Origin of the sequence: Wolbachia endosymbiont (group A) of Rhinocyllus conicus, from assembly GCF_947250775.1 — a bacterium.
GTDB lineage: Bacteria > Pseudomonadota > Alphaproteobacteria > Rickettsiales > Anaplasmataceae > Wolbachia.
Genome location: NZ_OX366349.1, coordinates 403700 through 461370 on the forward strand (window position 1 = coordinate 403700; position 57671 = coordinate 461370).

The window sequence follows — 57671 nt, forward strand, 5'->3', positions numbered from 1 at the left end:
GATTTTGAGTATGAAATTTTAATATTTCCAGAAACCCGCCACGACGATCAAGTAGACAGCACTGTGCAATACCTCCAGTGGATGAGAGATAGCAGCTCTCGGGTCGCAGCTATACGGACATTGTGATTTAAGAGACAATAAGAGCGTATTTAAGCTTGATTATTCACTTATTTAAAATAAATATTGATTTCTTATTATAATTATATAGTAATTGAATATATTATTTAAGATTAGAAGTAAAAGTTATGACAACAAATTATCAGCAGTGGCGGGAAATATTCAGTACGGTTAATAGTGATAATAAACGGGAAATATTCAGTACGGTTAATAGTGATAATAAATTAGATAAAAGTAACGTAATTGAAAAAGTAAAAGAAGAGCTAAAGGCAAATAATGAAGAGGTATTTAAACAGTGGGAAAAGAGTGATTTTTATGTAAATTATAAATTTGAAGTTGGAGATAATGAATTCACATTATTACATTTGACTGCTCAGTGGGGCTATACGGGCTTGACAAAGGCTTTAATAGTAGCAAAAGGGATAGATGTTAATATAAAAGATAAGAATGAAAAGACACCTTTACATTTAGCTGCTGAAAATGGTTATAAAGAGGTAGTAGATGCTCTGTTGGAAAAAGATGGAATCAAGATTAATGAACAAGATAAAGATGGTTGGACTCCTTTACATTTAGCTCTTATAATTGGCCATGTAGACGTGGTAAACTCTCTCATAGAAAACGGTGCGAATGTTAATATAAAAGATGACTATGGAATGCCACCTTTATTTTTTATTCTAAGAGATTATGTAGTTACTCCGTCAAAAGCACGTAAAGTCTCTGTTAATATGAAAAATTGTGCTGAACATACTCCAAGAGATTTAGCTAAAGAGGAAAAACAACCTACATCAGCAACTATGAAAGGTTTTTTTGCCGGTAGTGCAACTGCATTATCAGGTGCTATAATAGCGATAGCACTTTCTGCAACCGGAACAGTTAAACAACCTACACTAATAGCAGCGGTTGCAACTGCGGCGCTAGTAGTTGGTGGTGCTACATATGCATTGTTAAAGCCTAGTACTAAAGTTGATGGAGCAGTCTTAACAAATGGACAGAAAGAAGCTGCTCATGCTTCCTTATAGTAGGGTTCCTAGCGCATGATACTGGCCTTTTGGATGGAAACCAGTGTCAGCTACTTGGATGACACCCTCATAAAGTGAAATGAGATCCCGCTAACACGTAGCGGGATGACGAGAAAGGGGCTACTCAGATGACAACAAAGGGGCTACTTGAATGACATCCTTCCTGGTGTGCTCAAATAACAATGTTCGTACAAATACGTGCTAGAGTGACACCGTTTACTATGTAACATCTCATCATATCACAATGTTCGTACAGTTGTGGCGGAATGACGTAGAAAAACTATTAACTTAAATCTATATTGACATGTCCCATTTTACGCTTATCTCTAACCTCTTTTTTTCCATATATGGTTAAACTAGCTTTTTCGTTGCTCAAATACTTATGAGAATCATATATATCGTTACCTATTATATTTTTCGTCATACAAGGAAAGCGTAATACTACTTCCTGCATAGGTAGCCCGCATATTATCCTAACCAGCTGTTCAAATTGACTAACGTTACATGCATCCAAGCTCCAGTGGCAAGAATTGTGAGGTCTTGGAGCTAGTTCATTAACTAACAATTCGTTATCTTTAGTAACAAAAAATTCAATAGCCAGAATTCCTATTACATCGAGCGCATTTGCTATTTTCTTTGCAGCTCGTTGTACCTCTTGAGTTAATTTGCTATCTATTTTAGCTGGCACTGTTGAAGTATCAAGTATTCCATCAACGTGGTAATTTTCTGCTATAGGAAAAAAAGCTACTTTACCGTTTTTATCTCTTGCAACGACTATTGAAACCTCTTTCAGTAAATCAACACTTGCTTCAAGAATGTACTCTGTATTCCAATCAAAGGAAGCAAATTGCTTCACTTCAGAATCATTCTCAAGCACATATTGCCCTTTTCCATCGTAACCCATTTCTGTTGTTTTCAGCCTTGTTGGATAGCCAAAAGTTCTACTGCTTTTCAGTAGCTCATTATAATTTTGTATACTTTTGTATTCAGCAGTTTTTATACTCAAGCTTCTAATGAAATCTTTCTCTCTAAGCCTATTTTGCGCAATGTGTAACGCTTTTTTACCCGGATAAAAATTTACATCGATATCAATTGCACTACATGGAATATTTTCAGACTCAATAGTGACCAAATCCACACTCTGTGCAAAAGATTCAAGCGCTTTCTTATCAGAGAAATCTGCTATTGTGAAATCATCAGCAACAGAGCAAGCAGGATCGCCCTTAGCACTGGCAAAAACATGTGTTTTTTGTCCAAGTTTTGTTGCAGCGATAGCAGTCATTTTACCTAATTGTCCACCACCTATTATTCCTATTACTTTTTTGCTAAGCGCATCTGGTTCGTTCATACTATAAATTGATATTTCCTAATTAAAGTATACTTGAAAAATCTATGAAAAAAGTATATAATTAAAATACTATCTTTTTATCATGAATATTCTATAGTGATAGAGTACACACTAACTACCAACTTTGTTGAAGTTACAGTTTTACCAATTTATATTGAAGAGCAATCCATTCCTTATGAAAATTGCTGTATATGGATGTATAACGTTAAGATAAAAAACAAAAGCCAATCAACTATTCAATTATTAAGTCGTCATTGGCAAATAATAGATTATAAGGGAAAAATAAATGAAATTGCCGGAGTTGGTGTTATCGGAGAACAACCTGTGATAAAATCTGGAGAGGTATTTAAATACACAAGTGGAACATACTTAAATGCACCGTCAGGAATAATGCAGGGTAAGTATGAATTTCTGAATGAAGAAAGCATAAAAATTTTTGAGGTTATGATACCACCCTTTTCTTTGGATAGTCCATACGTCAAAACTAGACCCCATTAACTATCAAAATAGTTTATTTGTAACCAGACTGCATTCTGTGATTTTTAGCAAAACATGATCTTTCATTTGAGCTTTCTTCAATTTAAAATAAATACAGAAAATTGCTGCCTATAGCTAAACTGACTTAGATTTACCGACAATTTGAAAAACCGTCATTCCGCTACTAGTTAGCGCCGCGGCGCTATGACGGTTCGCGGCGGCATCCTCGTCATCCCGCTACTTGTTAGCGGGATCTATGCTAAGAGATACCGCGGCAGCATAGCTATAGCTATCTTCAAAAATATGGTTGAATAATTGTTAATAATAGTGTATAATTATTAATATTTTCAAGCATTTTTGCCATGGCTCTTTCAAAATTTCTCGATCCTCGCAATGATTTGTGTTTCAAAAAAATCTTTGGAACGGAAAAAAATAAGAATATCCTGATCCACTTTTTGAACGATATTTTAGGGTTTACTGAGATAAATGCAATACAAGAAGTTGAGTTTCTTAGCACTATTATGGATCCCGAAGGGCTTTGTTGCATCGCTAGCTATGATGGATTAAAGATAAAAAAGATGGAGAATATCAGTAGCTTATTATTCTGGTATTTATAACAAGAGCGGTCAGTGAATACCTAAATTTGAGTAAAAGAAATTTCACTACCACTCACTAATCCGGCTAAAATTCAAGAATTTCAATGCTTTAGCTATTTTCAATAGAATTAAGTTTATTAATATAAATAATAAATTACTATTCTTAAATTTGATCAGATTGATTGCAAAAAAACAAGATTTTCAATAGGTTGCTTATAATCCTAGCTATAGTTAGCCTTTCATAAGTAGCGATGCAACAAAGCCATCCCGAAGTTGCCTCTGATAAACAAAGTATTGTTGATGTTCTCTGCAAGGATTCTCATGGAAATAGATATATAGCAGAAATGCAGCTCGCTAGAGACAAGGGCTTCGAAAAACGCGCTCAATTATATGCCGCTAAAGCCTACTCAAGACAATTAGATAAATCTGGCAACTACATTGATTTAAAGAAAGTCTTCTTTATTGCTATATCAAATTGTAACTTACTTCCTGAAGAAGTTGATTATATTTCTACTCATAATATACGTGATATAAAAACTAACGGCCATTACTTAAAAGATTTTCAATTTATCTTTATAGAATTGCCCAAATTTTCAAAAAGTAAAGTAGAGCAGTTAGAAAGTATAGTAGAAAGGTGGTGTTTCTTTTTTAGTGCGACCTGGAAGGTCATGGTTTTGTGGTGGTTAAATTCCATCTTCCCAGACATCAGGGATAATGTATATCTCACATTTCAAAGAGTGGCAACCTCTGGGATGCAAGCATGAGATAAAAGCAGGTAACACTAAATCTCGTGGTGAATCCCTGCAAACAGAGTTAGATATGATTACGAGAGAAACCTATGTTTGAATTGTCGTCAAAGCATAATATGCGAAAAGAGATTGAACTACGCATAGACCAAAATGGTACGAAGCAAAAAGGGAACTAAAGATTGAAGACTTTAGTTATTGATGTTCCAAGCTTCCGGCAAATAGTAGGAATCTAAGTTTAACGTGAAACGAAGCCATGGAACAGAGTAACCACATAGAAGCTCTTATATTCATTAAAATATAAGTAAGTAGCCAGCCACAAGCTACTATGTGGAAGGATTGTTTAAGAAGCTAATGCCCAAAGTAATATCTGGGATATGCAGACGTAAACACTTTAATTTGGAAGGTAAAGTGGTGAATAGTAGTGAATATGTTATGGACCAGCAAAAAGTTAGGTATGAATGGAATGGAATTCCTTGGCGCAAGCTAAAGAAATCTTCATTTAAGCTACAAAAACGAATTTACCAAGCTTCTAAATGTAATGATATCAAAAAGATGCATAATCTTCAGAGATTATTACTCAAATCAACAAGTGCAAAAACACTCGCTGTTAAGAAAGTAACACAGGACAATAGGGGGAAGAAGACTGCAGGTATTGATGGAAAAGCTAACCTTAATCAAAAAGAAAGATTACAACTATCATATTTTTTAGATATAAAAGAAAAAGCAAAGCCATCAAGACGTGTCTGGATTCCAAAATCTGGTAAGCCATCGGAGCATCGCCCACTTGGTATACCCACTATATCGTGTCGAGCAAAACAAACACTTGTAAAAATGGCTTTAGAACCAGAATGGGAGGCAAAACTTGAGCCAAACACTTATGGTTTTAGACCTGGTAGATCATGTCATGATGCAATTGAAGCCATATTTGATGTGCTAAAACAGAAAACAGCATATGTATTAGATGCTGATATTTCTGGATGCTTTGACAATATTAACCATAATAAATTGCTTGAAAAGCTCAATACCACACCAACATTAAAGAAAATCATAAAAGGATGGTTAGGAGCTGGTGTTATGGAAGATGGAAAGCTTCAATCCACAAAACGTGGTACAATTCAAGGAGGGACGATTACCCCGCCAACAATGTTGCAAAAAACGTAAAATTAGAGAAAAGCATTTCTCGAAAACTTCTATGTCCAAAAACAAGAGTGCCATTTATTTATAGTGCCAACAATCAATTAACCATCAGTTTCAATGAATGATATGAACATATTATTTCAAGGAAAGTTCATGGGAAATAAGAGATTAGCTATACGGATTAGCTGTAGCTATGAAACTAACCGGTTGGCAGAAAAGTATTTGTTAGATGCTTATGAAAAAGCCGTGTCAAAGCAAGTAAGCCAAAAAAATTTAAAACATAAAAATGGGATTCAAGGAGGATCAAATGGTAACAGTGAGTTTATATGCAAGAGTTTCTTCGGGGAAACAAGCACAAGAAAATACAATAGCAAGTCAAGTTGCAGCTTTAGAGAAGCAAATTAGTACGGATGGATACAAATTATTAAGTGAGTATAAATTTATTGATAATGGCTACAGTGGATCTAATCTAGTCCGTCCTGATCTAGAAAAGTTACGTGATAAAGTAACAGAAGGTAAAATTGATAGAATTTACATTCATTCACCTGATCGCTTATCTAGAAAATATGCATATCAAATGGTATTACTTGAAGAATTTGAGAAAGCAGGAGCAGAAACGGTTTTCTTAAATTATGAGATTAACGATAATCCAGAATCTCAATTGCTGTTACAAATGCAAGGTATGATAGCAGAATATGAACGAGCGAAAATTATGGAACGAAGTCGTCGCGGAAAGATTTATGCAGCTAATAAAGGTTGTGTAAGCGTAATGGGAGGAGCTCCTTATGGTTATCGTTATATAGATAAATATATGGGAGGAGGACAAGCTTTATTTGAAATAAACGAAGAAGAAGCTAATGTTGTTAGGAAAGTATTTTTGTGGATAGGAAGAGAAAGGACAAGTATTGGGGAAGTGTGTCGTCGGCTAAACACTATGTCTATTATAACACGAACAGGAAAAAAGTACTGGGATAGAAGTGTGATTTGGGGTATGTTAAAAAATCCTGCTTACAAAGGACAAGCGGCTTTTGGTAAAACAAAAGTAGGTATAAAGTTACAACATATCAGACCACAGAAACATTCTTGTGAACAACCGAAAGATAATTACTCTACCTATTCTGTTGAAAAAGCAAATTGGATTTATGTTAAAGTGCCAAATATAGTGGACGAAGATGTATTTGATATAGTTCAAGAACAATTAGCTGAGAATAGAAAAATAGCAAGGACAAGAGAAAGAGGAGCAAAATATTTACTACAAGGTTTAATCGTATGTAAGCGTTGTCGTTATGCATATTACGGAAGTCCTGTAAGAAATAAGCGAGGAGAAAAAATTGATCATTATGCTTATTATCGTTGTATTGGTAGAGATTCTTACCGTTTTGGTGGTAATAAAATTTGTGATAATAAACACATTCGTACAGATGCATTAGAAACAGCCGTTTGGGAAGAGGTTAAGCATTTATTGAAAAATCCAAATAGGGTTTTAGAAGAATACAGGCGTAGACTTTCAGAGCTTAAAAAATCATCATGGGATCAAAAAAGCGATTTACTAGAGAAACAAGAAAATAAATTAAAACGTGGTATTGCTAGACTTATTGATAGTTATGCTCAAGAATATATTAATCAAGAAGAATTTGAACCACGAATTAAAGCAATGAAACAAAGTTTAAAAACAATTGAAGAGGAGAAGAAAAGGATATTCGATCAAAAGAAATTAAAACAGGAATTAACTTTGGTTGTAACCAATTTAGAAGACTTTTCTTCCAATATTACATCAAACCTTGATAACGCAGACTGGCTAACTAAACGTGATATTATTAGAACGTTAGTCAAGAGAATTGAAATTAACCTTGAGGACGTAAATGTGGTATTTCGTGTAAAAGAGCTACCAAACTCTCCTGGAAATAATCGAGAAGAAAAGAAAAATTTGCAACATTGTTGGCGGGGTAATGCCAGTGCCCAGACACTGGCATCCAGGTTCTTTTTTTCTAGATTCCAGCGTCGCGCGCTGGAATGACAATAAAGAGCATATGGTTATGCAAGAAGTCTATTTCTTACCCTTAATCAACTCTAAAGCCTTCTTCAAATCTATGCTTTCAATATCTGCATTCTTACCCAAAGCAACGTTTGTTCTATCGCATTTTATATAGAACCCGTACCTGCCTTTGCAGATAAAGATTTCTTTTCCTTTTTCATTAACCCCGAGAGACTTTAACTCTTTGCGTGGACTGTTTGCAATAATTTGTACAACTTCGCTCAATTCTGTATTCAGCACCTCTTTAGAGCTTTTTTTAAGAGAAAAATATCTACCATCATAAAAAATATAGTAACCAAATCGTCCAAGGCCTATTTTTATTTCCTTTCCGGTCTCAGGGTGTTCTCCGATTACTTTTGGCAAGGAAAGTAACTGAGTAGCGGTATTCAGATCAATATCATTAACATTTAGATCCTTTGGTATGGAAACTGTTTTTTTCTTTTTGGACTCACTATTAAACTCAAGGTAAAGCCCAAAAGGACCTTTTTTAATTACTACCTCTTGGCCTGTTATATCATCTACACCTAAACTTTTTGGATATTCTAAATTGTCATTACTACCTGTAATTTCTTTTGTATGGTTGCATTCAGGATAGTTAGAGCATCCAAGGAACACTCCTGCTCGCCCAAAGTTCAATTTTAATATACCATCAGAGCAAGCAGGGCATTTCTTACCTATTTCTTCTTTTCCTTCCTCTGAACAAAACCAATTAACTACCAAATCGTGAATGCCGCTGAAAACTTCATCATGTGTCATTTGCTTGACAGAATTTACATGACCAAAAAATGGCACCCAAAAGTGGCTCAATTCTTTTTTCCAATCTGCATGTCCATTTGAGATTAAATCAAGCTTTTCTTCCATTTGTGCTGTGAAATCATACTCTACACAACGCTGAAAAAAAGTTTCTAAAAATATGGTAACGATCTTACCACGACTGCTTGGAATAAATCTTTTATTATCCAGTGTAACATACTCACGATCCTGCAATACCGAAATAATTGTCGCATAAGTTGATGGACGGCCTATACCGATTTCCTCCATTTTTTTAACGATACTTGCTTCACTATAACGAGGTGGCGGTTGAGTGAAATGCTGTTTTGGCTCAACTGAAATCAGCTTACACGCTTCCCCTTCCTTCATGGCAGGTAGCAGGCCTTCATTTTCGGCTTCCATGTTATCTTGATAGACTTTATAAAAACCATCAAAGAATATACTTGATCCACTTGCTCGCAGAATCACTTTCTGATCAGTAGAACTAATTTCAACTACCACTTGATCAAGAATCGCCGATTCCATTTGACTTGCAATGGTTCTTTTCCAGATTAAATCGTACAATTTAAATTGCTCTGGCGTTAAGTAATCCTTAATACTACCCGGCGTTCTATTGATATCAGTTGGACGAATTGCTTCATGTGCTTCTTGAGCATTTTTGACCTTTTTTACATATTTACGAGGAGACTGTGGTAAATATTTATCACCATATAACGACTTAATTGACCCTCGAATTGAGTTTATAGCCTCATCTGCAATATGAAACCCATCTGTACGCATGTAAGTTATCAACCCTACAGTTTCACCACCAATATCGATACCTTCATATAAATTTTGCGCTATGCGCATAACATTTTTCACATTAAAATACAGCTTATTCACTGCATCTTGCTGTAGAGTAGAGGTAATAAATGGAGGAAGCGGATTTCTCTTAACTTGCTTGCGTTCTACTGTGCTTACAGCATATTGCCTTGATTCAATCTCCCTGACTAAGTTCTTTGCTTCTTCTTCATTTTTAATATCAAATTTTTCTAGCTTCTTATTGTCATAGTGACTCAGCATAGCAAAAAAAGCCTCATCTTTGCTATTTTGCATTTCTGCCTTTATGCTCCAATACTCCTGTGTTATAAACTTACTGATTTCATCTTCTCGTTCGCATATAAGCTTTAATGCAACAGATTGAACTCGCCCCGCAGATTTGCTTCCCGACAATTTTGTCCACAGCAGCGGTGACAAGCTAAATCCAACTAGATAATCCAAAGCTCTGCGTGTTTGCTGTGCGCGCACTAAGTCCATATTAATTTCACGTGGATTCTTTATTGCTTCTTGAACTGCTCTCTTTGTTATCTCATTAAAGACTACTCTATAAATGTTGTTTTCATTACTGATTGCTTTCTTTTCTTTTAATGTCTCTATCACATGCCAAGCCATTGCTTCCCCTTCTCTGTCTGGGTCTGTTGCAAGATATATATCTGATGCTTTACTCGCTGCTTTTACTAACTCTTTTATATACTTTTCTGCTTTTTCAATGGTTTCATACTTTATAGCAAAATCATTATCCGGATCGACAGAACCGTTTTTTGCTGGAAGATCCCTCACATGTCCAAAGGATGCAGCTACTTTGAACTCTTTACTTAAATATTTGCCTATTGTCTTTGCTTTCGCAGGTGATTCAACTATTAATAATGCCATATTGTTAATTATTTTAGTATTTAAAGATAATATGTTGAGAAATATACGATGAAAAGTAAAAAAATATTTTAATAGGTCTTGTGAATTTTACAGAGTAGGTTGTTCATGGTTTCCAGAAAACCCTTGGACCTTGCTATTTTCAAGTGAATTTGAAGGTCTATTACAATAGTATATGATTGCAGCAGCAACCAGACAACAAGCTCCAACTGCTATTCCCACTGCTATAGCTAACCCAAGAAAGGTTTACCTGAAGGATAGAATAGGTTATAATGGCATATTAAAGAGATGAAAAATGCCAAGCCCATATAGTGAAGACCTCAGAGAACGAGTTCTCAAAGCAGTTGATGAAAAAACAATGACGATAAAAAGAATTAGTGAAATATTTAAACTGAATATAAAAACAATATATTTATAGAGGAAAAGGAAAAAAGAAACAGGAAACATAAAGCCATCTTCAGGCTATCAAAAGGTGACTGAGCCTCACCGGTGGCAGAATCTGGGTCACGAGGTCTTCTTCCTACACTCCATGTAAGAGCAGACAGTGCCTCAAAAGAACTGCCACCTATCCACTCTGAGAAGTTATTATCTTCTCTTGCTTTCAACCAAGTAATACTTATTCATATCATCTGGGTAAGGTCAGTTTGTAAAACTTAATTTGTACGCTTCCTAGTAATTCTGATATAGTTACTTTAGTTAAAGTCTATAAAAGTTTATAAATGGCAACCTTAAGTGTAAGAGAAGCTTTATGCACAGCGATCAGAGAAGAAATGCAAAACGACCCTGACGTGTTGATCATCGGTGAAGAAGTTGCAGAGTATGATGGTGCCTATAAAGTAACAAAAGGATTACTGAAAGAGTTTGGAGAAAATAGAGTGGTTGATACGCCTATTACCGAACATGGATTTGCTGGCCTTGCTGTTGGAGCAGCATTCGCTGGATTAAAGCCAATTGTCGAATTTATGACTTTTAATTTTTCTATGCAGGCTATCGACCAAATCGTGAATTCTGCAGCAAAAACAAATTATATGTCAGGTGGACAACTTGGATGCCCCATAGTATTTCGTGGACCAAATGGCGCTGCAGCAAGAGTTGCTGCACAACACTCTCAATGCTTTGCATCTTGGTATTCGCATATACCGGGATTAAAAGTGATAGCACCTTACTTTGCCTCCGATTGCAGAGGTCTGCTTAAAGCTGCAATTCGTGATCCAGATCCAGTGATATTTCTAGAAAACGAGATAGCTTATGGACATGAGCATGAAGTTTCTGACTCTGAGCTGTCAAATAAAGATTATCTACTTGAGATAGGCAAGGCTGCTGTTATACGGGAAGGAAAGGATGTAACTATCACTGCTTTCTCACTGAAATTAATGGATGCTTTAAACGCAGCAGATTTACTTTCGAGTGAAGGTATAGAAGCTGAAGTTATTGACCTCAGAACCTTAAGACCACTTGACACTCAAACTGTTATTAACTCTATTCAGAAGACTAATAGGTTAGTTAGTGTAGAAGAAGGATGGCCATTTGCAGGAATAGGAGCAGAGCTGTCAGCCGTTGTTATGGAACAAGGATTTGACTACCTTGATGCTCCAGTTATGCGCGTAACTGGCAAGGACATCCCCTTACCTTACGCTGCGAACCTAGAAAAAAAAGCATTACCGCAAGTGGAAGATATAGTTGAAGCCGTGCATCAGGTCTGCTTTAGAAAAAAATAACCCTATTGGTTCTTTTTTGTGTCTCCTGTTCCACATTGGTCCATCAAGGAAGTATTTCCAGTGCTGCCTATACCACCCATTACTTTTGTCACAATAGTTTTAGCACCGAAAAATACAGCACAAAATATACCGAGTGCAAAAAGAGCTGGCCATGGCATTCTACCAAATATCGCAAGCAAAGCTGCACCTATTATCACTACGGTCATAAGCGGTCCGCCTATTCCCCAAACGTAGCCAATAATATTACATATTACTTGAGCAGTTGTATCAGCATTAGTGTCAGCGGCAGCACTCCCAACATGAGAAAAAGAAATAAATAATACTATAAAAAGAATATTAAAAACTTTCCTAGGGTTCATCCCTATACCTTAAATTTAGATATTGCAATTATACCTAAAATACTATAATTTTTAGTAAAGCTAGCATAAAGATTGAATAACAAACGGTGCCACAAAAGTAGTTGACACACAACTGCACGAACATTGTAATATGGCACGATATCACATAGTAAACAATGTCATCCCAGTGCTCAGACACTGGGATCCGTTTTCTTTTTTCTAGATTCCAGCGTCACGCGCTGGAATGACAGCAGTCCTATGTCATACCGCCGCGGTATCTCTAGATCCCGCTAACACGTAGTGGGATGACGAATTGCTTAACCGTCATACCGCCACGAACCGTCATACCGCCGCGGCGCTAACAAGTAGCAACTGTTCTCCCTCGTCATACCGCGATTCATTCGCGGTATCTCTTAGCATAGATCCCGCTAACAAGTAGCGGGATGACGAGATGCCACCGCGAACCGTCATACCGCCACGAACCGTCATACCGCCGCGGTATCTCTTAGCCGCTAACACGTAGCGGGATACTTAACCGTCATACCGCGATTCATTCGCGGTATCTCAGCCGCTAACAAGAGATCCCGCTAACAAGCAGCGGGATGACGATTGTCAGGGTGTCATCCAAGTAGCCTCTTTCTTGTCATCCCAGTGCCCAAGCAACAAGGACAACATTGCAAATTTAGAGTTCAAAAGGGTTATTCCTCGAGAACTACTGCGTCAGAAAGCTGGCGCTGAATTTGTATATAATGTTGATCTTGGAGGTTTTTATGAATAATAGTGAGAGAAAAGAGAAGTTAGAAACTCGCATTCTATCAAGTAGAGGCAGGTCTTTACTTGACCATGAGCTACTGGAACGTACTCTATCTGAATATGCAGAAGGAAGAGAAGTGGCAAAAAGGCTAATTGAGCTCTTTAGTAGTTTAGGAAGGGTAATTAATGCTGATTTTCATGAGCTAAAAAACGTTACAGGAATGAATGATGGAGCAATAGCAAATATCTTTTGTCTGAAAGAGATTTTTGATAGAATACTGAAAGGTAAGTTAAAAAAATTGTCAATTCTTGATAATAGAGAAGAGCTACTAAAATACTTTAAAGCAGCAATAGGGCAGTCACGAAAGGAAAGCTTACGAGTGGTATACTTAGATCGAAGTGGTCATTTAATATATGAGTATATTCAAGACTGTGGAACTATAGACAGAGTACCTCTGTATGTGAGGGAAATAATAAAACAGGGATTACTGATTGATGCAGCATCTGTTGCAATTTCACATAATCATCCAAGTGGAGATATAGAACCATCAAAAGAGGATGAGGATAACACACTTACATTAGCTGCAACCTGCGAAAATGTAGGAATGAAATTGATAGACCATATAATCGTAACACAGAAGAGCCACTTTAGTTTTTATGATAGTGGTTTATTGTAATCTGTAGACCGGAAGGAAAGTTCTCCAACTTTCCTTCTTTTTTTCACTTCATAAATTAAAAAATTCAATATAAGCTTGAACAGCTAAAATTAGTAATAAAAAGTGGAATTAGGCAAAAAAATAAAGGAACTTAGGTTATACTGTGGCTTGACACAAACTGAATTAGGAAAAAGAATAGGTGTTTCATATAGACAGATACAAAGGTACGAAAATGGTTCAAATTGCATTTTAGCCAGTAGACTGTATGACTTAGCAAAAGCCCTATCGATTAATGTTGCTGATTTTTTTACTGATATGCACGCCGACTCACATGAAAGTTACGATGAAGAAATACTAAAACTAGTCAAAGGATATAACGAAATTAAGAGCAAAAGGTTACGTAGTGTAGTTTATATATTGGTAAAATCTTTTTCTCAAAGTGATAATACATAGCTAATATTACCTGATATGTAAAATGACCATACAACATCCTATCGATAAGCAAATAGCTGAAAGAATAAGAAAAAGAAGGCTAATATGTGGTTTTAGCCAAAGGGACTTAGGAAAAAAGCTTGGAATTTCATTTCAGCATATACAAGGATATGAAACTGGAGAGGTAAGGCTTGTAGTTGATAGATTGTATAATTTGGCAGAAGCTTTGTACGTTGATATGTCATATTTTTTTACCAAAGCCTCTGAAGACTTGCATGATAAGGCCTTTCACAGCGATGTAGGCAGCGAAGAAATATCAAGATTAGTAAGAGAATATAGAAAAATTAAAGATGAAACATTGCGTGATATTGTGCATTTAGTGATAAAGGCTATTGCTAACAAATAGTACAAATTTTAAAGTTCAGGTGTTTTTTATAATATAAAACACTTCTACAAGCAATACTAATTAAAGTAAATTATTTATGGTAAATTGGATTAAGTTTTAAAAACCACTTTACTTTGTAATAGTTAACCATTTATTTCTGATATACAAGTAGCTATGTGAAACATAGCCACTTGTCTCCAATCAAGAACGTCCTACGGATGTCGTTTTGTTGTCTTTTAATTTATTCACCCAAGAAAAGGTCTCACTACTTTTAGAATTTTGGTCGCCCCACCTTCCACATCTAGTAAAACTGCCTTTTTCTACTGCTTCTTTAACAGACATTCCACCAAATAAACAACCCTTTCCTACGATTTCTCCTATTTCTTGCAACTCGTTCCACATTTCTTCATCTTCTACCTCAACTTGTACTTGATGATAGTCTTCTGTGTCATGATATACCATTAAATTTAGCTCTCCTAGGCTAGTGCAAAGTGTTACTGTAAAAGCGCTGTTATCGGATATATCTACGTAATTTCTTTTACCGTCTTTCCCGGTTTTGACCTCAACTTCACCATCACCTATTTTTATGATACTACCGCCAAGGTTTAAGTCTCCTTTACTTAAGCCCAAATTTTTTGCACCTTCTACAACTTTGGCAACATCAACTATGCAGCTATGTGAAAATTCAATATAGAAGGTCTTATTATCGATTTCTACATCTTCAACAGTTCCTTCTATAGTAGCGTCTTCTCCAACTTCCCTAAGTTTCTTGAGCCTACTATATATTTGTGGCTCAATTTCTTTTTGCACTTTTTGATACATTTCAGCTATTTTCTTATCAACTTGTACATTAAAATCTGCTCCATGTAAGGCTAACTTTCTGATTATATCTTCTTGTTTATTTTCTTTGAATTCATCACGATACATCTTAAACATTGTAACGTTAGCGAAGCCAAAGCCATCTTCATTGGCAGCATTTATTCTTATTCCTAAGTCCAAAGCTTCATCGATAACTTTACTTAACTCGTTTATATTTTTAGCTGCAATAGCTTTTTCCAGGAATTCATTTAGTTTCATATTTTCATATTCACTTAGTCTTATCCTGCATAAAGCTGATCGAAATGGATTGAGCTCCTCAGGATATGTTAAGACAGGTAATTTACTAATCTTTTTATTTGCTGTTGGAGCAGCTTTTATAAAATTAGGTAATAACCCTTCTTTTGCTATTTGCTCTACTGCTTTTAACATTTTACTAGACAATTTTTTACCATTTATTTTTTTCATTGTAACCCTCACTTAATCTTATTAACATTCAATCATATCGTGATAAATATTATTTAATTGTTAACATTATACGACTTATTGATTTACTGTAAATTATAATAACAAATTTTACGGGCATTTACACTACAAAAACACATCTTGTAAAAATTATTTCAATTTCAATAAAAGTTGGGTATTGTGATTGTAAAGTTGAAAGAAATGGATCTCCTGTCTTACTCCACTGAAAAGTTGAAGAAGCATTGTCAGCTACTTGATGATGAAGAAAAAATAATTCTATATGAGCAGTTGCTAGACAAGGCTAAAGACATACTTGAAAATTCAAGAGATAATGTTTCTGAACTGAAAAAGATCAGTAAAGCTGCTGTAGCAATAGAGGAAACTACCGATAAGCAGTTACTAGAAAAGTTTAATGATGATCACCCGCTAAGAGAAGTGGACATTTTAATCTACTCTCCTCAAGGAAATACTGAATATCTATTCAGCATAGATAACTCATCAGAGCTTTATGATTTAAAAGAAGATAAAGAAAAAGCTCTTTATAATGCAGTAAAGTTAAATGATGTTGAGCTTGTAAAAAAGCTGCTAATGATCCTTTCACCTACAGAAGTAAGTAATTTTGACACGAAATACTTGGAAGAATTGAAAATATTGCTGTCAGGAATTCACAAAGAATTGCAATTATCACAAGATATGAAAAATTATCTTGAGAAGACGATAAAGTTCTATAGTTTTTTATGTAGTAATTTTAACTTACTAGTTACAAATCCTACTGACGTAAAAGCCATAATTGATCTATTTGCTGCTCAACCAAATATTGATTACCAAATAGATAAGCTTCTACTTTCTTTTATTGTAAGAGATGTTGAGGAAAAAAAGCTAAACTCTGAAATTAGTCATATGATAGAACTTCTTGAGCAACACGAAAGATTTGCTGAGCTCGAATACAAGGTTAGAAGATTAAGATCAGAGTTTGCAAGTGGCAAAAGCAGATACTCGGCTGAAGTAATACGAAATAGCATTGCAGAACGAGAAAAAGAGATGAGGGAAATTGAGAAAAAATACGTAAGGCCAAACGATTTAATTAGCAAGAGGCAGAAATTATTAAAGCAGTTACTTTGCTAGCTTTTTCATAAAATTTGTTGTAAATTTGAATAAGAGGTGAAAAGTGCAATTAGGTAAAAAAATAAAACAACTTAGGTTAGATCGTGCTTTGACACAGACCGAATTGGGAAAGAGAATAGGTGTTTCGTATAGACAGATACAAAAGTACGAAAATGGTTCAAATTGTGTTTTGGCCAGTAGATTATATGATTTAGCAAAAGCACTATCGATAGATGTTGCTAACTTTTTTACTGATATGCACACTGACTCACATGAAGCTTATGATGAAGAAATACTAAAGTTAGTCAAAGGATATAACGAAATTAAGAGCAAAAGGTTACGTAGTGCAGTTTATATATTGGTAAAATCTTTTTCTCAAAGTGATAATACATAGTTAATATTACCTGATACGTAAAATGACTATACAACGTCCTATCGATAAACAAATAGGTGAAAGAATAAGGAAAAGAAGGCTAATGTGTGGTTTTAGTCAAAGAGACTTAGGAAAAAAGCTTGAAATTTCATTTCAGCATGTACAAGGATATGAAAGCGGAGAGATTAGGCTTGTAGTTGATAGGTTATATAAATTAGCAGAAGTACTATCGATTGATATGTCGTATTTTTTTACCAAAGCCTCTGAAGACTTACATGATAAGGCCTTCCATAGCGATGTAGGCAGCGAAGAAATATCAAGGCTAGTGAGGGAATATAGAAAAATTGAGGATGAAACTCTGCGTGACATTGTTCATTTAGTGATTAAGGCTCTTGCTAATACAGGCTTTAAAGCATAAATTCTCTCCTTGAGTCGTTGAAGAAAACTTAAACTTTCATTTTCTTCATCATTTTGCTTTTCTTTCACTTTGATGCGTGTAGTTATACCCTACACAAAGTATAATGTTTTAAAAATAAAAACCTGCACCATAAAATATTGAGATTTAGAATATTAACTTATAAAGTCTTTTCGGCAGTTTTAGTGAGGGTTTATTAGCAAGGATGTTGGAGGTTAGCAATGACTATATCTGAAGGTGTAATACAGCGTATAAGGCATAATGATAAGAACGCGATAGGGGGATGATTTTTTGGTCAAGGTGGCTGTGCACCATCCAGCTAAGTTTGATAGCTTAGAAGTAACAAAATTTTTAGTAAATAATAAAGGTGTAAGTTTTAACGCTAAAACTAATGACGAAAACAAGCCTATTTATATTGCAGCTGATTTTTGAAATATCGATATTGTAAAATTTTCTCTTAATAAGGGAGTAGAAGTTGGTACAAAAGGTAAAAACAATTGGACTCCTTTGCATTATGCTACCAATAAAGGATATCTAGGAATTGTAAAGCTTCTAATAGAAAAGCAACAACAAGAATCATTTATTAATAATTCTAATATTAATAATTCTAAAACTACAGATCAGTCTACTATGCTGCCAAGGAAGGCCATTTACCATCTGTAGAATTTCTCATAGAAAAAGGAGCAAGAATTGATATTAAAAATTCCAATAATAGATCACCATTGGAACTTGCAAATGATGGAGGACATGAAGAAGTTGAAAATTTACTAAGAACCTGTCTTGAAAGGACTTAAGTAGCTAATTTAGTAAGCATAGAAGTATAGCCTTTCTTATAATAGTCCGAATGCGATAAGATATGTGTTAGCAGGCCAAATGTTGTTTTTTTACATTTTTAAGATAAGAAGTGGATAGCTGAACTTGTTTTTTATACAGCATTTCTTATATTGATCAAATCTTTCAATTGATTATTGCTAAATTCTGTAATCCAACTCTCGCCGCTACTTATAGTTAAGTTTGCTAACTCTTTCTTACTTTGAATCATCTCATCAATACGCTCTTCAAAAGTACCTGTTGAAAGTAGCCTGTACACCATAACATTACGTTCTTGCCCAATACGGTACGCTCTATCTGTTGCTTGTGCTTCCACTGCTGGATTCCACCATAAATCGTAATGTATTACATGGTTTGCTGCTGTTAAATTAAGCCCTGTTCCACCAGCTTTTAAAGATACTATGAGAATATTTGATCGAAATGAGTTTTCAAAATCATTAACCATTTTGTCTCGTGCTTTACGGGATAAACTTCCATGCAAAAATGGCACTTTTGATTCAAACTTTTCTTCAAGTAGCCTAGCTATAATCTCACCCATTTCAGTGTATTGAGTAAATATCAATGATTTTTCTGCAAGCTCACTAATTCCTATCAATATCTCTTCTAGCATCTGCATCTTTCCTGACTGTTCAATACTTGCACGCTTTTTCTTGCCAAAATGCGATGGATGGTTACAAACTTGCTTTAAAGCATTGATAAGCTTAAGAATTAGACCCTTACGCTCAATTCCTTCACTCTTTTCTATCTTTTTCATAGTTGTGTTAACTACTTCTTGATAAAGTGCTGTTTGCTCTGGAGTTAGAGAACAATAACGATTATTTTCAATTTTATCTGGTAGATCCTCTATAATGCTTTTATCACTTTTTACCCTACGTAGCATAAAGGGATGAGTAACTTTCATGAACTTCTCTAGACAAACTTTGTCTCTCGCTTTTTCAATTGGTGTTGCAAAATGAGTTTTAAATTCCTTAGGAGTACCAAGGTAATATTTATTAGTAAAATCAAAAATACTCCAATATTCTAGTAGCCTATTTTCAACAGGTGTACCACTCATTGCTATTCTATTTTTTGCTGCAATAGCTTTTATAGCTTTGCTCTGTTCACTGTGGGGATTCTTTATATTTTGGGCTTCATCAATCACGAGCAAAAACCATCCTACTCTGTTAAGCTCTTTTTTATCACGACGCGCAAGACCATAGGATGTGAGAGCTACATCATAATCATTTGCCAATTCTCGATTTTGTCCATGATAGATAAAAAGCTTTAATTCTGGTGCAAAACGTTCCATCTCTCGTTGCCAATTGCTTAATATGCTTGTTGGTGCTACTATCAAGACTTTATCTTCATCTAAAAATCCTGCATTCTTACAGTATAAAATGGCTGCAATAACTTGTAGTGTTTTACCAAGACCCATGTCATCAGCAATTATACTACCAAATCCCGTCTCTATGTTCTGCACAAGCCAACTAAATCCACGTTTTTGATATGGACGTAACTGTGCTGTTAGGTTACTTGGTACATCAACAGGTACATAAGTGTTAAGCTTTTCAAATAGGCTTTTAATCTGCTGATCAAGTCCTACCTTTGCTCCATCTAGTTCACCTCCTAAAGCAGCTTGCATCAGCTCTGCTTGACTCAAGTGTTCAGGTAACTTATCAAATTTTTTCAGTAGAGCTTCTACCTCCTTATCATCCAAAAGCACATATTGGTCTATAATCTTTATAAGTCCACGAGAATCTTTCAGTAGCTTTTTAAATTCTGTAATGCTTATCTCTTTATCACCTATCGCTATTTTCCAATCAAACTTCAATAATTTTTCAAGCGTTAAGAAACTTTTCCGATCTTCTTCAATTTTGCCTTTAGCAGATAAATTAAGACTCAACTTTGGCTTTAGGATTTTTTCCAGTGATTTTGGTAAGATAACTATAACGCCAATTGCTTTTAACACCGGCAAGATATTTAAAAACAATGGTGCAAAATCATCTAAGCTAAACAGTAATCTACTGCTGTCGTCAATCGATCTTTCTAGCTCAGGTATGTATTCGGACAGCATTCCCATATCAGATAAAATGCTCAGTTTTGTGCTGCAGTTAGACAATGCTTTTTTCAGCTTTATTATCGATTTTCCATCATCTAAAGATACCTGTATATCAAGCTCAAATCTTTCATAATAATCTTTTACCATTAAGTAAAGTTTGTATGGTTTATCTGTTAAATAAAGCCGTGATGACCAGAGATTAATTGCTTGAGGTATTTCTCTGTTGCTAAACTCACTAAACTTGTATGCTGATCCAGTAAAAAATAATGCAAAGATGTGCTTGTCTCTATACTTGTCCATTGATGAAGGAAAGGTATTCTTTTCTCTATACTTATCAAGTGCTGCAGGAAAATTATTTGCCATGTATTCCAAAAGGATTAAAGAAATTGCAATATTAACCTGTTCTTCAGGCTCTATAGAAGTTTTCTGATATTGAATTAGCAGAGGTGGACACATAGATGATATTTTTCTATGAATTTCTTTGACTGATTCATTAAACAACGCAGGGATCCACCTAATTATGAATTCTTCTCTTTTATTTTGTAGTATTTGTGGTACTAGTGCTGATTTTTCCATGAGCATACGTGCAAACTGTGAAATCATATGCATGAAGCGAAGCTCAGGATTAAGCTTATGAAGCAATGAAATAGGAATATCGTTTAAAAATTGTGCTATATTCCTCGAAACACTTTCGCTGAGCATAAATGAATTAGCTATACCATTGCTTACTTGAATAACTTGGTATTGGTCATTGATAAATAATTGAAATGTTTGCCAGTGTTCAATACTTCCCCATTTGCTAGTAAACAATTCTTCTTCCGATAGCTTTTTCTTGGAAGAGTAGAAAGAATTTCCCGTAGGATATTTTTGCCAATGCTTGTAAGCTATTTGCAGAATACTGTGAAAATTTTTTTCAAAAAAGAGTGGATTATTCGTCAAGATATTTTCGATACAGCTAGCAAGGTTAGGAATAGTCGATAGATCAATATCATTTAAGTTTACTTGGTCATATACTTTAACTTTAGAAGACGATTTAAATAGATCATTAATTTTTAGAATACTTTGAATGTTTTCTAATTTTCCATTTCCAAAATCATCAATCAGCGACAACAAGTCACAATTATGAATATTGAAAATTACGAAAGGGTTTTTATCAATTTCTGCAGCAATAAGATAAATTACAGCAGCAATATGTTTACAAGGCATAGCCCAATCAGGACAATTGCAACTTGCGTTCATTTCTTCCCAATTCGAAGGAAATAATTTAATACCTGAGTCGTTAAGCTTATCAAACAAAAGTGTTGGTAATTGTCTATTTATTAATTTAGGCAATATAGAGGGCGAATTTTCAATAATACAACGGATAGCTGATGAATTTAATTCATTGAGTGTTATTTTAACTTTATATGGATGAGGTCTTGAACCACTAACTTTGGCTGTAATTGTATTGCCGTTGATTTGAATACCAAAAGCTCGACCAGTATTAGCATAAGTTCTACCACGTGAAAGGTGGTTATCGTAATCAACTTCACTGAAAGATTGAAGCCATTTCTTACCCCACCATGTTCTCCCGTAAATAGACATTATATATATTTTAGCCTAAATAAACTCAAGTAATCTAACATAAATCACTACAAAATGCCAAGAAAACAACAGAAAAGGCAATATGAAAACCTTTTTTTCTACAGTCTCTTCATTTTTTGTGATTAAAAATTATTTTAACTTTTTTTTAGAAAATCTCGGAAAAAGTAGTAAGAAATCCGGTATATATATAATAAAGGGGCATTGTTTCAATGAGGTTAGTTTACCTCTACGCGCTTCAAACACAAAAGTTTCAAATAAATGTCAATCCTAACACTAGACCTCGGCAAGCAAACTGGCTGGGCAATTCTGACAGATGGAGTAATTGAAAGTGGAAGCAAAAGTTTTCATGGTAGTCGTTTCAGTGGTGGTGGCATGTGTTTCTTGAATTTTCGTAATTGGCTTAATTCTTTGAGAGACATTTCTGCAGTGTATTTTGAGGAAGTAAGAAGACATCTAGGAACTGATGCAGCTCATTGCTATGGTGGTTTTCTTGCAGTGCTGTCTGCTTGGTGTGAAGAACATCATGTGCCATACAAAGGTGTTAATGTTAAAACTATAAAACGCTTTATAGCAGGCAAAGGCAATGCAAGTAAGAGTGAAGTTATTGAAGCGATACGTGAAAAAGGTTTTTCACCTCGAGATGATAATGAAGCGGATGCTTTAGCATTAATGTTCTACGCTATGAATTTCAGTAAAGATTTTAATGTATTAAAAATACCATAAAAAGTGGGTCCTTTCAGCCATAATGGCGGGTTTGGTGGGTTTGACCTCAGGCCTTTTCTAGTGTTAGACATATTTTGAATATTAACTTTTTAATTATTAAGGATTTAAATTATATGAATTTAGCAATCCACTACTATCCTGTTGAAAACCTCGTCGAATATAAGCGTAATCCTCGTAAAAATGATGACGTAGTAAATAGAATGTGTGCTTCAATCAGGGAATTCGGCTTTCGTATACCAATAGTTGCAAAAAGCGATGGTACTGTGGTTGATGGTCATTTAAGACTTAAAGCAGCAAGAAAACTTGGTATAGAAAGTATTCCTGTGGTTTTAAGTGATAATTTAAATGAACCACAAACTAAAGCTTTTCGGTTACTTGCCAATCAATCAGCTAATTGGGCAAAGTGGGATGATGATCTTTTAAAGGTAGAAATTCAAGAGCTAGAAGATTTGCAGTTTGACCTTAAAATGACAGGATTTGAATTGGAAAAAGTTCAACGGTTTCTCGATGATTTTGATGGTGAAAAAGAAGACCTTTCTGACTTAGTTGTTGATGACAAAAAGGTAGAAATAACAAAACCAGGTGATCTATGGATTTTAGGTGATCATCGAATCTATTGTGGTGATAGCTCTGTAGTTGAATCATATAAAGCGCTGTTAGATGATAAAATGGCAGACATTACTGTTTGTGATCCTCCATATAACGTTGATTATGGTAGCAGTCAAGAAAGAGAGGATAAAAAGATACTAAACGATAATCAAGGTGAAAAGTATGAGCTTTTTCTCTATGATATTTGTACTCATATTTTAGCATATACTAAAGGTGCAATTTACATCTGTGCATCATCATCAGAGTTTTCAACGTTGCAAAAAGCATTTGAGGAAGCGGGAGGAAAATGGTCAACTTTTATCATTTGGGCGAAGAATCACTTTACGCTAGGAAGATCAGATTATCAAAGACAATACGAAGCAATGCTCTATGGATGGAAAAGCGGCAATAAACGTGAGTGGCATGGAGGTAGAAATCAAAGTGATCTGTGGTTTTATGATAAGCCAACACACAATACACTACATCCAACGATGAAGCCAGTAGAGCTAATGGAAAAAGCAATAGTAAACAGCAGCAGATCAGGAGACATAGTACTTGATCCATTTAGTGGTTCTGGCAGCACACTAATTGCATGTGAGAGAACAGGAAGAATTTGCAGAACAATAGAGCTAGATTCAAAATTTGTAGATGTCACCATAAAACGTTGGCAAATATACACAGGTAGGGAGGCAATTCTTTCTGGTACTGGCAAAACTTTTGCAGAAATTCAAGAAGAAAATTCGTAAAAAGGAGCAAAAAGAGAGGAGGAAAAGAGTGGAAAAAATCACACAAACGGAATGGGCAAGAGAGATAGGAGTTTCAAAGCAATATGTCTGTTATTTAGTAAAAAAAGGAATAATTGAGTTGGAGAATGGTTTGGTAAATAGAGAACAAGCAAATGAAGCAGTGGCAGCAATACGAGATCCAAGTCAGCCACTGAGGAGGAAAAATCCAGAAAACGAAAATACAAGTAACCTCTCCACAATGTTGCTAAAAACGCGAATAAAAAATGAGATGGAACGTGGCAAATTGCTTGAGGCAAAAGCTAAGGCTGAGATAGGAGAACTTGTAGCAGTAGAAGAAGTAAAAAGTGAGGCATTTAACGTAGCAAGAGTTGTCCGTAATAATTTGCTTAATATTCCAAATAGAGTTTCAGCACTGCTTGCATCACTGAGTGACACTGAAAAGATTCATATGGCGCTAACCGAAGAGATTACAAACTCATTACAAGAATTATCTAATATTAAGTTTTAAATAATGTCTGCTAACTTAAGTTTAGAATTAATAAAGTGTCTCATTAATCAGCAAGGAGTGGATGTAAATGTTAGAGGATTAAATGGAAAGACACCGCTACATTATGCAGTAGAAATTAACGAGCTTAGTATGGTTGCGCTCTTACTAAATAGGAAAAATATTAATCCACTGATCACTGATGATGATGGTAAAAGTGCGCTCTCTTGTGCAAGAGAAGAGATATTACAAGCACTAATCAATCACAAATATGGATTGGAGAAAGATAGCTTACTTCATTTAGCTGCGATGTTGAATGAAGCAAATGCTGTAAGGTTTTTACTCAACAAAGGAGTTAATGTTAATGAGCAGAATGCTTTACTACATACACCGTTACATTTAGCGGCAGGAGCTGGACATGAAGGGATAGTAGAAATTTTAATTAGAGAAGGAAATGCGGATAAAGATGTTCTTGACGTGAGAAATCATGCAGCAATGCATTATGCAGTAAACAACAAGAAGCTAGAAGTAGTAAAATTACTTTCAAATCTTGGTGCGAATGTCAATATAGCTGGTAGCGGCAGAAATGCAATGAAATTATCTCCTTTGCACGTAGCTATAAGTGGCAGTAATTACGACGAAAGAGACTTATGTTTAGATATTGTAAGATGCTTAATAAATGTTCCTAATGCTGGAGTTAATTTACAAGACTATGAAAATAAAACACCACTACATTACGCTGAAAGACTTAAAACAGTAGAAGTATTACTAACCCGAGAGGATATAGATCCTTTGATTAAAGATGATAATGGCAAGACACCATTTTGTTATGCGAAAGAAGAGAACAAATCTGAAATAGTAAAAGCTTTAATAAGTAATAGGTATGGAGTAGAGAAGAACAATTTACTTCACTTAGCAGCAAAAAAAGGATATGGGGAGATTCTAGGGGCGATTTTAAAAGAAGGAGTTGAAGTAGATGTTTTAAACGATCAAGGAGAATCAGCAGTATATCTTGCTGCAATAAATAGGCATTTTAATATAGTAAAATTACTGCTAAAGAAAAGAGCAGATGCTACAGATGTTTTTGAGTACGCAATAACAACAAATAACGTAAAACTGGTAAAGTTACTAAACAAGGAAAAGGATATAGTTTTATTTGGAAAAAATGACAACTTTCCAACATTTCATTTATTGAGCAATAAATATTTTGAAGAAAGGAAAATAGCAGACAAAAAAATAAAGAAATGCATCAATATCATCTGTGTTTCTATAACAGTATGTGCAATAGCGATAGTGGGAATTTACCCTAACATTATAGCTGCGGTAATGGTGGGAATAGTTGCACTCATAGCTGCAATAATAATGAGTAATTTAATTCAGAAGTATATAGAAGAAGCGCTTGAAAAGAAAATGTTTATTGAACTCGAAAGTGAGAAAACAAGTAGTCCTAATTTAAGTGATGTGGAAATATCATCTAATGATGGTGAAGAGCTAGCAATATGATATACGCCACATCTTTTTCTGAAGGTTTAAAACCAGATCCAGAGCTTAAAGTATCAGAGTGGGCGAATGAGTATCGAGTTTTAGCAGCAACTGCAGCATCAGAGCCAGGTAAATGGAGAACGGAAAGAACTCCTTATTTAAAAGAAATCATGGATTCACTTTCTCCGTCCTCACCAGCAGAAAAAGTAGTATTCATGAAAGGAGCGCAGATTGGGGGAACAGAAGCTGGTAACAATTGGATAGGCTATATCATCGATCAAACACCAGGTCCAATGTTAGTTGTGCAGCCAACAGTCGAAATGGGAAAGCGTTGGTCAAAGGGAAGATTTGCGCCACTGATTGAAAGTACACCATGTTTAAAAAGTAAAGTAAAAGACCCAAGATCAAGAGATTCAGGCAATACTGTGCAGAGTAAGGAATTTCCAGGTGGAATAGTAGTAATAACTGGAGCAAACAGCAGTGTAGGACTGAGATCTATGCCAGTAAAGTATCTCTTTCTTGATGAAATAGATGCCTATCCAGGAGACTCAGGTGGAGAAGGAGATCCAGTTTTACTCAGCATAGCTCGTACCAATACATTTGCACGGCGAAAGATTTTTTTAGTATCAACACCAACGATTCATGGAATAAGCAGAATTGAGAAAGAATTTGAAGCAACAGATAAGAGATACTTTTTTGTACCATGTCCACATTGTAATTATTACCAAATATTAAAATGGCCACAAATTAAATGGGAAGATAAAAATCCAAATACAGCACACTATATGTGTATAGAATGTGGTAAAAAGATAGAAAATCATCAAAAGACAGAGATGCTTGAGCGTGGAGAATGGAGGCCTACTAATAGAGTAAAAGGTGAGAAAAAAGGATTTCATCTTTCAAGTCTTTATAGTCCAGTTGGCTGGTATAGTTGGCAACAAGCAGTAGAGGATTTTCTGCATGCAAAGGAAAGTGAACAATTACTGAAAGTTTGGATCAACACAACGCTTGGAGAAACCTGGGTAGATAAGGGAGAAGTACCAGACTGGAAGCAATTATTCAACAGAAGAGAATTTTTTCCCGTAGGCACAGTACCTAAGAGAGAAGTGGTACTTACTGCAGGTGTTGATGTTCAAAAAGATCGTTTAGAAGTAGAAGTTGTAGCCTGGGGAAAAAGCCGTGAAAGTTGGTCAATAGACTACCAAGTATTTGAAGGAGATACTGGGGGTGGAGAAGTATGGAGAAAACTCTCTGAGCTCTTAAATCATCATTTTATTGGTGAAAATGGTCTTGAATATATGATAAGTATGATGGCGGTTGATGCTGGGTATGCAACGCAGGAAGTATATAACTGGGTAAGAGGTCATCAAGGCTCTGGAAGAGTAATGGCAGTAAAAGGTGTAAATAAAGCACTAGTACCACTTAGCAGTCCAAGTAGAGTAGATATAACAGTTGGTGGTCAAAAGCTAAAGAGAGGAATAAAGCTCTGGCCAGTTGGAGTATCGATATTAAAGTCAGAGCTTTTTCAATTACTTAATATTTTAAAAGAAGAAGAGGGAAAAGCTCTACCTGGATACTGTCATTTTCCGGAGTATGCACCTGAATATTTTAAACAGCTAACTTCAGAGCAATTAGTCAGCAAAGTGGTAAAAGGATACACCAAACAAGAGTGGCAAAAGGTAAGAGAAAGAAATGAAGTACTGGATTGCCGAATTTATGCGAGAGCAGCATCTATTGCGCTTGGAATTGATCGTTGGCCAGAGAGTAAATGGAATAGTTTGAGTGGAAAAATGGAAAGCAAAAAGCCTAAAAAAGTAAGACAGAGTAAGTGGCTTGGTAATCAAAATGTACAGTGAAAAATATTTAACTCAAGTTGAGAAAGCAATTCAAAAACTGCAAAGCGGAGAAAGAGTTGTCTCAATTGCATATGGTGACCATGTTGTGCGGTACGGGGAAGTTCAAATAAAGGATTTATTGGAGCTCAGGCAACGAATAAAAGCGGGGTTAAAAGTTGCAGGCATGAGGCCAAAGAGGAAAATTGTTTTTTCAACGAGTAAGGGAATTTTATAAATGCTGCTCAAAACCTTCAAGCAATTATTTAACAAACCAAAGATAAAAAGCTCTGCATGGGATGCAGCAGGCTCAGGAAGAAGATTTTTTCACTTTCAACCAGAGTTAGGAAGTATAAACAATTTGCTGTCTCAAAACCTTGAAACTTTACGTAGTAGATCACGTGATATGGTGAGAAAAAATCCATATGCAGCAAATATCATTGATACAATAGTAAGTAACTCTATTGGAACAGGAATAAAACCACAATCAAAAGCAAGAGATGGAGAATTTCGAAGGAAGGTGCAAGAATTATGGCTAAGATGGACAGATGAAGCAGACAGTAGTGGAGTAAGTGATTTTTATGGATTACAAGCTCTAGTATGTAGGAGTATGATAGAGGGAGGAGAATGTTTTGTACGTCTGCGGATCCGAAAACCTGAAGATGGTCTATGTGTACCTCTGCAATTACAAGTACTTGAGTCTGAACATTTAGACAATAAGAGCAATCAAACACTTGCAAATGGCAATATTATTCGTAGTGGCATTGAATTTAACCGACTTGGTCAAAGAGAAGCATATTACTTATTTAGAGAGCACCCAGGTGAAGGTTCGTTTGGAGAATCAGTTAGAGTACCGGCAAATGATGTTTTACATATCTACAAACCTTTAAGACCTGGGCAAATTAGAGGAGAGCCATGGCTTTCTAATATACTGCTAAAGCTTTATGAACTTGATCAATATGATGATGCAGAGCTGGTAAGAAAGAAAACTGCAGCAATGTTTGCAGGGTTTATTACAAGACTTGATCCTGAGGCAAATATTTTAGGAGAAGGCGAAGCGAATGAGCAAGGAGTAGCATTATCAGGTTTAGAGCCAGGAACAATGCAGCTTTTAGACCCAGGAGAAGACATAAAATTTTCAGAACCGTCAGATGTTGGAGGAAGTTATGAAGCGTTTATAAGACAGCAACTCAGGGCAATAGCAATAGGCACAGGAATAACATATGAGCAGCTAACAGGAGATTTAACAAGCGTTAAATTATTCATCCATTCGGGCAGGGTTGATAGAGTTTCGCAGAAGGTGCGCAATGTTACAGCATAACGTGATAGTGTTCCAGTTTTGTAGACCTATTTGGAATAGATGGCTAGAATTAGCAGTGCTTTGTGGAGAACTGAGTATAGATGAAAAAGTAGTAAAAGCAGCGAAAGAAGAAGTAAAATGGATACCACAGGGATTTGATTGGGTGGATCCACTGAAAGACCAGCAATCGCAGCAAATGGCAGTAAGAAATGGATTTAAGAGTCGATCGGAAGTAGTATCAGAAATGGGTTACGATGTTGAAGAAATAGATCAAGAAATAGCAGAAGATCAAAAACGTGCAAATAGTCTCAACTTAATGTTTGACTCTGATTGTAAAGGATTATGATGCTCTTAGGAAAACCATTAATGCTTGAACCAAGGAGTTTTGAGCTATTGTCATTAAACAATCAAAAACATCCCACGTTTAAAAACATAAAGCACTCCATCAAAAGTAACGTAGAAAGAACTGCAATTATAGCAATACATGGAATCTTGACTAAAAAACCAGGTGCGTTTGATGAAATGCTCGGGATGACATCATATGAGCAAATAGAAGAACAAATTAAACAAGCATTAGCAGATAGTAGCATAGAGACAATTATGCTGGAAATAGATAGCCCCGGAGGAGAGGTAAACGGTATATTTGACCTAGCTGATTTTATTTATGAATCAAGAACAAAAAAGAGAATTATTGCAATAGCAAATGATGATGCATATTCTGCTGCGTACGCTATAGCCTCTAGCGCTGAAAAGGTATTTGTGAGTAGAACTTCAGGAGTAGGAAGTATTGGAGTAATAGCAAGTCACATAGATCAAAGTAGGTTTGATGAAAAGCAAGGTATTAAGTACACCACAATCTTTGCTGGTAGTCGAAAGAATGATTTAAACCCACATGAGCCAATGACGTCTGAAAGTCTGGAAAGCTTACAAAAAGAAGTAGACCGACTATATGAAATGTTTTTGCAGCTAATAGCAAGGAACAGAGGTCTTTCAATTGAAAAGATTCGATTAACAGAGGCAGGGCTATATTTTGGGGAGAAAGCAGTAGAAATAGGCCTTGCAGACGGAATGACAATTCTTTCATCTATTAATAAAAACAGGAGTATTACTATGAATGAACAAACTACAAATGACCTAGAAACTGATAATTTAACCAAGTATCGTACTGAAGTTCTTGAATTAATACGTTTATGTAATTTATCGAAGATGCCAGAAAAGATAGGAGAATTTATTGAGCAAAGTGTAAGTGTTGAGCAAGCTAGGGAAGTTTTAATGGAATTACTTGCAGAGAGAACAAAGAAGACAGAGATACTGAGTGCAATACCACAGAATTCAGGAGAAGAATTGATGATGCAGGTAGCGAAAAGTCGTAGGAGTTAAAGTATTTTTATAACCGCCGTATATAGCATTGATAAAAGCGGCGGTAAGCAGTTAAGGAGAGAAATTTATGAGTTGTATAAGCGAACAAAATAATCTGGGTGACTTATTAAAGTATGAGACATCAAGTCTATATTCAAGAGATCAGATAACAGTAGCAAAAGGGCAGAACCTAAAGCTTGGTACAGTAGTGGCTCTCGATAAAGATAGCATGGTTAAGATAATAAATCCAACTGCCACAGATGGTACACAAACAGCGATAGGTGCAGTAGTAAGTGATGTAAATGCGACAGAAAATGCTAAAGCAGTAATTATTACTCGTGGTGCAATACTAGCAGATCATGCAATTGTGTGGCCAGCAAATATCACTGAAGAGCAGAAAGCTGCAGCAATAAAGCAACTTGAAGGACGAGGGATCATCATCCGCAAGGGAGCTTAAAAAAACTATTAAAAACACAAAAGGGGGAAAGTAAAAAATGCAAAATCCATTTACAAATACAGCATTTAGCATGACGGCACTAACAAATGCGATGAATATATTGCCGATAAATTATGGACGAGTTGAAAATCTAAATTTGTTTCCAAGTAGGTCAGTAAGATTTAGACATATTACCATAGAAGAACACAACGGAGTATTAAGTTTATTACCAACGCAAGTACCAGGGGCGCCAGCAACAGTAGGAAAAAGAGGAAAAAGAAAGGTAAGAACATTTACGATTCCACATATTCCGCATGATGATGTAGTGTTACCAGAGGAAGTACAGGGAATAAGGGCATTTGGATCAGAAAGTGAACTGAAAGCGCTGGCAGATGTAATAACTGACCATTTACAGCTAATGAGAAACAAACACGCAATAACATTAGAGCATTTACGAATGGGAGCGCTGAAAGGAATAATTTTAGATGCTGACGGGTCAGAATTATTAAATCTGTACAACGAATTTGAAATTACACCAAAAGTAGTAAATTTTGCCCTTGGAACAGCAACAACAGATGTAAAGCGTAAGTGTCTGGAAGTACTCCGGCATATAGAAGATAATCTAAGTGGTGAATATATGACCGGAATTCATGCCTTGGTAAGCCCTGAGTTTTTTGATGCATTAACTTCGCATAGTAAAGTGAAAGAAGCATATGAAAGATGGCAAGAAGGAGCAGCGCTAAGGAACGATATGATACCAATTCCCACTATACAAAGAACAGATAGAAGATAATGGAAAAAAAGCTATACTAAAGTAAGTGAAATAGCGAGGTTTAAATGGCATTAAGGTCAAAACTATTAGACGAAAAAGTTGTAAATTTGGCGAAAGAAATGTTAAAAAAGGTCAGAAATAATGCATATGTTTCAAAAAAGTTACAAGCGGTAATAGCAGGAAAAGAAAGTAGTATAAGCGCTGTAGCAAGAATATGTAAAATTTCAAGGACTGCTTTGACTGAATGGATAAAGCATCTAAAATTTGGTAGAGTAGAAAAACTATTTGCCCCGTCTCAGCGGCGAAGAAAAAGCAAATTAAACAAAAATCAACGTAAGCAAATTGAAATATGGGTAGAAAAAAATCCAAATATTACTATTAAGGAAGTGCGAATAAAAATCTCAGAGGAATTTGACCTAAACATCGGTAAATCAACAGTGCACCGTGAGATACAAAGGATGAAATTTTCTTACATAACACCAAGGCCAATGCACCATAAACAAGATAAAAACAAGCAAGAAGAGTTTAAAAAATACTTCAATAAAATAGTCAATTCCCACCCTGAAAAGGAGGTATTTTTTTGATGAATCACGATTTGGAACTCATTCAAAAATCGGACACGGATGGTTCAAAAAAGGGATCAGAACGCAGGTTAAAATAAAAATCGGTAGACAAAATTTCTATATCTACAGTGCGGTAAATCCAAGAAGTGGTAAGGAAATTAGCCTACTTGCTCCATATGTAAACACTGATTGTATGAATATATTTCTGGAGCAGATGTCGAAAGATTTAGGCACGAAAGAAGCCTTTCTTGTAATGGATTGTGCAAGTTGGCATAGATCAAAAAGTTTGAAATTTCAGGAAAACATTACCATTATATACTTGCCTCCTTATTCACCTGAACTGAATCCTGTTGAGAGGTTGTGGCAATATATCAAACACAATACTTTACGCAACAGAGTCTACGATACCATAGGCTTACTTGAAGATGTTGTGTGTAATTTTATTGTCAGTATTTCCAGCACTACTATTAAACGAGTTTGTAATGTTTCTTATTTGTTCGATTAGTAATGGAATTTGGTATGAGGTCAGGATTTACGTTCTGCGGAATCACATTTGAGGAATATAGAGGGCAAGCAACTGATCCTGAAGGAGCCGTGAGAAGATTTATTGACAAAGATACAGGGCACTGTTTTCCACTAGGAACAGCGAGCACATTTACAACATATTTTGCACCAGCAGACTTTAATGAGACAGTAAATACTCTTGGACAGCCACTCTATGCAAAACAAGAACCAAGGAGGTTTGATAGAGGAACTGATTTACATACGCAGTCAAATCCTCTGCCAATGTGCCATAGACCTGGCGTATTAGTAAAAGTCGCTATAGCATAACATACTGGTAGAGTAATTACAAGTTGGTGAGGCACAGAACGACTCTACCGGTATGCGCTTTCTTAGCATGTAAAGGTTAGTATATCAAAAAGAAATATGCAAGAGAATATTAAGCGATTATTGGAGGATTGTTTTAAGCATCTAGGAGTGGAAGCCATATATTGTAATCGAAATAAGGAGGGTATTCGTAGAATAAAAGTGCTAATAAAACGTCCTGAGACTACGTACTCTCTAGGTGCAGATGGAGCATTAACTCAGCAAATTGCTTCTGTAGAAATACGTGATCAGGACGTTACTTCCTTTAGCATAGGCGATTATATCAAGATTGAAAAAAGGTTCTACAAGATTTTTGAACCACCGTTAAAAGATTCTTCGAGTGAAATATGGAAAATTGAAGCAATAGAAAGTGTTTGATATTAAAATTAGTAACAATATTAATGAAATAATCTCCACTATTGAAAGAAAAGAGCAGAAAATAAAACTGGCAGCTATAAAAGCGTTAAACAAAACGGCACTATGGTTAAAAGCGCAAGCAGCTAAGGAAATCAGTGAGGAAAAGCAGATAAAATTAAGTTTGATAAGAAAGAGATTAAGAATTTTTAAGGCGAAAACTAGCAGATTAGACGTGTTGATTAGAGCAAATCTCTATGGCATTAGAGCATCGACAATTGGCAAGATACAAAAAACAAGAAGAGGATCGAAAGTAGGAAAGCATGAGTTTATAGGAGGATTTGCAGCAGTTATGCCAAAAGGAAATAGCGGTATGTTTAAACGTGAAGGAAGAGCAGCATTGCCAATAAAGGAAGTTAAATTGCCATTGGAACCAGAAGCATCAAAAGTAATGAGAGATCTTGTTAATTATGAGGTTGAGAAAGTGTTTACAAAATTTTTTGAACGTGAATTGAGCTATAAAGGATGAATTTGAAAGATTTACATGATAAAATTTGTACCACGCTGAAGAAAGAAATTTCTGCGATACAAACATGCGAAGTATATCCAGCAATAAGGAAAGAATTAGTAGCACCGGCAGTATTTATAGAATTATCAAGTCTAGAGCAAGGAAAAGATCCAGGAACAGAAGAATTAGCTCTGAAAGCAAGATTTGAAGCTAGAATAGTAGTTGATAGCACAATCGAAAATGCTCCTCTTATTGTCAGAACATTAGCTGCCGAGGTGGCAAAAGTTGTAAACAAAAATACATGGAATATAAAAAATGTTTCACCAGGAGAATTTATCTCTGCAGAAATTGACGGATTTAGACCCGAATTAGATGCATATTTGGTGTGGATGGTTGATTGGAGTCATCAGCTTCATTTAGGTAAATCGATATGGACAGAAAATAAGATTAAGCCACATACGATTATAATAGAAGAAAATGTTAGAGAGTAATTTTGCTATTTCAGAGCTGCAAAGAAAGTTAGCAAACATTGTACGAATAGGAGTTGTAAAAGAAGTAGATTATGAGAAAGCAAAAGTAAGAGTGAAGATAGGAGAACTTTTAACAGATTTTCTTCCATGGATAACTTCTAGAGCAGGAGAGGAAAGAAGCTGGCTACCACCAAGCATAAATGAACAGGTAGTAATATTGTCACCATTGGGAGAGTTATCATTAGGAGTAGTACTAGCTGGAATATATCAGCAAAATTATTCTGCTCCAGAGAATAGTGAAATGATTAACAGTTTAGTATTTCAAGATGGAACAAAGTTATTGTATGACAAAGAGAGCAAGAATCTTGAAATTTCTGTAGTGGATAAATTAAATTTCAAAGTAGGAAAATCAGAGATAGAAATGACAAAAAGTGGAATCAAACTGAAAGCAGAAAGGATCGACTTAAATTGAACAAAGGAATAGTGAGGTTAGGAGACTGCTGTGGAGAAGCTATACCACATTTCTGCATTAGCGGCAGTAACAATGTTTTTGTAAATGGTAAGCCAGTTTGCCGAAAAGGAGATAATTTTACAGAAGGTAGAGTATTAATTGAAGGATCAAAAAAAGTGTTTGCAAATGGCTATAGTATAGGAAGAGTTGGAGATTCAATATCTTGTGGTTCTAAAGTAATAAGTGGTAGTAGTAATGTTTTTTCAGGATAAAAATAAACCATCTGCTATACTTACCAAAAGTAAAGTTATGAATATGGATATAACTACTAGCCTATTAGGAGACATTAGTAATTTAATAGATAGAGCAAAGAATCATCTTTCTGTTCAATTCAATTCTACTCTAGTATTGTTAAACTGGGAAATTGGCTCCAGAATTGATCAAGATATTCTAAAGCACAAACGTGCAGATTATGGGAAGCAAATCATCTCCCAACTTGCAAAAGAACTTCAGATTAAATATGGACGTGGTTTTGATAGAGCGTCATTATTTCGTATGGTGCAATTTTCTAAATTCTTTTCTGATCAAGAAATTGTCGCGACACTGTCACAACAATTGAGTTGGTCACATTTTGTAGAAATTATTGCAATTTCTGATGAGCTGAAGCGTAATTATTATATAGAAATGTGTCGTATTGAAAGGTGGAGTGTTAGAGCACTACGTAGTAAAATCGATACTATGTTGTATGAACGTACAGCGCTAGCAAAAAAACCTGAAGAGTTTATAAGAAGGAGTATAAAAAATTTACGTGAAGAAAATATGTTAGCAACAGAATTCATTTTTCATGACCCATACTTCCTTAGCTTCATGGAATTGCCATCAAGTTATAGTGAGACTGATCTAGAAAATACAATCTTGGATGAATTGACAAAATTTTTACAAGAGTTTGGGAGTGATTTTTGTTTTGTAACACGTCAAAAAAGGATGAGTACTAAAACAACTGACAGGTATTTGGACCTGCTATTTTTTCACAGAGGATTAAAACGTCTTATAGCAATAGAACTAAAAATAGGTCGCTTTGAACCAGCTTATAAAGGACAGATGGAATGGTATTTAAATTGGTTAGATAAAAATGAACGAAAAGCAGGTGAAGAAAAACCGTTAGGGATTATTTTATGTGCTGATAAGGATCAAGAGGATATAGAATATCTTGAACTCGAAGGCTCTAATATTCATGTTGCACAGTATTTAACACAGCTTCCTTCTAAAGAAATTCTTGAAAAGAAGTTGAGAAAGGCTATTTCTATAGCACGTGAAAAACATGCAAGTATTAAGTCAGAGCCATGAAAAATATATGAGAGGAATGGATGCTAAAACAGGAAAAGCGTTAGAAGGAATAGAGCACTTAAAGCAATCGATAATTGATATACTGACCACTCCAGTAAACAGTAGAATAATGAGGAGAGATTATGGCTCAAGATTATTTGAATTGGTGGATAAGCCAATAAATAGAGATTTAACTTTGGAAATCTATGCAGCAACAGCAGAAGCACTGGGGAAATTTGAGAAGAGATTTAAGTTAGAAAAAGTAAAGATTGCTGAAGCTAAAGAAGGAAAAATGACTCTTGTACTTGAAGGTATGTATCTTTCAGAAGGCAAATTCATAGGTATTAGTGGAGTAGTTGTTTAGAAATGCAGACATCTAATATTATTGAAAAACTAAGCTATGAGGAAATCTTTTCCAGAATGAAGGAGGAGTTAGTGTGTAGAGATGAAACCTTTTCAGCGTTAGTAGAAAGTGACCCAGCGATGAAGGTATTAGAAGTAGCAGCATGGAGGGAATTGTTACTAAGACAAAGAATAAATGAATCAGTAAAGAGCAATTTACTAAAATTTGCGACAGGAGAAGATCTTGATAATTTAGCTGAGTTTTATGGAGTAGAGAGAGAAAAAGAAGAAGAGGACGAACGATTTAGAAAAAGAATTAAAGCAAAGATAGCAGGTTGGTCAACAGGAGGAAGTAAGGAATATTATAAATATCATGCACTGTCAGCAGATAGTAGAGTAAAAGATGCACTAGTAGAATCACCTATACCAGGGAAAGTACAAATTTCAATCTTATCAACAGAATTATCCATAACTGGCATAGTGTTAGAAGAGCTACTTGAAATTGTAAGAAAGCAAGTTAATAGAGATGATATAAGGGTTTTAACAGATACAGTAACAGTAATTGGTTGCAATATTACGGAAATAGATATTGACAGCAGAATGAGCATAAGTTCTGTAATATCAAAGGAGGAAATTAAGGAACAGTTCATCAAGAAGTTTGAAGCAAGTAGAAGGCTGGGATGGAATGTTACAAGATCATGGATAATAGCGAATTTATTTGTAGATGGTGTAGAAAACGTAGAATTAATCGAGCCAAAAGAGGATGTTGTGGTTCTGGGAAATGAATGTGCAAATTTGAGAAATTTAAAGATTGAGTTGAATTAATGTTACTGCCACCAAATGCAACAAGGCAGGAAAGAGCGCTAGTAGATGCGATAGATTATAAAGTAGATCCAAACTGTATCAGAGGATTTAAGTTTAGTCTTAAAGAAGAAACATTGCCGTGGATAATAGAAGAATATGGTTTAGAAGAGATACTGCGTTGGGTAAAAGATAGAAGAAAAGCCGTAGTAGAAGGAGTAAAATTTCAAAGACTGAGAGGAACTCCAGCATCACTAAAAATAGCACTAAAATGGGCAAATATAGAAGATATTACAATTATTGAGGAGCCACCTGGCAAGCACTTTTTTGAATTACAGATAGGAATAAAAGATGTTCCAAATGACTTTTTTGTGGATGCAGTAGTAGAACTTGCAAAACTATCGTTACCAGCAAGATCGCGGCTAATGAGGATTTTCAATGATCACTATAACGTTGATAGGTTTATTTTAGATGAAAGTTTATTCGGCAGCTTATTGTCAGACTATTCAGGTAGAAAAGTTGAAAAAGATGGACCAGTGTTGTCATTTGGTAGAAAGAACGCATTTGAGCTAAAAATCTTAAATCCAAGTTTTAAGTTTAGTACTTTTCGTGTTCATTATGAGCAAGCATTTAGTAATGATGTATATCGGTTAGATGTGGCAGTACTTGGAGAAACAGAGCCTCACATAAAGGATTACCAAGGCATTTATGAAAGAAGTCATCAGTGGTATAACTTAAAAGCCCTGTATCCTCTAACTCAAAGCTTATTACCATCGATTAAATTTGCTAAAGCGCAGATAGTATTATCGGACAGTTGGAACTTAGGAGAAACAAATGCGTGCTTTCCGGTTGGTAGCATAGAAGAAGAAGGAAATAAATTTGTATTGGGAAACGATAAACTTTCATGGCAACGTTGGAATTTAAAACACAAACCAATTTTAGAAAGGTTTAGCGTTACTCACCACTACAAAGTAGAAAATTATACTGATCAGAAGATTACAAACTATGTTTTAGCAGAACACAATGTTTACTATAAAAACGATTTAGAGCAAAAAGACTCAATACATGAATTAGAAAAGCATATTTTGGTATTTTACCCGGGAGTACTGAAATGGCACGAACATCGACATTTGCACAGAAGTTGGAAAAATAGTCAAGTAATATCTATAATAAGTTAAGTACTTATATTTAGATCCTCATATATTATATTAATAATAGGTTAAAATATATGAAATAAAAAGAAAAGGACTTGCTTTCTCATGCTAAAAAGGACATGACTTGAATAGCAGCAGGTAAATATAAGAAATTTATCTGGTGCTAGAAAAGCTAATTTTGTGAGGTATGAAATGAGTTTTAGCAAGAGTAAGTTTTTTAAAGAAGTATCAAGTAACGGATTTAAAGATATTAATAAAAGAAATGAAGAAGGAGAGACGATATTGCACCAAGCAGTAGAAATCTCTGATTACAAAACAGTAAGGTTATTAATAAATAAAGGAGCAGAGATCAATGCAAGAGATAGAAATGGTTATACACCACTACACTGTGCAGTATTTGCGAAAAGCTTAGAAAATATAAAAGTGCTGCTAAGATCGGGAGCAGAAGTAAATGCCACTCAATATGTCACTGGATGTACGCCACTGCACTCTGCGTGCAAAATAGGAGGAGCAGGAGTTGAAATAATAAAAGAGCTAGTAAAGGCCGGAGCTGAAGTTAATCAACTGAATAAATATGGTGCAACACCAATGTACTATATCTGGGAAAGTGAAAAGTATTGTCTATGTGATAGCAAAGAGAGTGAAAAGGCAAGTAAATTTTTAAGAGAAAAAGGAGGAGTAACAAAAAGTAGAGAACTGACGTGCTATGGAATAGAGGTGCTAGTGGGAGAAATAGCAGACATGTTGAATGGAAGCTACATGCCGGAGCTAAAAATAATAGAGATAGGAGAAATAAGGAAGAGAGACAAATCGCTAATAAAGAAAGAATGTCAAAATTTAGCAAGCAAGATAATCAGCCAAGTGAATGAAATGATAGATGAGGTGGTGAGAAGGAAGGCTTAGGTTTAAAGAAAAAGTGGGGTAAGTTATGGTAAAGCTCGGTAAAAAAGAGGAGTCACTATTAGAGAACTATTAGAGAACTCGTTTAAAAATATTTATGAAAGAGATGAAAAGGGAAGAACAGTTCTACATTATGCAGTAGACGCAAAAACAGTGAGGTTATTAGTCGAAAAAGGAGCGAATGTGAATGCAGCAGATGCAAGAGGATATACAGCACTGCATCTAGCGGTAACGGAGAAACGCCTAGAAACCGTGAGAGAATTGATAAAATCAGGAGCAGACGTAAATGCGGGAGAATATGGAAATAAATGTACGCCGCTGCATGTTGCATGTATGGTAGGTGAAAAAGAAATAGTGGAGGAGCTAGTAAAAGCAGGGGCTGAAATAGAGCAAGCAGATAAATTTGGAATGACAGCGATGGATTATGCGAAAAACAGTAAAGAAGTAACTGAAGTATTGAAGAAAGAAACGGACGGAATTGAAAAGTTATTTGAGAAATTATGAGATGCTAAAGATATGGAAAGAAAAGAAGAAATAGAAAGAAAGGTAAAGGGTTTAGAGAAAGAACCATTAGAAGAGCTGAGAAAAATATGGAAGAAGGTATATGGGGAAGAAGCGCCTAAATACTCAAAGAAATATCTGATACCAAGATTAGCTTATAGAATGCAGGAGGAAGCATATGGAGAAATGTCAAGAAAAGGGTCAAAAAGACTAGAGTATCTGGCAGATCGGCTAGAAAAGGGAAAGAGAATAAGTAGCGATAAATTACCAGTAGAAGGGACAGAATTAATACTAGAGAGAGGGGAAGAGACGCATGCGGTAAGGGTAACAGATAAGGGTTTAATCTACAGAGAAGAATTTTTCACATCATTATCAGCAGTAGCCGGAAAAATAATGGGAATGAGTTACAATGGGCCGCTCCTATTTGGTTTGCGTGATCAAAAGGGAAGGGAAAATGTGTAAAGGGATAAGATGTGGAATATATACAAGAAAGTCAAATGAAGACGGTCTAGAACAAAAGTTTAACAGTTTAGATGCGCAGCGAGTAGCATGTGAGAAATATATAAAGAGCAAAGAAGGCTGGGTAGCATTGGCAAAAAGGTACGATGATGGAGGGTATTCAGGAAAGAACTTAGAAAGACCAGCGATAAAGGAGTTGTTTGAAGATGTAAAGGCAGGAGAAGTAGATTGTGTAATAGTATATACGCTAGATAGGCTATCAAGGGAAACAAAAGATAGCATAGAAGTAACGTCATTTTTTAGAAGGCACCGAGTAAATTTTATAGCAGTAACGCAGATATTTGATAATAATACGCCAATGGGAAAGTTTGTACAAACAGTGTTATCAGGAGCAGCGCAACTAGAAAGAGAAATGATAGTAGAGAGAGTAAAAAACAAAATAGCAACATCAAAAGAGCAAGGATTATGGATGGGAGGAACTTTGCCACTTGGGTATGATGTAAAAGAGAAGGAATTAATAGTAGACCACGCGATTCCAAGAAAAAATCTTCTCACGCTAGCTGATTTTTGTTGCTGGAAATGGTTGCATCATTTAAATTTATTAATGTTATACACTACCAAATTAATAGTTGCTCATTTAAGAACCTCCTTCAACTTTACCCAACTCGACACATATACTTTTTGAAACATTGCTGCAAGTAGAAAAAAACAGGTTACCCACCTTAACTTCTTTAAATTTGCTCACAATCTTTACTTGATGCATAAGGTTTTTGTTACACTCCTTTCATCTACCGATTACCTCTACTTACCGCCTTTACCTTTGCTAAGGTCAGAAACACGACTAGCTTCAGGACCTTCTAAACTCGACTGTGGCAGGTCACCAAAATTACTGGAATCACTAACACCAAGCGATATAGGTGCTTCTACTAATCCATACCCTCCTCCTACTCTGTGATATCCTAATTCTAGATAAGTACGTAGTAATGGATCAATTTGTTCTCTATTTTGAATGTATGCTTGCAATTGCACATCTTGAAATCCCGGATCATTCCTGAATAATTGTGAAATGCCCACTCTTATGTTCTGAAAGTAATTTCTATCTCTGTTTGGGTGGCCTCTTCCAAGAAAATCGCGTATTATATTTATGATATTCTGCACTTGCCCAACAGGATTTTCGTTTAGAACTCGATTAATATCACTAGCATTTTCTAATGCCCATAAACCACAATTCCAACCATCTGTTTGCTGACTAACAGAAACATTATTAATCCTGATATTATTTCCTAAGTTATTTTGAATGATATCAGTAATACCACCTGGAACAGCAGTAGCAGTTGAATCAGCATAGTACCCAACATAGTTCCCATTTTGACGTTCAATCACTAGTGTAACCCAATGAGTATTATTTAAAGTAATGATTAAAGTTAAACGCTGTTGTTCTTCATTTTCCCTAAATTGATTTAATACTCTAACAATGTGCTCGTTACCGTCATTCCTTGCCAAATTAGCTACTTCAAAAGTGCGATTACCTTCAGTACGAAGCTGATATCGCAATCTTCCAGCGTGAGCTATATCAATTTGTTGAAGCCAGTAATCATAATGTTCATTTCTCGTCGCAAATTCTAGTGTAAGTAGATCATTTACTTCTATCCCTTGATTTCCAAGAATATCTCTTATTTGTCTTCTTATCTCTTGTGCTGTAGGAATGGAATTATCACCTCCCCTTATTCTTGACTTTAATGTTTCTATTACCTGTGCTCTAGTACCTTGCAAGTAACTAAATGGAACGTGCAGATTATCATCTATATCAAGCAAAAAAATAGAGTTCTGTCCTGGTTTTCTTTCCGTGTAAAAGCGCCTGAAATTTTCACGAGTCTGATCTGATAATAGACCCTCTGGTGGATTTTCATCAATAACACTTTCAGGTCCCACTAATCCTCTAGTACTGCGGTCAAGCCTATGTATATATAGTTCTTGTGGAATAGATATAAGATCTTCTACTCTCTGTGCACCTGCATTAAATACAGCAGAAGATAAAACCACCTCATTTCCAGGAGTAATAGGCAAATATCCCCTTTGCTTGTTCATAAGTTCTTTTATTCGATCTTTTGCGTTATTCTCCTTTTGTGCTACTTCTTCTGCATTATCAGCAAATCCTAATACATATACAATCGGGTGAGTATCTGGAGCATTCTCCGTAGATTGTCTTAATAATAAAAGGTCTAATCTCTGTTCTGTAATTCTTGTGAGCATTACCCTTTCTCCTTCTTCTTCCTGCCTCCTTTTCAAACTATATGTTTGACCAATTTTATACATAGCAAGCACTTTATCAGGATCGTCACTAGCATAAAATGTACCATGTAGTATAGAACGAAACTTATCCTCACTATTAACATTTATTGCATCCCTAAGTGGCATCAATGCTCCAGAGATCTCTTGAAATAATCCTCTATGCTGACCTACATTTTTCCAGCCATCATTCATAACCCTTTCTGAAATACCATGTACATTTTCAGCATTAGGTACTTGTACAAGATCACCATCAAGAAAATTATTTGCATTATTATTTTGGTAATCGTGATATAAACCAAGGTCATTTGGTTGATCAATATCTAGCTCAAATTGGTCATTAAGTGTGCATGAAACTTCCCATACATGAACATTATTTCCATTAATATTAAGATTTTCTAAATTGATTGCTCCTTGTTGTTGTGCATCGTGAGCTCTAATATGGAGTATAACTATATCAGAACCTTCAGCATGAAAGACCATAGTCAATGCGCGCTTTCTTAAATTGGGGTCACCATGTATAAATGTGTGCTTTATTATATGTACTTCATCTTCCTCTACACCTTCTAGTTGTAAAGGGTGTACATCAAAAGCACTACTTCCAAAAGTAAAACCAGTTATACAATCAAATACTCTGTTATAATTATCTGCATTTCTTGGTATTTCACCAGGAAGATGTTGAAGCAAGAAATCTCTAATATTCTCTCCAACCTCTTCATCTTCTATATACTCAAACAATCTTTGTACTAAAGGAAATCTATCCTGTTGAAGCCCTACTGTATCAACACTAAAAGGATCTAGATTTAAATTAAAATTTAATCCAACACAAACAGTATGCTCTGATGTGGTATGAATAGGTATAAATGAAGAATTGTGTAACCTTCCAGCGTAGCCTATGGCACAGTTTAATGCAACATCTGACGGTGTGTCAAATATAGCAAGATTAATAACAATAGGAATATTTTCTCTTTCTGCTTGATGACGTACAAGAAAAGCAACATGTGAGTTTCTAGGAGATAAGTCAAGATCGATGCCTATTGTGTAGCGATGACTAAAATTTGCTAAAAAACCTAATAAAAACCCGTGACTCTCAAATTTTTGACTGCGATTTTCAATATTATTTTCTAGCGCTTGTCTGCAATTATCATAGATGTCAGTGATGTATGGCAAAACTTCCCTGTGCATTCTACGTTCTACATTTTGTCTTTGGTTATTTGCTAGTATTCCCATAAAGTTGTCAATCCTTTGTTGACCTTGTGCTACCTGTGCAAACTTGACTGATCTATCAAGTTGTCTGAGCTGATTGTAATTGAGTTGTCTTCCTTTTATTTCCTGAATTGTCAATCCGTGATCTCCTAAGAGTTGTCTAAGAAGACTAATCTCAGATGCTGAATACTTGGCAAATTTATCTCTATCTCTAAAATCCTTTTCACGAATCACCTCGAATACTGTTGCAATTGCCTCTCCCTGACTCTTGCCCTTTCCATGCATGCATACTTTGTATTGCTCAAAATTTAAGTCTTCTTCCCTTAAATTTGGATTTTGCCGTCTAATCTCTCGCACTAGAGCATTTCTCTCCCTTGTACTGAACCTCAACCCATAACTATTAGGACGATCAGAAATACTGTAGCATCTGACAACTTGCTGTCCGTCACGATAAACAGCGACTTTTAGATTTCCTGTATTTCTATTTCTACCACCTGTATCAATACCATGATTATCAAAACGAAAATACACTCTCTCATTTTCATTTAAGATATTAGCATCATGTGCAGTAGAAAACATACTAAAAAAGAATACAGGAAGGAAACGACCTGCACTCACATGATACAAGAAAGATGGACATTGACCTAAAAAAGATTCAAATCCTTGTCTGAATCCTTCAAGATCTCCATCCACCAAACTCCTAATAAATCCATCACCATTACTCATACAAAATACCCCTTATTTACTACGACCAGAAACACCAAGAGTTCATAAGTGGATTACTTATTACCACTAAGCGTAAAGACGCTTTTTTTCTTATAAGAAGAAACACCACTTACACTAGGAGTTCCAAGCTCAGACTGTGGACCATCATCAACTGGCAAAGTTGTTTTCTTACTACCATGAGCTTTAGATCGTGACCGTAAATTATTCCAAGGACCATCACCTACAGGTGGTAAAATTGTTTTCTCTAACTCAGAGAATAATTCTTCCGCAAACAGACCGTAATCTACATTTACTCTTTTACCTTCTCTACCACATAATCTAAGACTTTTTATTATCCTTCCCTTAAAGAACTCAAATCTTTCAGGAAAGCTATTTTTAGCAAATAACATCATATCTAGTATTTCTTTTTTCTCTATTTCTTTTTCCTCATCAGACTTATAAATGTCTTCTCGTTTCCAGTTAATTATTAACCCTGCAAGCATGTCCTGTATAGGAACTATACAATTAGAAATATTAACAGAAATCTTTCTGTATTCAATAAAGCAGTCACATTTCCAAATCTTCATAATAAGAGATCTAGCTTGAACATTTGATTCAGGATTTTTCAACATTACATTTGAAAGTGAGTAAAGAAGGAGGTCATACTCATCCTGTGAGAGTATTTCCTTTGAATGATCACCTCGTGCTGAAGCTTCCTCATAACACCAGCACTGTACCAAATCATGAACCGTATCAAAAAAACATGACTCTATTAATTCAGCAAGAAGAGCATATACTCCCTTATCTTTCTGCAATAATTTCTGTAAAAGAGTATCTTTATCGACTATCTTATTTACACAAAAATCTAAAATAGGAGCATCTTTCTCAACAGATTGAACGCGGGACAGAGCAATAATAGCTTCTGTAAGTTTCTTTTCCTTATCTTCTTCTTTTAAATGATTATAAAAATACTCTACTCCTTCACTCCACTTAAGTTTTACAGCACTGTCAAAGCCTTCTACTGCATCATACTTCTTTAATTCCCCAGATTCTCTATCGATCCAGAAGTTGAACACATCACCTTTTCTCTTCATGCTATTTAATAGGGAGTTTCGTATGTATTTATCAGTTATAGGATTACCGCTACCATCAAGTGTGCCAGGAGGAAAACTGTTCTTGTAAAATTCAAATCTTTTTTGAAAGAATGGATGAATTTTATCCACTACACAGTAACTACAAGCCATCTCATATTTGCGAAGTGGATTATCTATTCCACCTATTTTCTCTTCAGTAAACCTTTGACCTAAAGCAGCATTATCCAACCTTACACCTGACCAGCAACCTTCATCTTGGAATACATTGTGCAAAAACTTCAACTTATCACCCTTAAAGTATTTTATGTGCTCCATAAAGTTATCTTGAAGGACTCCCACCCATCTCTTGATAGCTGACTTCCTCCCGGCAGCAACTGTTGGATCTGGATGTTTAATAGCTTCCTGTAATTTTTTGGACATCGTAGCCCGAAGCTCTTTCTGTGTTGGCATTAACCCCTCCTATTAAGTATTTATATAAAAAAGGCATTGTACAGACATTAGAATGGATTGCAATATTAAAATTACTAGAATAGAGGGTTTAATAAAAAAAACGTTATGGCTAAAACTTCTTTTCTTGAATTTTCTCAATATAATCAACAGAAAACCCTGTTATTTCAGCAATAACATCAATAGAAACACCCGCCTTGAGTGAATTTTTGTAACCGTTCACGGATTGTGAGAATGAATTAAAGAACTAAGCAGTGACAGCTACTAGATTCTGTAGCTTTTGAAAGGGGTTCTGGCCATTTAGACGTGATGTCAAAAATATCGACAACATTCTTTCCACGAATCTTTCTCCACGTTCTGACCAGGTGAAAAAGCTGTTTTTACGATAAATTACGTACCGTCTAATTTGCCGTTCTGCAAGGTTATTAGTTGTTTCTATCACTTCAGGTTTTCTTAAAAACTTCCACATCATATCCTCAGATCGTAACATCTTAGCGGCCATTCTTGAAGCTTGAGTGCTATTTGCAACCCTCGTCATTTTACGTAAAAAATGTTTTACCCTTTTCCGAATTTTTCGCACCAGTCGATAAAATCTCAAATTATCTATCAAATTTTGTTTTTTTGCCTTATCTACTACAAACACCTTATTGCTGAGCGATTTTAGTGCTTGGCCAATTTTGCTCACTTCAACATTTTTACTATGGGCAAATCTCTCAAAATCTCTTGCCAGATGTGCCCAACATATCTGTCTATTTTCACGATTGAAGTAATTTTATACAGCGTATCTATCGCTCACAACTATACCATCATATTCTGGCAGTAAACTCTTCAACACCTTCTTACCACGAGACTCGCTTACCTTCAGAAGTGTCAACGCTTTGTTTGTTATTACCCAACTCCAGCCTCTCTTTCCTTGATTTCTGTGCCCTGTTTCGTCTATATGCAAATACTCGCTTCCTTGCAACTCTTCCTTCATTTTCTCATATTCAGATGCACACTTCTTCGATACCCTGCGTTCAGTATTTGAGACTAAACCAAGGCTTATATTTAGATTAAAAATACTGCCCAAAATTTGCTGTACCTCTCTTTTTGAGTTAATAAAAAAGCCGCTAAGGCTGCTTATAACTGTTTTAGCATTGGGTCCTAGAAAATCTCTTGCAACACCTTCGGGTAAATTTGCTGTAATTCTTTTATTACATACTCTACAATGTCCTCTTTGCAACCTGTACTCAGTTACAATTGGCTTAATTTCTGGCAACTCTGCCTTCTGATGAATAATTTCATCTTCTAAAGTAATCTTACCTCCACACATACAAATTGTATCAATTGTGCATCTCACTACCTCTTCTGCAGCCATTAATTCACGCTTATGCACCTTATGTCCTGGCTGACCTCCTGGTTTTTTATCACTTTTCTTTTTTGCTTTCTTACGATATATATCTCGTGATGGTGGCAGCGATGAATTTTGCGAATTTAAGCCCAATTTGTCTTCTAATTCAACTATTTTTGCTTTCAAGCTATCATTTTCTCTGATCAGTGCTTTTATTTCTTCCTTGAGATTAGCGTTTTCTGCTACAACCTTTTCTTGCAGCACTGTTGTCATTTACCCATTCCATATTGGCTTTGCTGCATCGCTACTTATGAAAGGCTAACTATAGCTAGGATTATAAGCAACCTATTGAAAATCTTGTTTTTTTGCAATCAATCTGATCAAATTTAAGAATAGTAATTTATTATTTATATTAATAAACTTAATTCTATTGAAAATAGCTAAAGCATTGAAATTCTTGAATTTTAGCCGGATTAGTGAGTGGTAGTGAAATTTCTTTTACTCAAATTTAGGTATTCACTGACCGTTCTTGTTATAAATACCAGAATAATAAGCTACTGATATTCTCCATCTTTTTTATCTTTAATCCATCATAGCTAGCGATGCAACAAAGCCTCCATATTTAGCTTCCTATCTCTTTACACTTTTATACTTACTTTGTAAACCACCTTATCTCCGTGAACGGTTACGAATTTTTAGCCACAGCTATTTTAGCCTGTTTTTCGCCCTCTTCCCTGCTTTTTTCATGTCCGATTTGGATGGCTTCTTTATTTATGAGCTATATTAGCTGTGGTATTGTGTAGCAGATTATCCAACCTGGTGCTTCTCTACCTTTTTCCCACTTAGCAAACCTCATCTTTTCTTTTAGGTAATATTCTCTATAGGCTTCTATTGGATTACTACATTTATATCGATCAGGTAACGCTTGTGTAAAAATTTGTATATCAGCTGATTGAAAAATTAGCAAATCCTTATTATTATCACACCAATCTATAACTTCTTCGGATTTATGCGTTCTTTTGTATCGCAAGCTATACTCTATGCACAATTCTTTTCCATGCTTTATCAACCAATTAAAGTTTCCTTTTGAGTGTCTAGCCCATAGAGAACAAGGGTGGTTTTTGTGAGTAAGTTTATATGGAACTTCTATATTCTGGTCTGTGATGCTGACTAAAGGATTTGGCACTTTTAATGCTATTGAAAAAACATTACTTAATAACTGAGCAGTTTCTAATGGCATTTTTACTATATGCTTATCACATAACATTTGTGCCGCAATTGCTGGGTTTTCATCTAGTACAAAGATGTTCATCTAGACACCCAAAGATAGAATTAGCTTAAGTCTTTGACTTCGTTAACTGTAAGACCAGTAGTTTGAGCTATTATATCGATAGAAACCCCTGCTTTAAGTAGGTTTTTTGCGACTTCAATTTCCCTTTCTTTTCTGCCTTTTTCATGACCGATTTGGATGCCTTCTTCTCTGCCTTCTTCTCTGCCTTTTTCAGTAGCATCATCAAGTTTTTGAGCGAGGACAGCCTGTTCATCAAGAATACGTTTTATTTCCTGTTCATAGGCAATAAATTCTTTTTCTGACCAGTTAAATCTATTTAGCTCTTCATAGGCCTTTTTAATTATTACATCACTACCTATTATTTTTTCCAGCTCTTCTTCACTAGTTTCATCTGCATATCGAAAAAAATAAACCCATTTTTCAACTATATTTTCCAACTGATCTTCCTTATTCTTTGGAAATTTTGGCAACTCAATAAATATAAAATAGAAATCTTTTAGATCATGCTCATTAGTGTCTTCATCTCGAATAGTATGCTTTGATTTGTACTCAGATTTATTAGGAAACAGTACACAATCTGCTATAGCAATGAAGATAATTTCCTTAAGGTTATGATACTGGTCACCTTTATCAGCTTGCCTTGAGTAAGCTTTAGCAGCATAGTATTGAGCACGTTCTCTAATTGCACATAAGTCAACAATAATTTTTATATAAACCAAAATAACATATTTCCTACATAATCTTTAATAATTTTACATACAAGAGCAGTGTGCTTCCATGGTTCTCTCCGCGGTCTGATATGACAACAAACTTGTCAAGCCGCACTATACTTGTTAGGTGGAAGTGGACGGCAACATGTGCCCAACGAAGTCTAGGCTTCAAGGTTTTTTCTTGCTTATCCCTTCCATCGGCATTACTACCTCGAGTAAAATTATTGTTTATGCTCCTCTTAATTGTAATAACAAAATTCTGTTTTATTGACCAACATCCTGTGCATAATTACAGCCAATTTTCTTGCTACTGCTACAATTGCTTTCTTCATCCCTTTTTTCCTTGCAAGTTTTAACCCCCAGCTTTTCAACTTAAAATTTTTCTTACTAACTGTAAGTAAGACTTGTGCAGCTTCATATAACATACTTCGACATTCCATGGGCCCCATTTTTGATATACTACCATGCCGATCAATTTCTCCAGAAGCATATTGTCTTGGTGTTAACCCCATATACGCTCCAACTGTACTAGATCTTTCAAATCTATTTGGGTTATCCACTGTTGCTTTATATGTCATTGCTACTATAGTACCAACACCTGGAGCAGTAGTTAATAATTTACAATCCTCATCTTTTTTGCCTTGTTCTAAGAGCATCTTGTCAAGTTTTTCCAATGACTTCTCTATTGCCTCTAAACTACAAACTAACGCTCCAATTGAAGCCTTACTTATTTCATCCAAATCTTTAATTGCTTTTTCTATTCTTAAAGACAAGCTTTCAAATTTTGACCCTTGACCGAGCTTTATCCCGTATATTTTTAATAACCCTCTTATTGTCCCAACAATCTGCTGGTAGCTGCATGTTAACTGTCTTCTACTTCCAAGTGCTATTTTAATTTGACAAGATTCATCCGATTTTACTAGTACTTCTTTATATAGCCCAGCCCTCATCATTTGAGCTATACCTCTTGCATCATTCTTATCGTTTTTATTGATTCTTGCAGACAAAGCTGCTGCCATATGTCTTGCATCTACACAAACTACTGGCAAGCCAAAACTCCTTAATTTTTTGCACATTGATATTGAAAGTTGTCCACTTTCTACTCCTATAGTTTCGTAATTTTTGCCTTGTTCAAGCAAGTACTCTGCTATTGCCTTGCTTTCGCTTGCAACAACTCCTTCTTTAACAATCTTTCCTTTCTCATCAACGATACTAATGAAAGTTTCTTTGAGTGAGACATCTAATCCGCTATAATATTTCATGAGACTACTCCTACTGTAAAAGTTTAAATTGTTTTTGAAGAACTTATTCTACTGAATTCGTTACTTCGTGTTAAAATAATGGAGTATGTCTCTCCATCATTCAACAGCAATTACAGTATGTTTTTCAAATCCTTTAGTTTTAGCGACCTGGTTAGGTAAGGAAGTAGTATTACTACTACTCCCTCCCTTAGAAACGCAGCATGCAGGTTTCCCAGCACTGCGCTTGAGCCCCTTATCTAAGTTCTTCTTTTCTCGAACCGGCTTGTCTTTCATGATTCCTCGGAAAACAGCATCTTTAGTGGTGACACTAACAGTAGAGAACCTTCTCTTGAGAAAGAGCTTGCTAACATTCTTGTTCGTTTCACTCTTTTATCAAAATACTTTTTCCATTTTAAGTCAAGTGGATTTGCATCCGCCCTGATTTTAATGTGACGTCTAATAGGAATATCGCTTAGTTTGAGTAAGCTCATAAACCTTATTTCCTTTGGTTTGTTCTTGCATACAGAAGTAGCAAAGACCCATTGACGATGATTCGTTACTTTGAAGTAGCGATTCTTTATCCAACGTAACCCTTTACGGGGATGTCTTTTCTTTGCCCATTTCCATAAACTATGCCAAATTTCATTGTCGATCTTACTAAACGCTTTTTTAGCACACACATGACGGTAATAGTTTCCCCATCCTCTTAGTAGAGGATTGAGTGATTTAATTACTACAGCTTGTGAACTACCTATATTTGCTTTTATTAATGCACGCGCTTTTTTAAGAAACCTCTTAACACTTTCCTTCGAAGGCGTAATAATTAATTTCTTGCTGTATCTACGTACATTACAACCGAGAAAATCGAACCCTTTTGTAATAAATGTAATCTTTGTCTTTTCTTCTGACAGAGCTAGACCTCTCTCACAAAGGAAGGATGATACTAATGGCTTGACTTCATCTTCCAGTACTTCACATGTGTTTCCTGAGATGATAAAGTCATCTGCGTATCTGATTAAATTTACTCCACTTCTGATTTTTTCTCTTCTTTTGCTACCTAGTTTACCAAAACGACTTTCTAATAATTTTTCAAGACCATCTAAGGTAAAGTTAGCTAGTACTGGAGAGATTACCCCGCCAACAATGTTGCAAAAAACGTAAAATTAGAGAAAAGCATTTCTCGAAAACTTCTATGTCCAAAAACAAGAGTGCCATTTATTTATAGTGCCAACAATCAATTAACCATCAGTTTCAATGAATGATATGAACATATTATTTCAAGGAAAGTTCATGGGAAATAAGAGATTAGCTATACGGATTAGCTGTAGCTATGAAACTAACCGGTTGGCAGAAAAGTATTTGTTAGATGCTTATGAAAAAGCCGTGTCAAAGCAAGTAAGCCAAAAAAATTTAAAACATAAAAATGGGATTCAAGGAGGATCAAATGGTAACAGTGAGTTTATATGCAAGAGTTTCTTCGGGGAAACAAGCACAAGAAAATACAATAGCAAGTCAAGTTGCAGCTTTAGAGAAGCAAATTAGTACGGATGGATACAAATTATTAAGTGAGTATAAATTTATTGATAATGGCTACAGTGGATCTAATCTAGTCCGTCCTGATCTAGAAAAGTTACGTGATAAAGTAACAGAAGGTAAAATTGATAGAATTTACATTCATTCACCTGATCGCTTATCTAGAAAATATGCATATCAAATGGTATTACTTGAAGAATTTGAGAAAGCAGGAGCAGAAACGGTTTTCTTAAATTATGAGATTAACGATAATCCAGAATCTCAATTGCTGTTACAAATGCAAGGTATGATAGCAGAATATGAACGAGCGAAAATTATGGAACGAAGTCGTCGCGGAAAGATTTATGCAGCTAATAAAGGTTGTGTAAGCGTAATGGGAGGAGCTCCTTATGGTTATCGTTATATAGATAAATATATGGGAGGAGGACAAGCTTTATTTGAAATAAACGAAGAAGAAGCTAATGTTGTTAGGAAAGTATTTTTGTGGATAGGAAGAGAAAGGACAAGTATTGGGGAAGTGTGTCGTCGGCTAAACACTATGTCTATTATAACACGAACAGGAAAAAAGTACTGGGATAGAAGTGTGATTTGGGGTATGTTAAAAAATCCTGCTTACAAAGGACAAGCGGCTTTTGGTAAAACAAAAGTAGGTATAAAGTTACAACATATCAGACCACAGAAACATTCTTGTGAACAACCGAAAGATAATTACTCTACCTATTCTGTTGAAAAAGCAAATTGGATTTATGTTAAAGTGCCAAATATAGTGGACGAAGATGTATTTGATATAGTTCAAGAACAATTAGCTGAGAATAGAAAAATAGCAAGGACAAGAGAAAGAGGAGCAAAATATTTACTACAAGGTTTAATCGTATGTAAGCGTTGTCGTTATGCATATTACGGAAGTCCTGTAAGAAATAAGCGAGGAGAAAAAATTGATCATTATGCTTATTATCGTTGTATTGGTAGAGATTCTTACCGTTTTGGTGGTAATAAAATTTGTGATAATAAACACATTCGTACAGATGCATTAGAAACAGCCGTTTGGGAAGAGGTTAAGCATTTATTGAAAAATCCAAATAGGGTTTTAGAAGAATACAGGCGTAGACTTTCAGAGCTTAAAAAATCATCATGGGATCAAAAAAGCGATTTACTAGAGAAACAAGAAAATAAATTAAAACGTGGTATTGCTAGACTTATTGATAGTTATGCTCAAGAATATATTAATCAAGAAGAATTTGAACCACGAATTAAAGCAATGAAACAAAGTTTAAAAACAATTGAAGAGGAGAAGAAAAGGATATTCGATCAAAAGAAATTAAAACAGGAATTAACTTTGGTTGTAACCAATTTAGAAGACTTTTCTTCCAATATTACATCAAACCTTGATAACGCAGACTGGCTAACTAAACGTGATATTATTAGAACGTTAGTCAAGAGAATTGAAATTAACCTTGAGGACGTAAATGTGGTATTTCGTGTAAAAGAGCTACCAAACTCTCCTGGAAATAATCGAGAAGAAAAGAAAAATTTGCAACATTGTTGGCGGGGTAATCTCTCCAGTACTAGCTAACTTTACCTTAGATGGTCTTGAAAAATTATTAGAAAGTCGTTTTGGTAAACTAGGTAGCAAAAGAAGAGAAAAAATCAGAAGTGGAGTAAATTTAATCAGATACGCAGATGACTTTATCATCTCAGGAAACACATGTGAAGTACTGGAAGATGAAGTCAAGCCATTAGTATCATCCTTCCTTTGTGAGAGAGGTCTAGCTCTGTCAGAAGAAAAGACAAAGATTACATTTATTACAAAAGGGTTCGATTTTCTCGGTTGTAATGTACGTAGATACAGCAAGAAATTAATTATTACGCCTTCGAAGGAAAGTGTTAAGAGGTTTCTTAAAAAAGCGCGTGCATTAATAAAAGCAAATATAGGTAGTTCACAAGCTGTAGTAATTAAATCACTCAATCCTCTACTAAGAGGATGGGGAAACTATTACCGTCATGTGTGTGCTAAAAAAGCGTTTAGTAAGATCGACAATGAAATTTGGCATAGTTTATGGAAATGGGCAAAGAAAAGACATCCCCGTAAAGGGTTACGTTGGATAAAGAATCGCTACTTCAAAGTAACGAATCATCGTCAATGGGTCTTTGCTACTTCTGTATGCAAGAACAAACCAAAGGAAATAAGGTTTATGAGCTTACTCAAACTAAGCGATATTCCTATTAGACGTCACATTAAAATCAGGGCGGATGCAAATCCACTTGACTTAAAATGGAAAAAGTATTTTGATAAAAGAGTGAAACGAACAAGAATGTTAGCAAGCTCTTTCTCAAGAGAAGGTTCTCTACTGTTAGTGTCACCACTAAAGATGCTGTTTTCCGAGGAATCATGAAAGACAAGCCGGTTCGAGAAAAGAAGAACTTAGATAAGGGGCTCAAGCGCAGTGCTGGGAAACCTGCATGCTGCGTTTCTAAGGGAGGGAGTAGTAGTAATACTACTTCCTTACCTAACCAAGTTATGGTGTATAAATATTACAATAAAGTATTTAAGATCTTATTAATTATAGTTCTATTATTAAGCAATATTACTGATGCTGGCGTTAGTGAAAAACCGGCATCTCAACATGTAACCAGAAAAGAAGAACCAGCGTCAACTGCCTTGACGGCAGAAAATACAGTAAATAATGACATAGTTGTTGGTTTGTTGAAAACGGAAGAAGCACATGAGCTTGGGCTATCTCAAAATATCTACGAGATGTTTAATAACTTTGGGGTTAAGACTGTACTGATTGATTATAATAAGATAATTAGCCTTAAAAAAATTCAGACAGAGTCACTTAATCTTGCAAAACAAGATGAAACATTGGCAAAGAAGCTGACATTAGACCGAATAAAAATTGAAGTTGCAAAGTTTATTAAAGAGCACAAAATAAATAGAATATTTATTCCGGATAATTTACACTCAGCACCCACTCCTTGTCGCCAGCTTGTTACTGAAGCAATTGCAAAAATAGTGGATGATAACCCTGCAATTCATTTACTTGGCATATGTGAAGGCATAATGAATGCAAAGGGAATTGAAGTAGTGAGTGTTGTGAGTGATGAAGAGAAGCGAAGATCTCATTTAAAATCAGCATCTAATCCACATAAAGAGGATGCACCTCTCCAGCAGATAAAGATCGTTCCAAACAGTCGTTTAGCGGAATTAGTAGCTAAATTCTTAATACCTAATGAAAATGGCTGGTTTTCAACATATTTTCCAGATGCTCATTCAGGGGCAGTAAGTAATACACCAGAAAATAGAAGAAAATTGGAGTTACTTGGATATAAAGTTGCAGCATTTTCCAGTGATGGGGTAATAGAGGCTATTGAAGATAAGCACGGTAATATTTACTTTCAATGTCATCCAGAAGCTCTTGTTGTAAAATCAGATAAAAACCTCTATTTATCAAATCACAAGGAACGTCAAGTGTCTACACTAGTTGCTATAGCGATTATAAATGATTTTCTTTATCGTGCTTAATGGCTATAGCTTTAGGCTTACCGACGATTTGATAAACGACAAATTCGTCATCCCGCTGCTTGTTATAGCTAAAGTGGCTTAGGTTTACCTACAATTTGATAAACGACAAATTCGTCATCCCGCTGCTTGTTAGCGGGATCTAGAGGTACTGCGCACAACTGTACGAACATTCATTTTGAAGGTAAATTGCACAGCAAATGGTGTCATTCCAGTCTGGAATCCAGAAATTTTGCTTATAACTGAGCTGATGAGCTAAAGGTAGTTGTCTTACGCTAAAACAAACGTTTTTAATTAAGTTGCATAGAAGCTGGATCCCAGTGGGCTTTGTTGCATCGCTACTTATGAAAGGCTAACTATAGCTAGGATTATAAGCAACCTATTGAAAATCTTGTTTTTTTGCAATCAACCTGATCAAATTTAAGAATAGTAATTTATTATTTATATTAATAAACTTAATTCTATTGAAAATAGCTAAAGCATTGAAATTCTTGAATTTTAGCCGGATTAGTGAGTGGTAGTGAAATTTCTTTTACTCAAATTTAGGTATTCACTGACCGTTCTTGTTATAAATACCAGAATAATAAGCTACTGATATTCTCCATCTTTTTTATCTTTAATCCATCATAGCTAGCGATGCAACAAAGCCATCCCAGTGTCTGGGCACTGCCGTCATAAAGGAACCAGTGTCAGCTACTTGGATGACAGGAAAATGACACCCTCCTGGTAGGCCCAAATTGCAATGTTCGTACAGTTGTGGATACCGCGGCGGTATGACTTGCATTAGCTATAAAATAGTAGTTTATATAAATCCCATAGCATGCCGAATGAAGCTTTTTTTGAGAAAATTTGAATTTTCAACTGCAATCAAGCCAAGATTTCTTAGTGCTTTAGCACAGAATATTCTGTTGGAGAACATCCTATTTAATCCATCAGTTGCAAGCGCCATTGTAAAATTATCAAAGTATCTGTTACGTGAAATTTTCTTTAATAAATAACTACTGCCAACATCAATACCAGATGCTTTTGCAGCAACTATGTGCTTTATAACACTTTCTACATCTCTAATTCCAAGATTAAGCCCTTGACCTGCAACTGGATGAATTGAATGTGCTGCATCGCCGATAAGCAAAACTCTACCCTTATATAACTTTTTTGCGAAAACAAAACTTAAAGGATAAAGTTTTCTTTCACCCTCTAATTTTATCTCTCCTAAATAAGAACCAAATCTTTTTTTGAGCTCTATAATAAATTCTTCTTCAGACAGATCCATTAGCATTTTTGAAATTCCAGATTTTTCTGTCCAAACTATTGAAGAAGTATAGCCACCCTTCATCGGTAGAATTGCAAATGGACCGCCAGGAAAAAAACGCTCTACAGCTAAGTTTTGGTGATGCAGTTCATGCTTTACATTAAATACTATGCTACTTTGTTTATAATCAAATTTCACTGTCGGTATAGAAAATAACTCTGGTAGTTTAGAGTTTTTGCCTTCAGCGCAGATAAGTAGCGATGATATTAATTCCTGGTTATTATCAAGAATAACTTCCACATATCCTGAATCACAAGCAATTGTTTTATAGGAATGTGGAGAGTATATATTTAGTTTATTCAGAAAATTATTGTTGATTGCATTCCATATAGTAGCATTGTTAATAACATAACCCATTGGTTCTTCACCAACCATTTTATGATTGTAATGCACAGTAACCGCATCTAATATGCATATATCAAGTATTGGCTCAGCTTCGCTTTCTATAAACTGCCAAATCCCTAATTTTTCCAATATTTTTTTCGAGCCTTGAGAAATAGCAAATGCTCGGTTGTCATCTACTACACGTGGTAGACTATTTTTTTCAATCACAGCTACAGACACAGAGTCACAACTGAGGCCAATTGCAGTAATAAGACCAAGCAACCCACCACCTGAAATGATTACATCATAATTCATTTTATTCACGCTAATTGTAAAATTATATTTTATCTATTTTGAAAATAGTTTAAACAAACTTTGTATACTATGAGTAAAAGACTTTAAGGT

The 57671-nt window shown here is 35.3% G+C and carries 55 protein-coding genes and 11 pseudogenes (1 of these 66 cut by a window edge); 48 read left to right on the forward strand and 18 right to left on the reverse strand.

Annotation, left to right across the window (positions count from 1 at the left end):
* Window positions 1–126 carry the end of a phage terminase large subunit gene (gene terL / locus OOK92_RS02050; RefSeq protein WP_264736083.1) on the forward strand. It extends 1335 nt beyond the left edge of the window, so 126 of the gene's 1461 nt are visible here — the last part of the coding sequence; its start codon lies off the left edge, out of view; its stop codon occupies window positions 124–126.
* A gap of 119 nt (window positions 127–245) precedes the next feature.
* The gene (locus OOK92_RS02055; RefSeq protein WP_264736084.1) at window positions 246–1136 is read left to right on the forward strand and encodes an ankyrin repeat domain-containing protein; all 891 of its coding nucleotides are present in this window, start codon (window positions 246–248) and stop codon (window positions 1134–1136) included.
* Between the two features lie 283 nt (window positions 1137–1419).
* On the opposite strand, the gene OOK92_RS02060 is transcribed toward OOK92_RS02055, so the two are convergent.
* Complete coding sequence (locus OOK92_RS02060; protein ID WP_264736085.1) at window positions 1420–2484, reverse strand: 5-(carboxyamino)imidazole ribonucleotide synthase; 1065 nt, start codon at window positions 2482–2484, stop codon at window positions 1420–1422.
* 96 nt (window positions 2485–2580) lie between these two features.
* Between OOK92_RS02060 and apaG the strand changes: the two genes are divergently transcribed.
* The 5 genes and pseudogenes from apaG (at window position 2581) to OOK92_RS02085 (ending at window position 7460) form a co-directional block, all read left to right on the forward strand.
* On the forward strand, window positions 2581–2982 hold the full coding sequence (apaG, locus tag OOK92_RS02065) for a Co2+/Mg2+ efflux protein ApaG (RefSeq protein ID WP_264736086.1): 402 nt from the start codon (window positions 2581–2583) through the stop codon (window positions 2980–2982).
* Window positions 2983–3323: 341 nt separating this feature from the next.
* Window positions 3324–3578, forward strand: a complete 255-nt coding sequence (locus OOK92_RS02070; protein ID WP_406722537.1) for a PD-(D/E)XK nuclease family transposase — start codon at window positions 3324–3326, stop codon at window positions 3576–3578.
* 245 nt (window positions 3579–3823) lie between these two features.
* Window positions 3824–4207: pseudogene (locus OOK92_RS02075) on the forward strand (Rpn family recombination-promoting nuclease/putative transposase); the annotation flags it as partial.
* A 450-nt stretch (window positions 4208–4657) separates the two neighbouring features.
* A complete protein-coding gene (locus tag OOK92_RS02080) occupies window positions 4658–5467 on the forward strand; it encodes a reverse transcriptase N-terminal domain-containing protein (protein ID WP_264735826.1) in 810 nt (269 codons plus the stop codon).
* Window positions 5468–5729: 262 nt separating this feature from the next.
* A complete protein-coding gene (locus tag OOK92_RS02085) occupies window positions 5730–7460 on the forward strand; it encodes a recombinase family protein (RefSeq protein WP_264736087.1) in 1731 nt (576 codons plus the stop codon).
* Window positions 7461–7490: 30 nt separating this feature from the next.
* Here OOK92_RS02085 and topA read toward each other — a convergent pair whose 3' ends face one another.
* Complete coding sequence (topA, locus tag OOK92_RS02090; RefSeq protein WP_264736088.1) at window positions 7491–9941, reverse strand: type I DNA topoisomerase; 2451 nt, start codon at window positions 9939–9941, stop codon at window positions 7491–7493.
* Window positions 9942–10028: 87 nt separating this feature from the next.
* On the reverse strand, window positions 10029–10160 hold the full coding sequence (locus tag OOK92_RS08545) for a TomO hydrophobic C-terminal domain-containing protein (RefSeq protein WP_434732572.1): 132 nt from the start codon (window positions 10158–10160) through the stop codon (window positions 10029–10031).
* A gap of 73 nt (window positions 10161–10233) precedes the next feature.
* Here OOK92_RS08545 and OOK92_RS02095 point away from each other — a divergent pair, with 73 nt between their 5' ends.
* Together OOK92_RS02095 and OOK92_RS02100 are read left to right on the forward strand one after the other, a co-directional pair.
* A complete protein-coding gene (locus OOK92_RS02095) occupies window positions 10234–10356 on the forward strand; it encodes a hypothetical protein (protein WP_264687946.1) in 123 nt (40 codons plus the stop codon).
* 301 nt (window positions 10357–10657) lie between these two features.
* On the forward strand, window positions 10658–11656 hold the full coding sequence (locus tag OOK92_RS02100) for a pyruvate dehydrogenase complex E1 component subunit beta (RefSeq protein ID WP_264736089.1): 999 nt from the start codon (window positions 10658–10660) through the stop codon (window positions 11654–11656).
* Window positions 11657–11658: 2 nt separating this feature from the next.
* Here the strand turns inward: OOK92_RS02100 and OOK92_RS02105 are convergent, their stop codons facing one another.
* Both OOK92_RS02105 and OOK92_RS02110 read right to left on the reverse strand, forming a co-directional pair.
* Window positions 11659–12015 (reverse strand): TrbC/VirB2 family protein, encoded by a 357-nt coding sequence (locus OOK92_RS02105; RefSeq protein WP_264731653.1) that lies wholly within the window; start codon window positions 12013–12015, stop codon window positions 11659–11661.
* 321 nt (window positions 12016–12336) lie between these two features.
* Complete coding sequence (locus OOK92_RS02110) at window positions 12337–12483, reverse strand: hypothetical protein (protein WP_264736090.1); 147 nt, start codon at window positions 12481–12483, stop codon at window positions 12337–12339.
* A gap of 151 nt (window positions 12484–12634) precedes the next feature.
* On the opposite strand from OOK92_RS02110, the gene OOK92_RS02115 reads away from it, so the two are divergent.
* The 4 genes from OOK92_RS02115 to OOK92_RS02130 all read left to right on the forward strand — a co-directional run bounded on the left by OOK92_RS02115 (window position 12635) and on the right by OOK92_RS02130 (window position 14241).
* On the forward strand, window positions 12635–12772 hold the full coding sequence (locus OOK92_RS02115) for a hypothetical protein (RefSeq protein WP_264688331.1): 138 nt from the start codon (window positions 12635–12637) through the stop codon (window positions 12770–12772).
* The gene (locus OOK92_RS02120; RefSeq protein ID WP_214303410.1) at window positions 12765–13424 is read left to right on the forward strand and encodes a JAB domain-containing protein; all 660 of its coding nucleotides are present in this window, start codon (window positions 12765–12767) and stop codon (window positions 13422–13424) included. The genes OOK92_RS02115 and OOK92_RS02120 overlap by 8 nt, the downstream gene beginning before the upstream one ends.
* A gap of 102 nt (window positions 13425–13526) precedes the next feature.
* Window positions 13527–13856, forward strand: coding sequence for a helix-turn-helix domain-containing protein (locus OOK92_RS02125; RefSeq protein ID WP_006012370.1), 330 nt, complete (start codon window positions 13527–13529; stop codon window positions 13854–13856).
* 22 nt (window positions 13857–13878) lie between these two features.
* A complete protein-coding gene (locus tag OOK92_RS02130) occupies window positions 13879–14241 on the forward strand; it encodes a helix-turn-helix domain-containing protein (RefSeq protein WP_264736091.1) in 363 nt (120 codons plus the stop codon).
* Window positions 14242–14421: 180 nt separating this feature from the next.
* Here OOK92_RS02130 and OOK92_RS02135 read toward each other — a convergent pair whose 3' ends face one another.
* Window positions 14422–15504, reverse strand: coding sequence for a hypothetical protein (locus OOK92_RS02135; RefSeq protein ID WP_264736092.1), 1083 nt, complete (start codon window positions 15502–15504; stop codon window positions 14422–14424).
* 198 nt (window positions 15505–15702) lie between these two features.
* On the opposite strand from OOK92_RS02135, the gene OOK92_RS02140 reads away from it, so the two are divergent.
* The 6 genes from OOK92_RS02140 (at window position 15703) to OOK92_RS08450 (ending at window position 18187) form a co-directional block, all read left to right on the forward strand.
* Entirely contained in the window at window positions 15703–16626 is a 924-nt protein-coding gene (locus tag OOK92_RS02140; RefSeq protein WP_264736093.1) for a hypothetical protein, read from the forward strand.
* A 43-nt stretch (window positions 16627–16669) separates the two neighbouring features.
* A complete protein-coding gene (locus tag OOK92_RS02145; RefSeq protein WP_007549995.1) occupies window positions 16670–16999 on the forward strand; it encodes a helix-turn-helix domain-containing protein in 330 nt (109 codons plus the stop codon).
* A 22-nt stretch (window positions 17000–17021) separates the two neighbouring features.
* A complete protein-coding gene (locus tag OOK92_RS02150) occupies window positions 17022–17396 on the forward strand; it encodes a helix-turn-helix domain-containing protein (RefSeq protein WP_264736094.1) in 375 nt (124 codons plus the stop codon).
* Window positions 17397–17684: 288 nt separating this feature from the next.
* Window positions 17685–17825 carry a hypothetical protein gene (locus OOK92_RS02155; RefSeq protein ID WP_264736427.1) on the forward strand — a complete coding sequence of 47 codons (141 nt, stop codon included), beginning with the start codon at window positions 17685–17687 and terminating at the stop codon, window positions 17823–17825.
* Between the two features lie 9 nt (window positions 17826–17834).
* Window positions 17835–18056, forward strand: a complete 222-nt coding sequence (locus OOK92_RS08445) for an ankyrin repeat domain-containing protein (RefSeq protein WP_353278965.1) — start codon at window positions 17835–17837, stop codon at window positions 18054–18056.
* 8 nt (window positions 18057–18064) lie between these two features.
* Window positions 18065–18187, forward strand: coding sequence for a hypothetical protein (locus tag OOK92_RS08450; protein WP_406722685.1), 123 nt, complete (start codon window positions 18065–18067; stop codon window positions 18185–18187).
* Window positions 18188–18318: 131 nt separating this feature from the next.
* Here the strand turns inward: OOK92_RS08450 and OOK92_RS02160 are convergent, their stop codons facing one another.
* Entirely contained in the window at window positions 18319–21846 is a 3528-nt protein-coding gene (locus OOK92_RS02160; RefSeq protein ID WP_264736095.1) for a DEAD/DEAH box helicase, read from the reverse strand.
* Window positions 21847–22104: 258 nt separating this feature from the next.
* On the opposite strand from OOK92_RS02160, the gene OOK92_RS02165 reads away from it, so the two are divergent.
* From OOK92_RS02165 to OOK92_RS02285, 25 genes and pseudogenes are all read left to right on the forward strand, one after another.
* A complete protein-coding gene (locus OOK92_RS02165; protein ID WP_264736097.1) occupies window positions 22105–22569 on the forward strand; it encodes a Holliday junction resolvase in 465 nt (154 codons plus the stop codon).
* Between the two features lie 113 nt (window positions 22570–22682).
* Window positions 22683–23903: a DNA modification methylase gene (locus tag OOK92_RS02170; protein ID WP_264735448.1), complete on the forward strand. Its 1221-nt coding sequence runs from the start codon at window positions 22683–22685 to the stop codon at window positions 23901–23903.
* Window positions 23904–23931: 28 nt separating this feature from the next.
* Complete coding sequence (locus OOK92_RS02175; RefSeq protein WP_262986513.1) at window positions 23932–24411, forward strand: hypothetical protein; 480 nt, start codon at window positions 23932–23934, stop codon at window positions 24409–24411.
* A 3-nt stretch (window positions 24412–24414) separates the two neighbouring features.
* Window positions 24415–25890, forward strand: coding sequence for an ankyrin repeat domain-containing protein (locus tag OOK92_RS02180; protein ID WP_264735447.1), 1476 nt, complete (start codon window positions 24415–24417; stop codon window positions 25888–25890).
* Entirely contained in the window at window positions 25887–27725 is a 1839-nt protein-coding gene (locus tag OOK92_RS02185; RefSeq protein ID WP_264735446.1) for a phage terminase large subunit family protein, read from the forward strand. The genes OOK92_RS02180 and OOK92_RS02185 overlap by 4 nt, the downstream gene beginning before the upstream one ends.
* The gene (locus OOK92_RS02190; RefSeq protein ID WP_174516715.1) at window positions 27715–27939 is read left to right on the forward strand and encodes a gpW family head-tail joining protein; all 225 of its coding nucleotides are present in this window, start codon (window positions 27715–27717) and stop codon (window positions 27937–27939) included. The genes OOK92_RS02185 and OOK92_RS02190 overlap by 11 nt, the downstream gene beginning before the upstream one ends.
* Window positions 27940–29347, forward strand: a pseudogene (locus OOK92_RS02195) (phage portal protein). It begins immediately after the preceding gene.
* A complete protein-coding gene (locus OOK92_RS02200; RefSeq protein WP_264736360.1) occupies window positions 29347–30381 on the forward strand; it encodes a S49 family peptidase in 1035 nt (344 codons plus the stop codon). Before OOK92_RS02195 ends, OOK92_RS02200 begins: the two are co-directional and overlap by 1 nt.
* 67 nt (window positions 30382–30448) lie before the next feature.
* Complete coding sequence (locus OOK92_RS02205; RefSeq protein WP_264735445.1) at window positions 30449–30817, forward strand: head decoration protein; 369 nt, start codon at window positions 30449–30451, stop codon at window positions 30815–30817.
* Window positions 30818–30854: 37 nt separating this feature from the next.
* A pseudogene (locus OOK92_RS02210) lies at window positions 30855–31550 on the forward strand (major capsid protein); the annotation flags it as partial.
* 83 nt (window positions 31551–31633) lie between these two features.
* A protein-coding gene (locus tag OOK92_RS02215; RefSeq protein WP_264735405.1) for an IS630 family transposase occupies window positions 31634–32636 on the forward strand; the annotation gives its coding sequence in 2 pieces (ribosomal slippage) (window positions 31634–32143 and window positions 32145–32636; 1002 coding nt in all).
* Window positions 32637–32650: 14 nt separating this feature from the next.
* Window positions 32651–32962, forward strand: a pseudogene (locus OOK92_RS02220) (major capsid protein); the annotation flags it as partial.
* A 96-nt stretch (window positions 32963–33058) separates the two neighbouring features.
* A complete protein-coding gene (locus OOK92_RS02225; protein WP_114517895.1) occupies window positions 33059–33376 on the forward strand; it encodes a head-tail joining protein in 318 nt (105 codons plus the stop codon).
* Window positions 33369–33881, forward strand: coding sequence for a phage tail protein (locus tag OOK92_RS02230; RefSeq protein ID WP_264735443.1), 513 nt, complete (start codon window positions 33369–33371; stop codon window positions 33879–33881). The genes OOK92_RS02225 and OOK92_RS02230 overlap by 8 nt, the downstream gene beginning before the upstream one ends.
* Window positions 33878–34351 (forward strand): hypothetical protein, encoded by a 474-nt coding sequence (locus OOK92_RS02235; RefSeq protein ID WP_253308731.1) that lies wholly within the window; start codon window positions 33878–33880, stop codon window positions 34349–34351. Before OOK92_RS02230 ends, OOK92_RS02235 begins: the two co-directional genes overlap by 4 nt.
* Window positions 34338–34802, forward strand: a complete 465-nt coding sequence (locus tag OOK92_RS02240) for a phage baseplate assembly protein V (RefSeq protein WP_047759504.1) — start codon at window positions 34338–34340, stop codon at window positions 34800–34802. The genes OOK92_RS02235 and OOK92_RS02240 overlap by 14 nt, the downstream gene beginning before the upstream one ends.
* Window positions 34799–35053 (forward strand): PAAR domain-containing protein, encoded by a 255-nt coding sequence (locus OOK92_RS02245; protein WP_226080738.1) that lies wholly within the window; start codon window positions 34799–34801, stop codon window positions 35051–35053. Before OOK92_RS02240 ends, OOK92_RS02245 begins: the two co-directional genes overlap by 4 nt.
* A complete protein-coding gene (locus tag OOK92_RS02250; RefSeq protein ID WP_264735442.1) occupies window positions 35037–36128 on the forward strand; it encodes a PDDEXK nuclease domain-containing protein in 1092 nt (363 codons plus the stop codon). The genes OOK92_RS02245 and OOK92_RS02250 overlap by 17 nt, the downstream gene beginning before the upstream one ends.
* A gap of 7 nt (window positions 36129–36135) precedes the next feature.
* Window positions 36136–36471 (forward strand): GPW/gp25 family protein, encoded by a 336-nt coding sequence (locus OOK92_RS02255; RefSeq protein ID WP_264735441.1) that lies wholly within the window; start codon window positions 36136–36138, stop codon window positions 36469–36471.
* A 2-nt stretch (window positions 36472–36473) separates the two neighbouring features.
* Window positions 36474–37274 (forward strand): baseplate assembly protein, encoded by an 801-nt coding sequence (locus OOK92_RS02260; RefSeq protein ID WP_264735440.1) that lies wholly within the window; start codon window positions 36474–36476, stop codon window positions 37272–37274.
* On the forward strand, window positions 37274–38428 hold the full coding sequence (locus OOK92_RS02265) for a phage tail protein (protein WP_264736098.1): 1155 nt from the start codon (window positions 37274–37276) through the stop codon (window positions 38426–38428). Before OOK92_RS02260 ends, OOK92_RS02265 begins: the two co-directional genes overlap by 1 nt.
* Before the next feature lie 168 nt (window positions 38429–38596).
* Window positions 38597–39307, forward strand: coding sequence for an ankyrin repeat domain-containing protein (locus OOK92_RS02270; protein WP_264736099.1), 711 nt, complete (start codon window positions 38597–38599; stop codon window positions 39305–39307).
* 25 nt (window positions 39308–39332) lie between these two features.
* Window positions 39333–39808, forward strand: a pseudogene (locus tag OOK92_RS02275) (ankyrin repeat domain-containing protein).
* Between the two features lie 12 nt (window positions 39809–39820).
* Window positions 39821–40267 (forward strand): DUF2924 domain-containing protein, encoded by a 447-nt coding sequence (locus OOK92_RS02280; protein WP_264736101.1) that lies wholly within the window; start codon window positions 39821–39823, stop codon window positions 40265–40267.
* Window positions 40260–40790: pseudogene (locus tag OOK92_RS02285) on the forward strand (recombinase family protein); the annotation flags it as partial. The gene OOK92_RS02280 and the pseudogene OOK92_RS02285, both read left to right, overlap by 8 nt.
* Before the next feature lie 275 nt (window positions 40791–41065).
* On the opposite strand, the gene OOK92_RS02290 reads toward OOK92_RS02285, so the two are convergent.
* The 9 genes and pseudogenes from OOK92_RS02290 to OOK92_RS02325 all read right to left on the reverse strand — a co-directional run bounded on the left by OOK92_RS02290 (window position 41066) and on the right by OOK92_RS02325 (window position 51722).
* On the reverse strand, window positions 41066–44485 hold the full coding sequence (locus tag OOK92_RS02290) for a cytoplasmic incompatibility factor CifB (protein WP_319803914.1): 3420 nt from the start codon (window positions 44483–44485) through the stop codon (window positions 41066–41068).
* A 53-nt stretch (window positions 44486–44538) separates the two neighbouring features.
* Window positions 44539–46008 carry a cytoplasmic incompatibility factor CifA gene (locus OOK92_RS02295; protein WP_253307349.1) on the reverse strand — a complete coding sequence of 490 codons (1470 nt, stop codon included), beginning with the start codon at window positions 46006–46008 and terminating at the stop codon, window positions 44539–44541.
* Window positions 46009–46117: 109 nt separating this feature from the next.
* Window positions 46118–46216, reverse strand: a pseudogene (locus OOK92_RS08455) (Rpn family recombination-promoting nuclease/putative transposase); the annotation flags it as partial.
* 36 nt (window positions 46217–46252) lie between these two features.
* Window positions 46253–47608, reverse strand: a pseudogene (gene tnpC, locus OOK92_RS02300) (IS66 family transposase).
* 505 nt (window positions 47609–48113) lie between these two features.
* Window positions 48114–48647 carry a pyrimidine dimer DNA glycosylase/endonuclease V gene (locus OOK92_RS02305; protein WP_253307348.1) on the reverse strand — a complete coding sequence of 178 codons (534 nt, stop codon included), beginning with the start codon at window positions 48645–48647 and terminating at the stop codon, window positions 48114–48116.
* Between the two features lie 20 nt (window positions 48648–48667).
* Window positions 48668–49303, reverse strand: a pseudogene (locus OOK92_RS02310) (Rpn family recombination-promoting nuclease/putative transposase); the annotation flags it as partial.
* 272 nt (window positions 49304–49575) lie between these two features.
* The gene (locus OOK92_RS02315) at window positions 49576–50598 is read right to left on the reverse strand and encodes an IS110 family RNA-guided transposase (protein ID WP_264735342.1); all 1023 of its coding nucleotides are present in this window, start codon (window positions 50596–50598) and stop codon (window positions 49576–49578) included.
* A gap of 120 nt (window positions 50599–50718) precedes the next feature.
* Window positions 50719–50871 (reverse strand): annotated as a pseudogene (locus OOK92_RS02320) (Rpn family recombination-promoting nuclease/putative transposase); the annotation flags it as partial.
* Window positions 50868–51722 (reverse strand): group II intron maturase-specific domain-containing protein, encoded by an 855-nt coding sequence (locus OOK92_RS02325; RefSeq protein WP_319803919.1) that lies wholly within the window; start codon window positions 51720–51722, stop codon window positions 50868–50870. The gene OOK92_RS02325 and the pseudogene OOK92_RS02320, both read right to left, overlap by 4 nt.
* Before the next feature lie 278 nt (window positions 51723–52000).
* On the opposite strand from OOK92_RS02325, the gene OOK92_RS02330 reads away from it, so the two are divergent.
* The 4 genes and pseudogenes from OOK92_RS02330 to OOK92_RS02345 all read left to right on the forward strand — a co-directional run bounded on the left by OOK92_RS02330 (window position 52001) and on the right by OOK92_RS02345 (window position 55633).
* Window positions 52001–53683 (forward strand): recombinase family protein, encoded by a 1683-nt coding sequence (locus tag OOK92_RS02330; RefSeq protein WP_264736102.1) that lies wholly within the window; start codon window positions 52001–52003, stop codon window positions 53681–53683.
* The gene (locus tag OOK92_RS02335; protein ID WP_264736362.1) at window positions 53664–54503 is read left to right on the forward strand and encodes a group II intron maturase-specific domain-containing protein; all 840 of its coding nucleotides are present in this window, start codon (window positions 53664–53666) and stop codon (window positions 54501–54503) included. Before OOK92_RS02330 ends, OOK92_RS02335 begins: the two co-directional genes overlap by 20 nt.
* A pseudogene (locus OOK92_RS02340) lies at window positions 54500–54652 on the forward strand (Rpn family recombination-promoting nuclease/putative transposase); the annotation flags it as partial. The gene OOK92_RS02335 and the pseudogene OOK92_RS02340, both read left to right, overlap by 4 nt.
* Window positions 54632–55633: a gamma-glutamyl-gamma-aminobutyrate hydrolase family protein gene (locus OOK92_RS02345; RefSeq protein ID WP_264736363.1), complete on the forward strand. Its 1002-nt coding sequence runs from the start codon at window positions 54632–54634 to the stop codon at window positions 55631–55633. The pseudogene OOK92_RS02340 and the gene OOK92_RS02345, both read left to right, overlap by 21 nt.
* A 613-nt stretch (window positions 55634–56246) precedes the next feature.
* Here OOK92_RS02345 and OOK92_RS02350 read toward each other — a convergent pair.
* Together OOK92_RS02350 and ubiH are read right to left on the reverse strand one after the other, a co-directional pair.
* Window positions 56247–56414 carry a hypothetical protein gene (locus OOK92_RS02350; protein ID WP_264736103.1) on the reverse strand — a complete coding sequence of 56 codons (168 nt, stop codon included), beginning with the start codon at window positions 56412–56414 and terminating at the stop codon, window positions 56247–56249.
* An 18-nt stretch (window positions 56415–56432) separates the two neighbouring features.
* A complete protein-coding gene (gene ubiH / locus OOK92_RS02355; RefSeq protein ID WP_253309980.1) occupies window positions 56433–57581 on the reverse strand; it encodes a 2-octaprenyl-6-methoxyphenyl hydroxylase in 1149 nt (382 codons plus the stop codon).
* Between the last annotated feature and the right edge of the window lie 90 nt (window positions 57582–57671).

What these genes read in the sequence shown, in the direction of transcription:
- OOK92_RS02205 (WP_264735445.1), top strand. Translation starts at nt 30,449, where the DNA reads ATGAGTTGTATAAGCGAACAAAATAATCTGGGTGACTTATTAAAGTAT.
- OOK92_RS02140 (WP_264736093.1), top strand. Translation starts at nt 15,703, where the DNA reads ATGGATCTCCTGTCTTACTCCACTGAAAAGTTGAAGAAGCATTGTCAG.
- OOK92_RS02080 (WP_264735826.1), top strand. Translation starts at nt 4,658, where the DNA reads ATGCCCAAAGTAATATCTGGGATATGCAGACGTAAACACTTTAATTTG.
- OOK92_RS02260 (WP_264735440.1), top strand. Translation starts at nt 36,474, where the DNA reads ATGCAGACATCTAATATTATTGAAAAACTAAGCTATGAGGAAATCTTT.
- OOK92_RS02255 (WP_264735441.1), top strand. Translation starts at nt 36,136, where the DNA reads ATGAGAGGAATGGATGCTAAAACAGGAAAAGCGTTAGAAGGAATAGAG.
- topA (WP_264736088.1), bottom strand. Translation starts at nt 9,941, where the DNA reads ATGGCATTATTAATAGTTGAATCACCTGCGAAAGCAAAGACAATAGGC.
- OOK92_RS02225 (WP_114517895.1), top strand. Translation starts at nt 33,059, where the DNA reads ATGCAAGAGAATATTAAGCGATTATTGGAGGATTGTTTTAAGCATCTA.
- OOK92_RS02085 (WP_264736087.1), top strand. Translation starts at nt 5,730, where the DNA reads ATGGGATTCAAGGAGGATCAAATGGTAACAGTGAGTTTATATGCAAGA.
- OOK92_RS02235 (WP_253308731.1), top strand. Translation starts at nt 33,878, where the DNA reads ATGAATTTGAAAGATTTACATGATAAAATTTGTACCACGCTGAAGAAA.
- OOK92_RS02095 (WP_264687946.1), top strand. Translation starts at nt 10,234, where the DNA reads ATGCCAAGCCCATATAGTGAAGACCTCAGAGAACGAGTTCTCAAAGCA.
- OOK92_RS02130 (WP_264736091.1), top strand. Translation starts at nt 13,879, where the DNA reads ATGACCATACAACATCCTATCGATAAGCAAATAGCTGAAAGAATAAGA.
- OOK92_RS02170 (WP_264735448.1), top strand. Translation starts at nt 22,683, where the DNA reads ATGAATTTAGCAATCCACTACTATCCTGTTGAAAACCTCGTCGAATAT.
- OOK92_RS02165 (WP_264736097.1), top strand. Translation starts at nt 22,105, where the DNA reads ATGTCAATCCTAACACTAGACCTCGGCAAGCAAACTGGCTGGGCAATT.
- OOK92_RS02295 (WP_253307349.1), bottom strand. Translation starts at nt 46,008, where the DNA reads ATGCCAACACAGAAAGAGCTTCGGGCTACGATGTCCAAAAAATTACAG.
- OOK92_RS02200 (WP_264736360.1), top strand. Translation starts at nt 29,347, where the DNA reads ATGCTCTTAGGAAAACCATTAATGCTTGAACCAAGGAGTTTTGAGCTA.
- OOK92_RS02240 (WP_047759504.1), top strand. Translation starts at nt 34,338, where the DNA reads ATGTTAGAGAGTAATTTTGCTATTTCAGAGCTGCAAAGAAAGTTAGCA.
- OOK92_RS02305 (WP_253307348.1), bottom strand. Translation starts at nt 48,647, where the DNA reads ATGAACATCTTTGTACTAGATGAAAACCCAGCAATTGCGGCACAAATG.
- OOK92_RS02315 (WP_264735342.1), bottom strand. Translation starts at nt 50,598, where the DNA reads ATGAAATATTATAGCGGATTAGATGTCTCACTCAAAGAAACTTTCATT.
- OOK92_RS02265 (WP_264736098.1), top strand. Translation starts at nt 37,274, where the DNA reads ATGTTACTGCCACCAAATGCAACAAGGCAGGAAAGAGCGCTAGTAGAT.
- OOK92_RS02105 (WP_264731653.1), bottom strand. Translation starts at nt 12,015, where the DNA reads ATGAACCCTAGGAAAGTTTTTAATATTCTTTTTATAGTATTATTTATT.
- OOK92_RS02100 (WP_264736089.1), top strand. Translation starts at nt 10,658, where the DNA reads ATGGCAACCTTAAGTGTAAGAGAAGCTTTATGCACAGCGATCAGAGAA.
- OOK92_RS02350 (WP_264736103.1), bottom strand. Translation starts at nt 56,414, where the DNA reads ATGCAAGTCATACCGCCGCGGTATCCACAACTGTACGAACATTGCAAT.
- OOK92_RS02190 (WP_174516715.1), top strand. Translation starts at nt 27,715, where the DNA reads ATGTACAGTGAAAAATATTTAACTCAAGTTGAGAAAGCAATTCAAAAA.
- OOK92_RS02290 (WP_319803914.1), bottom strand. Translation starts at nt 44,485, where the DNA reads ATGAGTAATGGTGATGGATTTATTAGGAGTTTGGTGGATGGAGATCTT.
- OOK92_RS02270 (WP_264736099.1), top strand. Translation starts at nt 38,597, where the DNA reads ATGAGTTTTAGCAAGAGTAAGTTTTTTAAAGAAGTATCAAGTAACGGA.
- OOK92_RS02160 (WP_264736095.1), bottom strand. Translation starts at nt 21,846, where the DNA reads ATGTCTATTTACGGGAGAACATGGTGGGGTAAGAAATGGCTTCAATCT.
- OOK92_RS02070 (WP_406722537.1), top strand. Translation starts at nt 3,324, where the DNA reads ATGGCTCTTTCAAAATTTCTCGATCCTCGCAATGATTTGTGTTTCAAA.
- OOK92_RS02185 (WP_264735446.1), top strand. Translation starts at nt 25,887, where the DNA reads ATGATATACGCCACATCTTTTTCTGAAGGTTTAAAACCAGATCCAGAG.
- OOK92_RS02180 (WP_264735447.1), top strand. Translation starts at nt 24,415, where the DNA reads ATGTCTGCTAACTTAAGTTTAGAATTAATAAAGTGTCTCATTAATCAG.
- OOK92_RS02055 (WP_264736084.1), top strand. Translation starts at nt 246, where the DNA reads ATGACAACAAATTATCAGCAGTGGCGGGAAATATTCAGTACGGTTAAT.
- OOK92_RS02060 (WP_264736085.1), bottom strand. Translation starts at nt 2,484, where the DNA reads ATGAACGAACCAGATGCGCTTAGCAAAAAAGTAATAGGAATAATAGGT.
- OOK92_RS02280 (WP_264736101.1), top strand. Translation starts at nt 39,821, where the DNA reads ATGGAAAGAAAAGAAGAAATAGAAAGAAAGGTAAAGGGTTTAGAGAAA.
- OOK92_RS02330 (WP_264736102.1), top strand. Translation starts at nt 52,001, where the DNA reads ATGGGATTCAAGGAGGATCAAATGGTAACAGTGAGTTTATATGCAAGA.
- ubiH (WP_253309980.1), bottom strand. Translation starts at nt 57,581, where the DNA reads ATGAATTATGATGTAATCATTTCAGGTGGTGGGTTGCTTGGTCTTATT.
- OOK92_RS02250 (WP_264735442.1), top strand. Translation starts at nt 35,037, where the DNA reads ATGTTTTTTCAGGATAAAAATAAACCATCTGCTATACTTACCAAAAGT.
- OOK92_RS02135 (WP_264736092.1), bottom strand. Translation starts at nt 15,504, where the DNA reads ATGAAAAAAATAAATGGTAAAAAATTGTCTAGTAAAATGTTAAAAGCA.
- OOK92_RS02110 (WP_264736090.1), bottom strand. Translation starts at nt 12,483, where the DNA reads ATGACGGTTCGTGGCGGTATGACGGTTCGCGGTGGCATCTCGTCATCC.
- OOK92_RS02120 (WP_214303410.1), top strand. Translation starts at nt 12,765, where the DNA reads ATGAATAATAGTGAGAGAAAAGAGAAGTTAGAAACTCGCATTCTATCA.
- OOK92_RS02150 (WP_264736094.1), top strand. Translation starts at nt 17,022, where the DNA reads ATGACTATACAACGTCCTATCGATAAACAAATAGGTGAAAGAATAAGG.